The organism is Solibaculum intestinale (assembly GCF_040096205.1).
GTDB classification, from domain to species: Bacteria; Bacillota; Clostridia; order Oscillospirales; family Acutalibacteraceae; genus Solibaculum_A; species Solibaculum_A intestinale.
The window spans coordinates 1-57,671 of sequence record NZ_JBBMFD010000017.1 but is presented as its reverse complement, the minus strand read 5'-3'; the positions used below and the strand labels follow the sequence as shown (position 1 = coordinate 57,671).

The following is a 57,671-nucleotide window of genomic DNA, read 5'->3' as shown; positions in this document are numbered from 1 at the left end:
CCGGCTCCCCTTCCCTGGAAATCTCCTCTATTAAGGGCTTGAGCCGTTCTACCTGCCTTGCCAGCTCCTCATGGGAAATAGGAGTAGAATTGACCTGCATGCGTTCACAGAAATCCGTGATATACGGGGAAATGGTCAGACCCGTTTTGTACCCCGCGCACTGCAAAATCTCCGACAGCATGGCGCAGACCGAGCCTTTCCCGTTGGTCCCCGCCACGTGGACAAAGCGAAGCTCTTTCTGAGGGTTCCCCATCCGTTTGAGCAGCGCCTCGACACGGGCCAGGCCCGGCTTCATCCCGAAGCGCAGAAGAGAGTGAATATAGGTAAGACTTTCCTCGTAGGTCATCCGGCCGGTTCCTCGATTCTTTTAGTAAAATAGGCGTCCAGCGCCTGGCATACATAGCCCACCGCATGCTCGAAGGCCACGTTCTTCGGTTCAAACACCTCGTGGTGGCCCCGCTCAATCCAATAAAGCGTTTTCTCCGCTTTGGGCGTGTGCTCCATAATGTAAGAAGCGCTTTTGGGGTTGGCACAGTCGTCATCTTTGGACTGGACGACGGTAACGCGGCAGGTAAGCCCCTCCATCTCCTGGATGCACTCTTCCCTGAGCTTTTTGAGCTCCTTGATGTTCTTTCGGGTGGCGCATTTGGGCAGCATCACATAACCGCTCAGAGCATACCAGAATTCCTCCCGCAGACGCCCTAAGATATTCCGGAAGCTGAGTTCAAAGACCGGCGGGCACACCAGCACCATCCCGTCCACGTCCCGCCGCCGGGCCACCTGGATAGCGATGAGGGCGCCCATGGAATACCCCACCAGCATAGGACATTTTCCTTCCTTTTTCTGTTCGTCGTAAGCGTCAAGAATGCTCTGCACCCATTCTTCATGAGTGTGGCCCTTCATATCCTTCTTTTTGCGGGTGTGCCCCGCCAGGCGGGGGACCACCGCCTCATAGCCTTCCAGCCGCAGCCGGTCGGCCAATGGGTACAGGTTTTCCGGTACGCCGGTAAACCCATGAATCAGAATAATCGTTCCTCGGCTTTGCTTCTTCCCCGCCATTACTGGGGAATCCTTTCGATACTCTGCTCAAGCATGGCGATTTTCTCCTTGAGCTCCTTGGCCAGATCCCGCTGATTGTCCACAATGTGCTTGGGGGCCTTGGAGGTGAATGCTTCGTTTGCAAGCTTTGCCTCGATACCGCTCAGGTTCTTCTGCGCGGCGGCCAGCTCCTTATTCAGCCGGGCCCGCTCGGCAGCAAAGTCCACCAGTTCTCCCAGGGGGATGAACACCTTCGCGTCGGAGGTGACGATGGAAACCGCCCCTTCCCCGTCAAACCCGGTGTTGACCGCTACCTCGGAAGCAAAGGCCAGCCGGGTGAAGAACACGCCGGCCGCTTCGAAGGTTTCGCCAAAGGGAGTCTCCACATACACCTTCGCCTTTTTGGACGGGGGCACGTTCATCTCCGCCCGGCGGTTGCGGATGGCGCGGATGGCGGTCATAATGCGCTCAAACTCCCGCTCCTCAGCGGCAAAGTTGAGGGCTTCGTGAAATTCCGGCCACTTGGCCACCATCAGACTCTCCCCTTCGTGGGGGATGGACTGCCAGATTTCCTCGGTAATAAAGGGCATAAAGGGATGGAGAAGGCGCAGGATGCCGTCCATGAGGAAGACGAGAACCCGCCGGGCGTTGTTCGCCTGGGCTTCGTCTGCCTGCAGGCGGATCTTGGCAAGCTCAATGTACCAATCGCAGAACATATCCCAGCTAAAATCGTAAAGCTTGCCCACCGCGATGCCCAGCTCAAACTTCTCTAAGTTCTCCGTGACTTCTTTTGCAAGCGCGTTAAACCGGCTGACGATCCATTTTTCCTCCAGCGTCAGTTCTTCCGGCAGGCCGGGCGCCACCTCTTTGCCTTCCAAATTCATCAGGATAAAGCGGGCCGCGTTCCACAACTTATTGGCAAAGTTGCGGGAGGACTCCACCTTCTCCTTCATATAGCGCATGTCGTTTCCGGGACTGTTGCCGGTGGCCAGGGTAAAGCGCAACGCGTCGGCGCCGTACTCCTCGATGACCTCCAGCGGGTCGATGCCGTTTCCAAGGCTTTTGCTCATTTTGCGGCCCTGGGCGTCCCGGATGATGCCGTGGATAAACACGGTGTCAAAGGGAGTCTCGTCGGTCAGCTCCACGGCGGAGAAGATCATCCTAGCTACCCAGAAAAAGATGATGTCGTAGGCGGTGACCAGGGTGTTGGTGGGATAGAAATAGGTAAGCTCGGGCGTTTTCTCCGGCCAGCCCATGGTGGAGAAAGGCCAAAGGGCGGAGGAGAACCAGGTGTCTAGAGTATCCGGGTCCTGCTCGATATGCTTCGAGCCGCACTTCGGGCAGCAGTCCGGGTCCTCCCTGGCTACGATCACCTCGCCGCAGTCCGCGCAGTACCAGGCCGGGATCCGATGGCCCCACCACAGCTGACGGGAGATGCACCAATCCTTGATGTTTTCCATCCAATGGTAGTAGATCTTTTCAAACCGCTCAGGGACGAACTTGGTCTTCCCTTCCCGCACGGCCTGGATCGCCGGCTCGGCCAGCGGCCCCATCTTCACAAACCACTGCAGCGAAATCCGCGGCTCCACAATGGTGTGGCAGCGGTAGCATTCGCCCACGTTGTGCTTCATAGGCTCCACCTTGACTAAGAAACCGCCCTCTTCCAAATCGGCGACGATGCGCTTTCTCGCCTCATACCGGTCTAAGCCCTGGTATTTGCCGCCGTTTTCATTGATGACAGCGCTTTCGTCCATCACATTGATGACCGGCAGGCTGTGGCGCAGGCCCACCTCGAAGTCGTTGGGATCGTGGGCAGGGGTGATCTTCACGACACCCGTACCGAAATCCCGCTCCACGTATTCGTCCGCCACCACCGGAATTTCCCGGCCCACCAGCGGTAAAATCACCGTTTTGCCGATCAGGTGGCGGTACCGGTCGTCCTCCGGGTGCACCGCCACCGCCGTATCGCCCAGCAGCGTTTCCGGCCGGGTGGTAGCCAGCTCCAGATAACCAGAGCCGTCAGAAAGCGGATAGCGCAGATGCCAGAAGCTGCCGTCATGCTCGGAATATTCCACCTCCGCGTCGGAGATGGAGGTCAGGCAGTGGGGGCACCAGTTGATGATGCGCTCGCCCCGGTAAATGAGGCCCTTATCATAGAGGCGGCAGAAAAATTCCCGCACCGCCTTCGAACAGCCCTCGTCCAAGGTAAAGCGTTCCCGCTCCCAGTCACACGAGGAGCCCAGCTTTTTGAGCTGCTCGACAATCCGGCCGCCGAACTTTTCCCGCCAGGCCCAAGCCCGCGCAAGGAAACCGTCCCGGCCCAAATCGTCCTTCGTGAGCCCTTCCTTTTTCATGGCCTCCACGATCTTTGCCTCTGTGGCGATGGAGGCATGGTCGGTCCCCGGCATCCACAAAGCGGAATACCCCTGCATCCGGCGCCAACGGATCAGCGCGTCCTGCAGGGTATTGTCCAGCGCGTGGCCCATATGCAGCTGGCCGGTGATGTTGGGGGGCGGCATGACAATGGAATAGGGCTTCTTTTCGGGATCTACCACCGCGTGAAAATAATTCCCCTTCTGCCAAAAATCATAAATCCGATCCTCGACCTCGCGCGGGTCGTAGGTTTTCGCAAGCTGGCTCAATCTTTACTCCTCCTGACGGTATTACCGCAGATGTCATTGGCGCGTTCGGCGCACATTTAGAAATAATTATAGCATGGCGCCCACCTGAAATCAACCACAGGCCCCTTCTTCTCCCACAATCTTCCGATTTGCGGTATATATTACGGGAAAAGGATCAAAAAGCCGTGATTTCTGTTCGCAATTATGCAAATTAGTTGAAATAGTTATAAATGTGTGCTATCTTAACAATATACCAAATTTCGCGCAGTTTTTTGCAGAAAAATTACCGGGAAAGGAAGGGATTGCAGAGAAAATTAGACATTTTTCGCATTTTTGTTTGGGATTTGAAAGTTGGATAAGGAATTGGGAACAGGAGGTTTTTGTTTGAAAAAAGTTGTTGCAACACTGCTTTCGTTTCTGTTGTTAGTAACGGTGGCGTCCATTTCTACGGTTGCGAGTGAACAATCTTTCGGAAGGGTTGACACGGAGGGAAGCAACCTGCATGTACGCTCCGGCCCCAGCACGGAGTATTCGATTTTGGGCAGAATGTCCGACGGTACATATTTTGAAATTGTCGGTGAAGAAAACGGTTGGTACCAAATCGTCACCCCCACGGTCAGCGGCTATGTTTGCGGGGACTATGTGCTCCCGGTCAGCCATAACAGCGTGGGTAAGGTGGACACTGAGGGCAGCCGCCTGAACGTGCGTACCGGCCCGAGCACGAGCTATGCGTCCATTACAAAGCTTTCGGACGGCACCTATTTTGAGATCCTTTCGGAAGAAAACGGCTGGTATCAGGTCCGGCTCAACGCAACTACTACCGGCTGGCTCTGTGCCACCTACGCGGTGACCTACGATATTCCGGAGCCTGAACCCCAGCCCCAGCCCACACCCGACCCGGTTCCTTCCAACGGCTACATCTGGCCGGCAGAAGGCCCCACGGTCATTACGCAGAATTTCAGCTCCGGCCACCCGGCCACCGACATCAGCTATAACGGCACGTCTTTGTCTCAGCTGGGCGGCGGCACCCGTGACGTATACGCAGCCAACGACGGCGTAGTGGAATACGTCTATACCGGCTGTACCCACCGCAAGCAGCCCTATATCTGCTGCAACGGCGGCACCGGCTACGGCGGCGGCGGGAATGTGGTGGTCATCCGTCATGCGGACGGCAATTACACCATGTACGCCCACCTGGATGTGGGACAAGTTTTCGTAGAAAAGGGCGATACCGTCTCCAGAGGCCAGGTCATCGCCAAGATGGGCAACACCGGCCAGTGTGCCGGCGCCACCGGCATCCACCTGCATTTCGAGGTCCGTGAGGGATACAATTCCTCCGCCTACTCGGTGGACGCCCGCAACTATGTCAGTCCGTAAGAAACTTGCGTTTCTCTGCTGAAAAACGCCTCCGGTAAAAAACCGGAGGCGTTTTTTATCGTATCCCCAGGGTGCCAATACCCCCTAGAGCAAACGGACGAGCGTATTCCATCTCCGCTTTTCGTGCACAGTTTCTCCCAGCTTCATCCTTCGCATGTGTCCCCGTGCAGTAAAAAGCCCGGCGTATGAATTTGTTTACCATACGCCGGGCTTTTTCTATTCTGCTTCTTTTCCTTTTCGGTTGTCCTTGAGATAGGCGACAAACTGGTCAAAAGGAATTGCCGGGCTATAAAGATATCCCTGATAGTTCAGACAGCCCAGTTCCCTAAGCTTATCGCGCTGCTCGGGTGTTTCCACGTATTCGGCCACAATCGAAAAGCCCAGGGACTCGGACAGGTACACAATCGAGGAAATGATGTCCCCGCATCGTTCGTTCTTCAGCAGGCCTTTGACAAGCGAACCGTCCAGCTTGACCACATCAAACTGTTTGTCCTGCAGATACAACAAGGAGGTATGCCCCATACCGAAATCATCCATCAGAATCTGCACACCCAATCCATGGATGGCTTCGATGCGCTCGCGCATCAGCCGCGAACTGGACAGGGCGGTTTGTTCGGTCACCTCCAACCCAAGATTTTGAGGCGTCACTGCATAGTGCTCCAAAAGGCCGCGCAGGACGTCTACAAAATCCGCCTGGTCCAACTGACTAGAGGTCACATTTACCGAAATCTGCACCGGCAGCGCACTTTCCCGCTCAAGCTTCTCCATGTCCTTGCAGGCTTGTTCCAGAAGATACCGGCCCAACTCCTGTGAATACCCTGCCTCCTGGGCTAGGGCAATCACCAGCGGCGGGTACAGATACCGTCCGCTCACTCCATTCCGGTAACGAAGCAATGCCTCTGCGCCGGTCACCGTCCCGTCCGTCCGCACCTGAGGCTGATAATAAAGCTCCACCATTCCTTTTTTCATAGCGTGGAGGATATCGCCGGCCAAGGTCCGCGCCATGGCCGAGAGCTTATCACTTCGCCCCAGCAGGACCGGACTTACCCCGGTTTCCTCGCACTGCATGACCACTTCGGTCAGCTTGTCTATGTGCCGGTTCATCCGCTTCTGCTCATGGCTTTGGGAAAACCGGATGAAGGGGATATAAATCAGGATGCCGAGGGCCAAATTAAACAGCTGCAAGAGGCTCCCGGCAAACGAGCCTGTGGCCGCGTAGCCGCTTAAAAAAATCGGCGTCGTCCATTCCACCGTATTGACCGGGCAGGGCACTAGCCCCAGCACCACCGCACCATAGCTGACCGCCGTTAAAAGAAGCGGCGTACACAAAAACGGAACAAAGTAAATGGGATTGAGCACCACCGGGATGCCGAAGAGGAGCAACTCGTTGATGTTGAATAAAGCCGGCGCCGCCGCCATCTTTGCCAGGCTGTGCACGTTTTTTCGTTTGCTGCACAGAAAAATCGCCGCAAGCAGACACAAAAGCGTCCCGCATCCGCCGAACAGCACAAAGGTATCCAAAAAGGTCTTGGTCATGATCTCGCTGGGTGCCTGCCCGGAGGCGATCAGCTGGGCGTTCACGTCCATCCCGGCACCGAACACGCCCTTGGCAGCGTCGTCGAGCACGTTGCTGCCGTGAATGCCGAAGAACCACAGCACGTGCATGAGCAGGATATAGAGAAGGCCGCTCGGCAGGTTTCGTCCCAAGTCGGAGAAGAGCCGGGCGGTCAAGTCAGAAAAGGCAGTTTGAAAATCCGGACGGCCTAAAAACAGAGAAACCGTCACATTAAGAAGAGCGAAGAAAAACAATACCGCGATGGCCGGCCAGATGGCGCCGGTCATCCGGTTGAAGGCCTCGTCCGCGCCGCTGGCGTAGCTTTTCGAGCGAAGTCGGGTGTGCTTGACCAGCCATAAAAATAAGGCGCTGGACAGCACCGCCACCAACAGGGCGTTAAACATTCTCCCGCTTTCAAAGATACGCACCGTGATTCCTTCCTGCACGTCCACCGAAAAAATCAGGTAGGCACACAGGTTGACCACGGGGAGAATGCCGCAATAGCGCCGGTCGGACAGCTGAGCAAAGCTATAGCTGATGGTGAGCAGCAAAACCAGGGAAATGACGCCCATGGTGGCGTTCTTGACCAGCGTCAGCACATCTTCAGCCGCCCCATTGAACAAGCCGGACAGAAACGTTTGATATGCAGGGACCGGGATGCTCAAAAGAAGCAGCGCAAAGGAACCCGCCATGATGGCGGGAATGGCCAGAACCATCCCGCGGCGCACCGCCATAATCAGGAGATTTTCCTCCATCCGGCTGACAAGCCGTTCCCCAGACATCCGTGCCTTCTTCACCCGTTCCCCTTCTTCCCCTGCAGCGTAACTCTTATTTTACCATATATCCCGGAAAAACAATAGCCTTTTCCACCAATTGGGCGGGAATTATCCTCCCGCTAGCCGCATCACCCATTCGGTGAGCAGCACCGCCCCGCAGGCGGACAAGGCAACCGTGAGAAGGCTTCGCTCGAAAAAGGCCAGCACCAGTGCCACTAGAAACCCCGCGATGGCCGAAGGAAGAGTGTTCGTAGAAAACAGGATGGCCGGAAAGGTCATGGCGCCCAGCACCGCGTAGGGTACATAATAGAGAAAGGAACGAAGAAAGCGGCTGTTGATCCTGGTCTTGAAGATGGCCAGCGGCAGCATCCGAATGAGATAGGTGACCCCCGCCATCACCGCAATGTACAAAAGAAGCTGTGTCGTTTCCATCAGGCGTTCTCCTCCTCACGGATGGGAAAGAGCAGCGCCCCGACCGCCGATGCCGCCACCGCACAGATGATGATGACAAAGCCGCTGGATACCTGGTTGAGTCCCGGTACCCAAAAGAACAGGCAGCTGAGCGCCACCGCCATGAGGATCACCAGCGCAATGGGCCTGGAGTGTTTGGCAGGAGGCAGGATGATGGCCAGGAACATGCCGTAAATGGCGATACCCAGGGCCGACTGGACAAATCCCGGCAACAAACCGCTTGCCACCGCGCCGAGCAGGGTTCCCGCCGCCCAGCCCAGGTAGGGAGTAACGGCAAGGCCGAAGAAATACCGCTTGCCCACCTCCCCCTTCTGCCCGCTTGCCACGGCGAAGATTTCGTCGGTGTTGCAAAAAGCAATCAGGAGCCGGTCGAGAAAGGTGACGCTTTTGTGAAGCTTTTGGGAAAGGGACAGGGACATAAGGGAATAGCGCATATTGATGACCATCTGGGTCAGCGCCATTTCCAATAGAGGCGCGCCGGTGGCCATCAGCGTCAGTCCTGCAAACTGGCCAGCGGAGGTCAGGTTGGTCATGGAGATGACCACGGCCGCCCAGATGGGCAGGCCGTCGGTCACCGCCTTCATCCCAAAGGTAAAGGAAACCGAAAGATACCCAAGGCCGATGGGAATGCCGTCTTTGAGGCCCTTGGAAAAGCTGTTGATGAGTTTTGTCGGCTGCATGTTGTGAACCTTACTCCTTTTTTCTTTGTCCTTACCGGGTCATGGTGTCCTGGTACATGCGGTAAAGATGGTAATAGACGCCTTGCTTCTCCATAAGCTCTTTGTGGCTGCCCTGCTCCTCAACGCCTTTTTCGGTGAGCACCCAGATGACGGTGGCGTTTCGGATGGTGGTCAGCCGGTGGGCGATGGTAAGGGTGGTGCGGCCGTGAGCCAGCTTTTCGAGAGACTCCTGAACCACCCGCTCGCTTTCGTTGTCGAGAGCGGAGGTGGCTTCGTCGAGAATCAGGATGGGCGGGTCCTTCAAGAACACCCGGGCGATGCTGATGCGCTGCTTCTGCCCGCCGGAAAGCTTGATGCCCCGCTCCCCTACATAGGTGTCGTACCCGTCGGACAACTGGGTGATGAACGCATGGGCTCCCGCCTTCTTCGCCGCGTCGATGACCTCTTCTCTCGAAGCGCCCGGGCGGCCGTACTCGATGTTTTCAAAGATGGTGCCGGAGAACAGGTATACCTCTTGCTGCACCACGCCGATCTGGGAGCGCAGGGAATGCAAGGTAAAGTCTTTGATGTTTTTGCCGTCTAAGAGCACCTCTCCGGCCGTCACGTCGTAAAACCGGGGAATCAGGTTGCAAAGGGTGGTTTTTCCGCTGCCGGAGGGACCCACCACTGCCACGCTGTCCCCGGGCCTTACATGAAGGTTGATGTCGGACAGGACCTCGGTATGGTCGTCGGAATACTGAAAACTCACGTGGCGAAACTCAATGTCGCCGTCCACCTTTCTAAGGGGCAGCGCGTCGGGAACATTTTTTATATCAATGGGCGCATCCATAATCTCCCCAAACCGTTCAATGCCGGTCATTCCCCGCTGGAACTGCTCGGTGAATTCCACAATCCGGCGGATGGAGGTAAGCAGAGTGGTCACGTAAAGCAGGTAAGCCATCAGGTCGGCGGGGGTAATCTGGCGGTTGATCATAAAGAGGGCGCCCGCCACCACCACTACGATGTACATGATACCGTCGAAAACCCGGGTAGTGGTCTGAAACCCGGCCATGTACCGGTACATCTTTCGTTTGATGTCCAGAAACTTATGGTTGCCTTCCTTGAACTTTTCCTCCTCCAGCGCTTCGTTGGCAAAGGACTTGACCACCCGCACCCCCAAAAGGCTGTCTTCCACCTGGGCGTTTAATTCCCCGATCTGGTCCCGGGACGCCTTAAAGGCCCGGCGCATCTTCTTATTGAAGTACATGGAGCAGACGAGCATAACGGGCAGGATGGAGAAGATAATCAAGGTCAGCCAAATGTTCATGGTGCCAAGGATGGCAAAGGACGCGATGATCTTGATGGCGGCGATGAAGTATTCCTCCGGGCAGTGGTGGGCGAACTCGGTCACATCGAACAGGTCGCTGGTGACCCGGGCCATGATCTGGCCCACCTTGGTGTTGCTGTAGTAGGAATAGGAGAGCTTCTGCAGGTGACCAAACAGGTCTCTTCGCATATCGGTCTCGATGCGCGCACCCATCACATGTCCGATGTTCGCCATGTAATAGTTGGCCACCGCGTCAATGACCCGCAGCACCAGGTAAAGAGCGCCCAGGGACAGAATCATCTGCACCGTCAGGCTCTCGAGATCGGTCATGCCGGTATTGGTAATGTACCGCACGATCAAGGGCAGCACCAGCTCGCACAACGTGGTCAAAGACGCGCAAAACAGATCGAGGGCCAGGGTCGCCCGGTACTTTTTGAAATACGGCGCAAACCGTTTCATCAAATCAAGCGTTTTCATCCGTTTGTTCCTCCTCCCGGCGAAGGGCCTGATAGCCCTTTCCCCACAGACCCAGCGCCTCAATCACCGGGCGCAGGCTTTCTCCCACATCGGTCAGGGTATACTCCACCTTAGGCGGCACCTGGGCGTAGACGGTGCGGATGAGAAGCCCGTCTTCCTCCATGGAGCGCAGGTTCTGGGTTAGCACCTTCTGGCTGATGGCGCCAACCGATTTTTTCAGTTCCCCGAACCGTTTGGTTCCATCCATCAAATCCCGCAGGATCAAGATCTTCCATTTATCCCCGATCAGTTGCAGGGTGGTTTCCACCGGACAGGCCGGTAAGGATTGCAGCATGGTTCCTTCCTCCTTTGGTTTCCAAAAGGCACCTATGGTACGCAATAGTGCCTTCTTGCAAATGCATACTACGTGTATTATCATAGTAAATATCAAAAGGTTTTGCAACCCGCTTTCAACAAAAGGAGGTTTCGATGATGGAAGAAATTCTGAAATTTCTGGGGAACAATGCCACCTTTTTCCTGGCCACCGAGGAAGGGGACCAACCCCGGGTGCGCCCCTTCGGCTTTGCCATGGAGTTTGAGGGCAAGCTATACCTGTGCACGGGCAACCAGAAGCTGGTATACGCCCAGCTCCAGAGAAATCCGAAGGTGGAAGCCTGCGCCATGGCGGCAAGCGGCGAATGGCTGCGCCTGAGCGGCAGAGCCGTGTTTGATGACAATTCAGAGGCCAAAAGAAAGGCATTCGAGCTGCTGCCCAGCCTGAAAGACATTTACGGCAGCCCCGACGGACCCACGTTCGAGGTGTTCTACCTGACCGATGTAGCCGCTACCGTTTACTCCTTTACCGCTCCCCCGAAGGAACTGCTGCTGTAAACGGTTTCGCATGGGCCGAAGCCCTCTGGAATTTTAAGGATGCGCTTATGGCTTTTTGCCGTTTCAAAGCATTTTTCCGCTAAGAGCCGCTTGTCAGCGCATAAAAAAGCCCCGGGCAAATGGCAGAGGAGCATAAAGAAGTATTGTAAAAATACTGACCCATGCCAAGTGAACGGGAAATAAGAAAACTCTATGTGAATGGACGAACCATTTGCATAGAGTTTTTCTTTTGCTTATTTCACATTTCAGCGTCCGCAGGACGCGCAGCCGTCATCGAATGGGGACGATCTTGGGGGGGTTGGGGGTTATCCCTCAACAAGTATTTTGGCCGGTGCAATCCGGCCAAAATCGCAAACATGTATATGTTTGCATTGCTTGCCAATCTGTGAAAACAGTCTATGAATATAACTGAATTTCTAATTGTTTTGAAGCAATACTCGGACTGCTTGCGGCGTTTCTCCAAATCTCTGCTGAAAGATATGGTAGAAATTTGATACTCCATGATAGCCAACTGCTTTTGCAATATCGCCAGTGGACATATCGCTTTTTTCAAGAAGTTCCAGAGCAAGTTCCATCCGCAATGCCCGAATGTATTCCCCAATGCTTTTGCCTTCTGTAAGCTGAAATGCTTTTTGGAGCTTGTTTTTGTTAAGAGCAACGCTTTTGCTAAGTTCAAGAATTGTGGGAACACTGCCGATGTTTTCTTTAATCAATCGCTTTGCCTGTAAAACGGCTGCAATTTCATCTTCACTTAGGTAAACAGGCGAAGCCGAAGTATATCGCTGCATCAAATCCAGCAGATAACTCGCAGCAGTCAATCCCTGTCCACGCATCCAAAGCTGAAATGCGTCTCCTGCAAGTGGGCAATTTTCAATACGCCGATAGACAGATAACAACTCCGGCGAATGAATCTCATTGCAGGTTAGAGATTGTTTAGCATCCTCCCAAAAGTTGTCATAAAGAGACACGTTATTTTCTCGAAAAAAAGATTCCTGAAAATACATTCCCCGAAACCGGAGCCGCTGCCCACCGGATATTTTCATAAAAAGAGGAACCGGAGAATTAAATACGTAACAGTCTATGCCGTTGCGGGATTTTCTCATTTCGGATTTTCGGTTATAACTAATCATTTGTCCTTCTTCCGTAAAGCCGATTCCTATATATCTCTGTTGGATTTGCGAACGGAACACTATATCCTTTGGAAATATAACGTCAACAGAAGCAACACAAAAACCATGCAAATCTCCCCAAAACCGGACGTAGGAAGTCTTATCGAAAAAAGTAAACAAAGTGCAGTTCCCAATTTCTTTTTGTTCGGCTCCCAGAGAACCATAAAACAGCAATGTCTCGTCTATATTATGAATTGTAATCATAGTAATCACCTCTATACGGAAATGGCACATCCTTTTCTGTTTTGGCACGATTTTTGGTTAGCAAAAACTAACTATCGAGATAAAGTATATCAAGAAAACCGCTTAAAATCAAGGGGTTTCCGAACAGCATAGGATAATAGCGTTGTGTTTTAGGCACTGTAATGCCGCTTGACGGAAAGCAGTAAGTGTTGCATAATGTCCGTTGGTTAGCTTGCGCTAACCAACGATAATCACTTGTCTTTCCGAACAGCAAATCTGAAAGGCAGAGAAAGGAGAACTATGAAAGAGACAAAGAAAAACGCTGTCCTGCGGGTATTCCAAACCGCGCGATGCAGTTCTGCCCGATATATCATTGGCGTAGCCTGTTCCTCTGCCAGCATATTGCTGTCGGGCGTTCCATTCTATACGATCTACCAAATCGTCCGTATCTTTCTGGAAGCGTCCTTAAACAATACGGCTGTAGACGTGTCTGCTGCATGGCTGTGGGCGGGAATTACGCTGGCAAGTATTGCCGTTGGCATAGTGCTTTCAATTATCGGCAGTTTTGTTTGCCATTCCTGTGCCTTTCATGCGCTTTATGACCTGCGTATGAGAATATTGAATCACATGGGCAGATTAAATCTGGGCTTTTTCACAGGAGGGCAATCCGGTGCGGTACAAAAGACCATGAATGATAACATCGAGAAAATGGAAAATATTATCGCCCACGATGTATCGAACCTCATAGGAGCCGGTCTTTTGCTGGTTTCGCTGTCGGCGCTGCTGTTTTCCATCAATGTACCGCTTGCTTTGACGATTGTTGCCGCATTGGTGCTCGCGTTTATCATTCAGTTTTCGGCTTTTGGAGGGAAGCGCGGGCAGAAGATTTGGACGGATCTCAACCGTTCTTCCACAGAATTGGACGCGGCATTTTCAGAGTATGTGTCCGGGATGGAGGAAGAAAAAATCTTTGGAAAGCCGGAGGCCGCAGCTTTACGGCTAACCAATCTGATAGAGAAAAATCGGAAAAGCCTGATGGCCTATCTAAAGCGGGTCACACCTATTTACGGAGCCTACAAAACCATCACGCTCTCTGTGCTGGCTTTTATTTTAGCAACAGGATGTGTCCTGCTGTATCTGAATCCCGGGAATCACAATTTAATGATGGAGCTGTTGATGTTTCTGATTGTCGGCCCGGCAGTTATCAGTCCACTGATGGAGCTGGTGGAGTTTGGCGCAGACCTGCGGAATCTGGCTGTGCGGATGGATCAAATCGAGGACGTGATGAAGATAGAGCCGGTAGCGGAAGGCGCGTGCGATACCCCGCCGGTTTCTGCGGAGCTTACGTTTCAGGATGTGAGTTTTTCCTACCAAAAAGCGGCTGATCCTCTGCGGCGCATGGCGCTGGAGCATGTCACAATGCACATCCCGGCTGGTTCTTTTGCGGCTTTAGTCGGACCGTCGGGAGGTGGAAAATCCACAGCCGGACAACTGCTGGCAAGATTTTGGGATGTGGAAAGCGGCAGCATTTCCATTGGCGGAAAGGATATACGGGACTATTCCACCAAGGCGCTTATGGATACCATCGCCTTTGTATTCCAAGACACTTACATATTTGCAGAAAGCGTTTATGACAACATTGCCATGCATCAAAATGTAACTCGAGAAGCAGTTGAGCGTGCGGCAAAAGCTGCGCGTTGCCACGATTTCATCCAAGAATTGCCGGAAGGCTATCAAACAAGATTAGGTGATGGTGGGCATACATTATCCGGCGGCGAAGCACAGCGCATTGCCATTGCAAGGGCGATTCTGAAAAATGCCCCGATTGTTGTTCTGGATGAAGCGATGGCTTTCGCGGACGCGGAAAACGAACTGGCGCTGCGGGAAGGTATGGCGGAATTGCTGAAAGGGAAAACCGTCCTGATGATCGCGCACCGCCTCTACTCCATTCAAGACGCAGACATCATCTTCGTTTTGGAAGGCGGAAAGTTGAAAGAACAAGGGACGCACCAAGAGCTGCTGCAAAAGCATGGTCTTTATGCCCATTTATGGTCCATTCAGAATGAGACGGAAAACTGGCGGATGAAAGGAGGCGCAGCACATGTTTAAGATGATCCGGAAATTCACCTTTCATAAACCAAAAGAAATCATTCAGCCTACCGTGTGGCTGTTCCTTTCACAGGCGTGCAGTATGCTTCCGGCTGTTCTGGCATATATGGCGATCTATACGCTGGGGCAGGCTTTTGTACCGCCATACACATTGGATTTGCAGCTTCTTATAACACTGGCGGCCATAGGTTTAGGGTATCTTCTGCTTCAATACGCAGTAGAACTTGTTTCCTACTACTTCACCTATGGGCGCGCTTACAGCGATACGGCAAAAAAACGTGTGGCATATATTCAAAAGCTGCGCCGCCAGCCGTTGGGATTCTTTTCATCCAAAGAATCAGGGGAACTGATCAGCTCCTTTGCCAATGATTTTTCAAATGTGGAATACACGCTCTGCTACTGGCTGCCCTATCCCATTGGTGTGGGAGGGCTTTTGGTGATTTCCATTGTATGGATAGGCATTTACGACTGGCGTATGGGGATTGCCATGTTCGGTATGCTGCCAATCTGCGCGGCAATTATGTTCGGGATTGCCCGAGTCAAAGAAAAACACAGCAGGCAGGTCATGGCTGCAAAAACCCATGCGGCTACGCAAATCAATGAATATCTTCATGGTATGAAAGACCTGAAGGCATATCATCGTACAGGAGACGGATTTCATGCTTTGGAAACGGCCATGCGGAAATTGCGGGATGAATCGCTGAAAGAAGAAGCAGTTGCAGGCAGCTTGTCCACCTTGTGTTCTTCTTTGGTAAAGTTCATTGTCCCCATTACGGCTGCGGTTGGGCTTTATCTGCTGATCGGCGGCACACTGTCTGTTTTGGATTTTGCAGGCTTTCTCGTTTTAGCGACTAAACTGGTAGAAGCGGAGTTGATGATTGTCACCAGCATATCCGCGCTGCGCGGGATGCTTCCTTCCGGCGAGCGGTTAGACAAGGTGATGGCAACAGACGAACCGACGGGGAAAGAACAGATAGAAACCGGAAATTCATACTCCTTTGAGAATGTTTCTTTTCACTACGCAAAGGGACAAGAGATTATCCAAGGTGTTTCCTTTGATACGCCTTCCGGTTTGCTGACTGCATTGGTAGGACCATCAGGAAGCGGAAAATCCACCCTGCTTCGCCTGATGGCGCGGTTTTGGGATTATCAGGCCGGGCATATCTGGATGAATGGCAAAGACATTCGTGAAGTTCAAACGGACAGTCTGCTTTCCAACATTTCTATGGTCATGCAGAACGCCTATTTATTCCGTGGAACCATTCGGGATAATCTTTGTTTTGGCAATGAGAGCATTACGGAAGAACAGATGATAAAGGCGTGTAAGCAAGCCCGCTGCCATGATTTTATCTCTGCCCTGCCGGAAGGATATGACACGGTTATTGGCGAAGGAGGCGCAACGCTCTCCGGTGGTGAGCGCCAGAGGATTTCCCTTGCCAGAGCGTTTCTAAAAGACGTACCCATCCTTCTGCTGGACGAACCAACCGCCTCTTTAGACGCGGATAATGAGGCCATGGTGCAGAAAGCGCTGGATGAGATTTCCAAAGAGCGCACAGTCATTATGATTGCGCACCGGTTAAAAACCGTACGCAGCGCCGATCAAATCCTCGTATTGCAGGATGGGAAAATCATAGAGAAAGGAACCCATAACCAGCTTGCCGGGCAAAAAGGATTATATGCCCGTCTGTGGGGGCTGCAAAGCCAAGCTGGAGATTATACATTCAAACAATCTTAGGAGGTTTTCAAATGAAAGAAAAGGTATTAGGTCTGAAAGAATTTGTCATTGTCCTGCTGCTGGCCTGCGTGGAAACAGCCATCGCGCTTGTAACAGCTATGCCGTTTGCAGCCAATTTACAGCTCGTCTACTTTCTTGCTCCCGGCCTTGCAGGTTTGATTAACGGTATCATCTACGTCCTGCTTGTAAAGAAGTGCCCGAAAATCGGCACGCAGTTTATCATACCGATGGTTTACGGCCTGTATTTCCTTTTTACCGGCAGCGTCTATGTGTTCGTGTTCTTCGCAATCCTTGCTGTTGTAAACGAACTGATTATGCTGGGCGGCGGGTACCAGAGCAAAATCCGTCCTGCCATCCCTCATGCGCTTACATGGATGCTCAATGGAATGGGCAGCACGCTAACCATGCTGCTGTTCCGCGATAGTTTGGTGCAAAGCTATGTGGCTATGGGCATGGACGCCGCCAGTGCGGACGCGGCTATCGCATCTTTGGAAGGATTCTGGCTGGCCCCGCAGAACATTGCCATCGCCTTGGTTGCAGCCGCAGCTTTGTCCATTGCCGGATATGCGTTGGGCATGAAAATGCTGGGCAAACATTTTAAACCTGCCGGAGTTGCGTAATGGAAAAACGAAAGCAGAGCTATTTCCGGCCAGACCCACGCACATGGTTGCTGCTCTGCCTGCTGGGGATTGCCTCGATCCTGTTGGTTCACTCTGAAATCGGAGGATTATGCCTGTTCCTGGGGTGCCTGCTGATCCATTTGCTGACAGGAAAGGCGAATAAGATCCTGCCTTATATGCTGTATTACCTTGTATTTTATGGGATAGGCTGGGCAGGTGTGAGGCTGCTGGACAGCAATGTGGCCTTTTCGGTGAGTTCCATGCTGTCCAGTATTGGAATTGTCGGGAGGAAAATATTGATTCCCTTGTCCTTTGCCACCGCCCTTGCCGGAGAAGCTACCGGCTCTCTGATGGCGGCTTTGCAGGCCATGCGTTTCCCAAAGGCTGTCGGGATAGCGGCCTCGGTAGTTTTACGATTTTTCCCAACGATCTCCGGGGAATACCGGGCCATCCGTTCTTCCCAGCGGTTTCGGGGAATTGGGGTAGGCGTGGTTCACACGCTTACCCATCTTCCTTCTACAGTGGAATATATTTTAATTCCACTGATTTTAAGAACGACAAAGGTGGCAGAAGAACTATCCGCGTCTATGACGGTGCGCGGCGTGCGTTTTTCCGGTGAAACTATCAGCTACCGCCCCATCCATTTTAGCTGGAAGGACGGCGCTCTTTGTATATTTATGACGGTGATTGCCGGTGCGGTTTTTGTGCTGGAGAAAGGAGGGGTTTTGTGATCGAATTAAAGAATATCTCCTTCTCCTATGCGAACAACTGTGAGAACAGTGGGCTGCGCCGCATTGATTTGACGGTTAAGAAAGGCGAACTGATTATTCTGGCGGGTAAAAGCGGCTGTGGCAAAACAACTTTGACGAGGGTTCTCAACGGGCTTTGTCCGCAGTTTTATCCGGGAAACCTTACAGGCAGCTATTCCCTTAATGGGCAGGACGCACTGAAAATGCCTATCCATCAGTTAGGCACAATGGTTGGCAGCGTATTCCAAGACCCGCGCAGTCAGTTTTTTACCACTAATACGACCGATGAAATTGCGCTGGGCATGGAGAATATTCCATTGGAGCGCGCTGTTATGCAGGAACGGGTAAAGGCAGTATGCACACAGATGAATATTGACCGGCTGCTCGACCGGAGAATATTTCCGCTGTCCAGCGGAGAAAAGCAGCTTATTGCGATTGCGTCCATCTGTGCTATGGAACCCAAAGTGATCGTGATGGACGAGCCTTCCGCAAATCTGGACAGCGATGCTATGGTGCGGCTGGGCACATTGCTCTACCGGCTGAAAGCAGCCGGGCATACCATTATCCTTTCAGAACACCGTTTTCACTATGTACGGGATTCCTTTGACCGGCTTGTTTTTATGGAAAATGGTGCAATTTCTGCTATTTATGATCATAATGAAGCGTTGCGGTTGAAAAGAGAGCAGCTTGCAGGCATGGGGCTGCGTCCCTTTGAGGCACCGGCTTTTCAGGTGGGCGGCGCGTTTTTGTCAAAGCCGGAGGATACCTTGCAGGTGTCTGAAATCTCCTGTATGCTGGACAGCCGCCAAATTTTAGAGGAAGTTTCTTTCTCAGCCAGAAGCGGGAAGATCCTTGCTATTGCAGGGCCAAATGGCGCGGGAAAGTCTACTCTGTGCCGGACGATCACTGGCTTATACCGGGCGATGGGAACGGTGCAGATTGACGGGGAATATCTGAAACGGAAACGGCGCACAAACCATTCATTTTTTGTGCAGCAGGATTCCGATTACCAGCTCTATGCCCCTACGGTTTTGGAGGAGTTTTGGATTGGGAAAAAAGAAACACCCGCCCTAAAAGAGGCTGCTTTAGCGAGATTGAGTGAAATGGGACTTGATGCTTTTCAAAACCGGCATCCAGCCTCGTTATCTGGCGGACAAAAACAACGGTTACTTTTGGCGATTGCGGCAGCCAGCAACAGAAGCCTCCTTGTATTCGATGAACCGACAAGCGGGTTGGATGGCTGCAATATGCGATTGACAGTAAGGCTTTTCAAACAACTTGCACAGGAAGGGAAATGTATTCTTCTGATTACGCATGACATGGATTTGATTGCCGAAGCCGCCGACTGCGTAATCTATCTTGAGCAGGGCAAAGTGCGCTATCATCGCAATGTGCTGCGGAAAATGTAGGAAAAAGGAGGTGTGCCAATGGGTTTGACATCAGCAATGGAGGATTATCTGGAGGCTGTCTTTATGCTCCAGAAACAAAAAGGCTATGTTCGGTGTGTGGATGTCGCAGAACAATTAGGGGTAAAAAAGCCTTCCGTAAGCCGGGCAGTCAAGGAGCTTTCTAAATCCGGCCATCTTGTTAAAAATGCCAACGGCACACTCTCCCTGACAGAAGTAGGATTGCAGCTTGCCGAGCAGATTTACGAAAAGCATCGTTTTTTTACAGAACGGCTCATAGCGGCAGGCGTAGACCCCATAATAGCAGAACAAGACGCTTGCAGTATTGAACATGCGATCAGCGCGGAGTCTTTTCAAAAATTAAAGGAAGCATTGGATGAAGGTTAGGTGGTGGTGACATGGGAAATTAGCTGTACTTGATTTGGAGGAAACCGGCAGACAAATAGGCGAAAAATTGTTTGCCCTGCTTACTGTAGATCAAAAAAAGGAGCTGACACAGTTTGTCCTCGAGCGTGAAACAAGTAGTGTCAATTCGGCTGACAACCTATATCTCCCCATCTTTCGAGGCAGATATTCTTTCCCCAAAAAGGTGAACCACCCCTTAACAGAAGTACGATCTGGAGATTTGTACTTCTGCTTAGAACAGAGACTTGTTACAATCCGGGAGCAGCCGATAGAACTGACAGTCAAGGAATTTGAAATCTTCTCCCTGCTTATCTTAAATCCGAAGCGGGTATTCACCTATGAGATGCTGATAGATTTAGTGTGGGAAGAAGATTACGCCTATTACTCCCGTAAGGCGGTCAACAATCATGTGAGCAACCTGCGAAAAATGCTCATGTGTCATAAAGAAACACACAAGAGATTGATAGACAGCAGCCTACTATTCCGTAAATTTTGTTTCAGGACTTTCTTTTTCAATGCCGATATGCTATAATATTTCTATTCCAAGTAAGGAGTTAAAAATATGCGGCAAGGTATTCTTAATTAACTATAATCAAATAGTGGGAACAAAGAATTGTAACCGTCCCTTGCAAGGGGCTTAGTTTTTTGTACCCTTTTTAAGAATACTTTTGCCTTATATATTTGACATATCAAAAGAGCGACCGCTGCTTGCAGTGCGTTGTATGTATGTGTATGTCTATTCGCTATATCCCCAGCGGTAAAAGTATTTTGCTGCTGGGGATTTTTATGCCCTTTGGGGGCTGAATGGAGGACAAACACATGAAAATAATCAATATCGGCATTCTTGCTCATGTAGACGCAGGAAAAACGACTTTGACAGAAAGCCTGCTCTATACCAGCGGAGCCGTTCCGGAATTAGGGAGTGTAGATAAGGGAACAACGCGGACAGACACCATGCTGTTGGAACGCCAGCGTGGGATTACCATTCAAACGGCCGTCACTTCTTTCGGCTGGAAGAATTATAAGATCAATATTGTCGATACCCCCGGCCATATGGACTTTTTGGCGGAAGTATATCGCTCACTTGCTGTTCTTGACGGAGCAATTTTAGTAGTTTCCGCAAAGGACGGCGTGCAGGCACAAACACGGGTACTGTTCCATGCGCTCCAGAAAATGAAAATCCCAACGATTATTTTTGTAAATAAGATAGACCAGGAGGGCATTGACTTACAGAGCGTTTATCAAAATATCAGAGAAAAACTTTCTGATGATGTCATGGTTATGCAAGATGTTTCGCTCACTCCGGAAGTGTCTCTGACAGACATTGAGGATATAGAAAAATGGGATTCTATTATTGCTGGAAATGATGAACTTTTGGAAAAATATATTGCGGGGGAACCTTTGAAAATACAAGATTTACAGAGGGAGAAATGCAGAAGAATGCAAAACGGTTCCCTGTTTCCTATTTATCATGGGAGTGCAAAGAACAATATCGGAACTGAAAAGCTGATTGAAGTGATTGCAGAAACATTTACTTCTGGTGCGGACAACGATCAATCCGAGCTATGCGGAAGCGTTTTTAAAATCGAGTACACAGACCAGAAAAAGCGGCTCGTTTATTTGCGGTTATACAGCGGGACACTTCATTTACGGGATACGATTCTCCTGCCCCAAAATCAAAAACTAAAAATCACAGAAATGAGGATTCCGTCAAACGGAGAGATTATACCGGCGGACACAGCCTGTTGCGGAGAAATTGTTATTTTGACCAATGACACTCTGAAGCTGAATGATACTCTCGGAAATGTAGAACTTTTGCCGCGCAAGGCATGGGAAAAAAATCCGATTCCTTTGCTTCGGACGACGGTGGAGCCGCAAAATCAGGAACAAAGAGACCTCCTGCTGAATGCCCTGACGGAAATTGCAGATACAGATCCGCTGTTGCATTACTATGTGGATACGATAACGCATGAAATCATCATTTCTTTTTTAGGAAAAGTCCAGTTAGAGGTTGTATGCTCTCTGTTAGTAGAGCGATACCATGTGAACATAAATGTGAAAGAACCTACGGTCATTTATCTGGAAAGGCCATTAAAAACAGCCAGTTACACGATTCATATTGAAGTGCCGCCGAATCCGTTTTGGGCATCCATTGGCTTAACTGTAACGCCACTTCCTGCCGGAAGTGGAACCCGGTTTAAAAGCAAAGTATCTCTCGGCTATTTAAACCAAAGTTTTCAAAATGCCGTTATGGAAGGGGTGCGTTATGGAATGGAGCAAGGCTTATACGGTTGGGAAGTGACAGATTGTGAAATTTGTTTTGACTATGGAGTTTATTACAGTCCAGTTAGTACCCCCGCAGATTTTCGTTCCCTTGCTCCTATCGTGTTAGAACAGGCATTGAAAAGAGCAGGAACACAATTATTGGAACCATACCTTTCCTTTACCCTTTTTGCACCGCAGGAATATATTTCACGGGCTTATAATGACGCACCGAAGTATTGTGCAGTGATTGAATCAACCTTGCTTAAAAATGATGAAGTTATTTTTACGGGAGAAATCCCCGCCCGCTGCATCGGCGAATATAGGAATGATTTAAATTTTTATACAAATGGGAGAAGCGTCTGCCTTACCGAATTAAAAGGGTACCAAGAAATTTCCGGGGAGCCTGTATTGCAGCCACGCCGTCCTAACAGCCGTTTAGATAAGGTTCGGCATATGTTTCAGAAAATAACGTAATATTTTGTGCGTTATCACGGATAAAAATCTTTGAATATAAGGAGAGTCTATGTTAGTTTTGTTTTCAAGTCGGTTTTGTGTAAACTTATATTGAGCAAACGGCCTTTATTTATAACCCGACTAATTTTGTATGCTAATGTCGAGCATATCTTTCTAAATTGTGATATTCATATTCGGAAGGAGGGGCAATGTGTTAAAGAAATTGAATGACGCGATGGACTATATTGAAGCGCACCTGGAGGACGAGTTTTTACTTGAGAAGATTTCTGAGCATATAAATGTTTCAGATTATCATTTTAGAAAAATATTTTTTGCGCTTACCAATATGACGCTGAATGAGTATGTAAAAAACAGACGACTTTCAGAAGCTAACAAAGAATTGTTGCAGGGGGCGCAGGTAACAGATGTCGCTTATCAATATGGGTATCAATCCGTAGACGGATTTACACGTGCCTTTAAAAAATGGAGCGGTATCTTACCGTCACAAGTCGCAAAGTTGAAACAATGTAAATCATGCCAAAAGTTACAATTTGTTGTAACTATGAAGGGAGGAACTTTAATGGAATATAAAATTGTTGAAAAACCTGCTTTTACGTTTGCAGGTGTAAGTAAACGAGTGCCGTTACAATATGAGGGAGTAAACAACGCTATTTTGGAACTGGCACAAAGCATAACACAGGAACAGAAAGAAGAAATGCACCGGTTGCAAAACATTGAGCCATATGAAACTGTAAATGTTTCCTATGAATCAGATACGAACTTTCTTGAAGAAGCTGGTGAATTAACGCATTTAATTGGAGTTTTAACAACTAAAAATGACATTAGCAGTAATCTGGACACATTTCCTGTTAAAGCTCATACGTGGGCAGTTTTTCCAAATGAAGGAATCTTCCCGTTTACTTTGCAGGATACAATGGCAAGAATCTACTCCGAATGGTTTATGACGGCAGATTATGAACTGGCAGAGCCGTTTTCTTTCTCTTTTACAAAAATGGACGACAAAAAGCCCAACTACGCATACAGTGAAATTTGGATTCCAGTAACAAAAAAAGAATAAGCAATTACACTCAAATAGGAAAGCCAGCCGAGCCAGCGGGCAGTCAAGATAAACGGCGCATATGCGCCGCTGTTGACAGCCCCGCCCGCCTTTGCTGGTAGGCAATCAAGGGGCGACAGCAAGGGGTGCTGCCGCCCTCTGATATTATAAATGAAACCCGTCAACCATACAACGCCCTATGTGGGAGAAAGGGGGAATCATCTATGCCTTGCACAGAAGCATACAAAGAACACATCATGTACACGTTCAATGGCTTTGCAAGACCGTCATACACTATGCGGCTATCAACGCATGGCGTGACAGGAGCAGACGGCGGCAAAAAGAAATATCCCTTGAATACCTCACAGAAGAAAAGTTTTACCCTTTAGGCACAACAGACGAATATTTTGAAGCACCCCATGAAGAACACCCTATAACGATATGCGGTCAGGCAGTTATCCTCACCAATGGAAAACTTGCCGCCGTCCTGTTATCCCTGCCACAGAAAAACCGGGAAATCATTTTCCCTTATTTTTTCAAAAATGGGCTTACAATGGGTGAAAAATTCGAAAACCAAAGTATGATGAGGCAGGTATTGAAATGAAAGTTGTTTCTATATTAAATAAAAATAATGATTACCAGAGATTTGAAGTATTGAAGCATAATCGAAATAAAAGATATAAATATAATCAATTTATTGTTGAAGGCGTAAGAAGTTTAAATGAAGCGGTTAAAAATAACTGGAAGATTATTTCTTTTATTTATGACAAGAATAATCTGTCAGGCTGGGCAAAACATATGATAGAAACAGTAAAAACAGAAGTCAATTATACTCTTACGGCACAGTTGCTAAAGGAATTAAGTGGAAAAGAAGAAACTTCTGAATTATTGGCTATTATTGAAATGAGGGAAGACAGGTTAGAAAATGTTGCGTTATCTTCCAATCCATTTATTGTGTTATTTGACAGGCCCTCTAATAAAGGAAATTTAGGTACGATGATACGTTCATGTGATGCGTTGGGAGTAGATATGTTGATAATTACTGGACATGCGGTTGATTTGTATGAGCCTGATGTAATTGTTTCGGCGATGGGTTCTTTTTTCAATCTTCCGGTGATTCGAATCATTCACAATGAGGATTTATATAAATTCGTTGAAAGCCTTAGAATAAAATACCCTGGCTTTAAGATCATAGGCACAACAGCCCACCACGAAAAGCCTATCTATCATGAGGACTTGAAAACCCCGGTTATGTTAATGATGGGAAATGAAACCATGGGATTAAATAAGGCATTTAAGGAATATTGTGATGTTTTATGTACGATTCCTATGGCTGAAGATTCCTATGCCAGTTCTTTCAATGTCAGTTGTGCTGCATCTATAATGATGTATGAAATAGTAAGACAACGAATGAATTAGACAGCATAACCCTTTTGAGAGTGAGCCAGAGAAAAGGGAGGAGCAGGCGTTCTACCTCAAAAGTCTGCAAATAAAAAAAGAATAAGCAATTACACTCAAATGGCAAAGCCAGCCGAGCCAGTCAACAGTCAAGATGAACGGCGCATATGCGCCGCCGTTGACAGCCCCGCCCGCCTTTGCAGATAGGCAATCAAGGGGCGACAGCAAGGAGTGCTGCCGCCCCGCACTATTATTCAGAGAGGGGGAATTTCCATGACCGAAGATGAAGCCTACAAAGTGCATATCCAGTACACATTCAATGCCTTTTGCAAGATTGTCATTCGTCACGCAGCCATAGATATAATCTTAAAGCTGCGCCGGAGGTGGGAACGGGAAGTTTCTCTTGACTATCTGATGAATGAGAAGTTTGTCCAGCTTGCCGAACCGGAGCAGCTTGAAGAATATCTTTTTACCGCCTGCGGCCAGACCGCCGTTCTGTACCATGCGGAACTTGCCGCCGCCCTTGCCCTCTTGCCGGAGCAGACACAGGAAGAGATTTTCCGTTACTATTTCCTGCGCCAGCCGCAGCGAGTGATCGGCGTACATATTGGCCGGACACGCAGCACAGCGGGGCGGCATATCCAGCTTGCCTTGCAGCGGCTACGGCGGCTCATGGAGGGAAAAGACCATGAGTAAACTTCTCCCCTATGAAACAATCGTCAAAGCCCATGAGGGCGACCCGGACGCAATCGACACCGTCCTTTCCCACTATGCCGGATATATCCGCTACTTTTCCAAAGTACACGGTCAGGTTAACGCCGAGGTTGAGGAATATGTGAAGCAGCAGCTAATCTCCGCACTATTCAAGTTTCGCTTTGACCGATAAGCCCCAAAACTGAATACCAGCCGCCCACCAGCGGCCAGTGAAAGCAGTAAGTCTGAAAAAGATTTGCTGCTTTTTTTGTTGTCCATTTGGCAAAATCGCAAAGTCACCCGTAGTAGGTAGGTGAAGCCAGAAAAAGCTGCCTGCTCCGTTTGGCAAATTTCAAAACGCAGTGTTGTAGGGAGTGAAAGGAAAAATTCTCTGCCCCGTAGGTTGCCAAAATCCTGTTTCCCGGATTACTAAGGCAAAAGAAAATTTGAAAAATCCCCGGACAGCGGGTAGCTGGCGGCCTTTTGAATGTATCTTTGGCGAAAGAAAAAAAAGACCGCGCACAGCGGGCTGAAAGCCCCGCCCCGTTCGCTCTATGTACGGAAAAGCCCGGACAGGGGCAGTCTGCGGCTTACTAAGAGCAAGTTTCTACCACGGTGCCAAAATCCGCAATTCTGCGGTTTTGCCCCTCGCGGGAAACTTGTTGGGGAGTGCCTTCCCCAAACCCTGCTATACGCCCTTACGGGCGAAAAAGCTGAAAACAGTTTTTGTTATTTTCCAAAAAGTTGCCCAATGGGAGGTATAGAGGGATTTTTCTGCCGAAATGCAAAAAAAAGTTTTTGTAATTTCCCGAAAAGTTAAGCAATGGGAGGAGTGAGAGGAAATTTTCTCCGCCCAAAATCCGAAAAAAGTCAGCAATAAGAATAGTGAGAGGAGGTTTTCAGCCTATGCGAAAGAAATACAACACGCCCCACCGCAGCCGCGTTGTGAAAACCCGGCTGTCCGAAGATGAATACGCCGACTTCACAGCGCGGCTTGCGCCCTATGGTATCAGCCAGTCGGAATTTCTCCGGCAGGCGATACGGCGCACGACCATACGCCCCGTTGTCCATGTATCGGCGGTCAATGATGAACTGCTCTCCGCTGTCGGGAAGCTGGCCGCCGAGTACGGCAGGATCGGCGGCAACCTCAATCAGATTGCCCGGTATCTGAACGAGTACGGCTCACCCTACAATGCGCTGTCCGGCGAGGTACGCGCCGCCATAGCCGACCTTGCCGCCCTCAAGTATGAAGTCCTCAAGAAAGTAGGTGACGCAGTTGGCAACACTCAAGCATATCAACTCTAAAAACGCCGACTACGGAGCCGCCGAACAATATCTTCTCTTTGAGCATGACGAGTTTACCATGAAGCCCGTCCTTGATGAAACCGGCAGGCTTATCCCCCGCGAGGACTACCGGCTGTCAACGCTGAACTGCGGCGGGGAGGATTTTGCCGTTGCCTGTATGCGGGCAAATCTCCGCTATGGGAAGAACCAGCGGCGGGAAGATGTGAAAAGCCACCACTATATCATCAGCTTTGACCCACGGGACGGGCCGGACAACGGCTTGACCGTAGACCGGGCGCAGGCATTGGGCGAGAAGTTTTGCGCCGAGCATTTCCCCGGCCACCAAGCCCTTGTATGCACCCACCCGGACGGCCACAACCACAGCGGCAATATCCATGTGCATATCGTCATTAACAGCCTGCGGATAGAGGAAGTACCGTTCCTGCCCTACATGGACAGGCCAGCCGACACGAAAGCCGGCTGCAAGCACCGCTGTACCGACGCTGCCTTGCGCTACTTCAAATCCGAAGTCATGGAGATGTGCCACCGGGAGGGGCTTTACCAAATCGACCTCTTGAACGGCAGCAAGAACCGCGTGACCGACCGGGAGTATTGGGCGCAGAAAAAGGGACAGGCTGCGCTGGACAAGCAGAACGCCCCCATGATTGCAGGCGGTATCACGCCCCGGCAGACCAAGTTTGAAACGAACAAGGAGAAGCTGCGGCAGACCATACGGAAAGCCCTTGCCACCGCCGCCAGCTTTGACGAATTTTCCTCTCTGCTGCTGCGGGAGGGCGTGACCGTCAAGGAGAGCCGGGGGCGGCTTTCCTACCTCACGCCGGACAGGACAAAGCCAATTACCGCCCGGAAGCTGGGCGACGACTTTGACCGCACCGCTGTCCTTTCCGTTTTGGAGCAGAACGCCGCCAGAGCCACAGAAAAGGCCGCAGCCATACTCGAATACCCCCGGCATGGGAACACAAAAGCCCCACAAACCGCCCCGAAGCAGGACGGTGTGCAGCGGCTTGTGGACATTGAGCAGAAAATGGCCGAGGGCAAAGGCCGGGGCTATGAACGCTGGGCGACCATGCACAACCTCAAACAAATGGCCGCGACGCTGAATGTGTATCAGGAATACGGCTTTACTTCCCCGGAGCAGTTAGAAGCCGCCGTTGATACCGCCTATCAGGAAATGCGCCAGACCAGCGGCGAACTGAAAGCACTGGAAACGAAGCTACAAGGGAAAAAGGAGTTGCAGCAACAGGTACTTGCCTATGCCAAGACCAAGCCCACCCGCGACGGGCTGAAAGCGCAGAAATCCGAGAAAGCCCGCGCCGCCTACCGGCAGGCAAACGAGAGCGATTTTATCATAGCCGAAGCCGCCGCCCGGTATTTCAAGGCGCATGGCATCACCAAGCTGCCCGCCCGGAAAGCGTTGCAGGCCGAGATCGAGCAGCTTATCTCCGAGAAAGACGGCCTGTATAACACCTACCACGAACAGAAACAGCGGTTCAAGGAGTTGCAGACCGTCAAGCGGAACATCGACCAGATTTTGCGCCGGGAGGAACCCCACCGCAGAAAGGAGCAGAGCCATGAGCGATAACCTGCCCCGCATGGACTACCGCCAGCACCGGCGGGCGCGGCGGCTGGTACATGAGTGCTGTAACTACGACGAGGGAAACTGCCTGCTGTTAGACGACGGGGAGCCTTGCGTGTGCGTCCAAAGCATTTCCCTTTCCCTCATGTGCCGCTGGTTCCGTGTGGCTGTCCTGCCCCTTGACGGGGAACTGGCCGCAGCCCTCTTGTACCGGGGGAGCCGGAAACGGTGTGAGGTCTGCGGGGCGGCATTTGTCCCCAAATCCAACCGGGGAAAATACTGCCCCGACTGCGCCGGACGCATGAAGAAACTCAAAGCCGCCGAGAGAAAGCGGAAACAAAGGCAGAAATGTCACGCTTTAGAGCCTTTCAAACCCGCATGAATCAAGGTTTTTTTCGTGAGTGTCAAAGGGTACGCGATACATTTATCCTTTTCCCCCGGAAACGCCGTTCTAAGGCGTGACAAAACACCACAATCAACCCGAACACAGGGAGGTGATACTATCGCTGATTATATCATGGCAGACACGCCGCTGCCTATCTATCTGCCCTACCCCCGTTTCCTGCTGAAAATGGAGATTTCCCAGACCGCCAAGCTGCTGTATTCGCTGCTGTTAGACCGTTCCACACTCTCCCAGAAGAACAAGTGGCAGGACGACGAGGGCAGGATATATATTATCTATCCAATCGCGGAGATAGCCGAAATACTGGATAAGGGCAGCACCACCATAAAGGGGGCGCTTAATGAACTGGACATGGCGGGGCTGCTGGAACGGGAACGGGGCGGCTTCTCCGCACCGAACCGGCTTTATGTCAAAGTGCCGCGAGTGCCACAGGTACAGTTTTCCGACCAACTGATGGCCGGAAATCCGACCCTCATAGAGCCGGAAAACCGTCCTACTGATGGTCAGAAAACCGACCTTATGATGGTCGGAAAACCGTCCCCTAACCAAACTACTATAAACAACCTTACAGAGAGCCAAACAAAGGGAGTGAGTGGGGAGCCGCCCGCGCCCTATGGCCGATACCAGAATATTTTTCTGTCGCAGACCGAATACGACGAGTTGCAGGCAGAGTACCCCGACAGGCTGGAACGGTTCATCGAGGAAATGAGCCGCTACCTTGCCGCCAACGGGAAAAGCTACCAGAACTATGCCGCCGCCCTGCGGATATGGGCGGGGAACGACAAAAAGAAAGCCCCGAAAAAGGGCATACCAGACTACTCATGCAAGGAGGGCGAGAGTTTATGAAGAACGAAATCAACGCTGTTTTGGAGAATATGACGACCACCGCCCCGGAGCCGGAGGACTACACCGGCGAGGACGGTTTACTGTACTGCGGCAAGTGCCGCAAGCCGAAAGAAGCCTATTTTGCGCCGGATAAGGCCGCTATCTTTGGCCGTGACCGTCACCCGGCAGAGTGCGACTGCCAGAGAACCGCCCGCGAGGAACGGGAGGCCGCCGAGAAGCGGCGCAGGCACCTTGACACCGTGGAAGAACTGAAACGCCGGGGCTTTACCGACCCCACCATGCGGGACTGGACTTTTGAGAACGACAACGGCAGGAACCCGCAGGCCGGGATTGCCCGCCGGTATGTGGAGCATTGGGCGGATATGCGAGCCGACAATATCGGCTGCCTGTTCTGGGGCGGCGTGGGAACCGGGAAAAGCTATCTTGCGGGCTGTATCGCAAACGCCCTCATGGAGAAAGAAATCCCCGTCCACATGACGAACTTTGCCCTTATCCTCAACGACCTTGCCGCCAGCTTTGAGAACCGCAACGAGTACATTTCCCGCCTTTGCCGCTATCCGCTGCTTATCATTGACGACTTCGGCATGGAGCGCGGGACGGAATACGGGCTGGAACAGGTTTTCAATGTGATTGACAGCCGTTACCGCAGCAGCAAGCCGCTGATCGTCACGACCAACCTCACGCTGGACGACCTGCGGAACCCGGAGGACACCGCCCATTCCCGGATTTATGACCGCCTGCTTTCCATGTGCGTCCCGGTACGCTTTACCGGCGACAACTTCCGGCAGGAAGCCGCGCAGCGGAAAATGGAGAGCATGAAGAAACTGATTACCGACTGAAAGGAGTATTGCCTATGGCAGATAACAAGCAGCCCGACACCCGCACCACCCGCCGCCCCGACTGCGTGACGGAAATCCGCATGGGCAATTCCGTCCTTGTCGTGTCCGGCTATTTCAAGAAAGACACTACCACCACCGCCGCCGACAAAATGGCGCGGGTACTGGAAGCGGAAGCCGCTGCTACACAAAAACCGGCAATTTGACAAATCATAAAGAAGCAGATTTTACACTTTTGCCGCTATACAGCCCGCCCTATTCCGTGGTACAATGAAACCACGGAATAGTGGGGCTGGCTGTCGGAAACGGAGGATTTTATGTTAAGACAAGCCACCCAAAACCTCATTACCGCCCTTTATCCGAGATTGTCCCATGAGGACGAGTTGCAAGGCGAGAGTAATTCCATATCGAACCAGAAAAGGATTTTGGAAACCTACGCCAAGCAGAACGGCTTTACTAATCTGCGCTGGTACACCGACGACGGCTTCTCCGGCGCGAACTTTCAAAGACCCGGTTTTCAAGCCATGCTTGCAGACATTGAAGCCGGGAAAGTCGGAACCGTCATAGTCAAGGACATGAGCCGGTTAGGGCGAAACTACTTGCAGGTAGGGTTTTACACGGAAATGCTGTTCCCTCAAAAGGGAGTGCGTTTTATCGCTGTCAACGACAATGTGGACAGCGCAAACGGCAGCATGGACAACGATTTTACCCCTCTGCGAAATCTGTTCAACGAATGGCTGGTGAGAGATACGAGCAAGAAAATCAAGGCAGTAAAACGAGCAAAAGGCATGAGCGGCAAGCCTGTTACCAGCAAGCCGGTCTATGGCTACCTCATGGACGAGGACGAGAACTATATCGTTGACGAGGAAACCGCGCCGGTTGTCCAGCAGATATACCAGCTTTGCCTTGCCGGGAATGGCCCGACCAAGATTGCCCGTATGCTTACGGAGCAGCAAATCCCCACGCCGGGGACGCTGGAATACCGCAGGACAGGCAGCACACGCCGCTACCACCCCGGCTATGAGTGTAAATGGGCGACAAACACCGTCGTTCATATCCTCGAAAACCGGGAGTACACCGGCTGTCTGGTAAACTTCAAGACGGAAAAGCCCTCTTACAAGGTCAAACACAGTGTAGAGAACCCCGTGGAGAAGCAGGCCATTTTTGAGAACCACCATGAGCCTATCATAGACCGGGAAACATGGGAGCGCGTGCAGGAGTTACGCAAGCAGCGCAAACGCCCGAACCGCTATGATGAAGTGGGGCTGTTCTCCGGTATGCTGTTCTGCGCCGACTGCGGCCATGTGATGTACCAGCAGCGGTATCAGAACAAGAACCGCAAGCAGGACTGTTACATCTGCGGCAGCTACAAGAAGCGCACCCGCGACTGTACGGCGCACTTTATCCGCACCGACCTGTTGACCGCCGGTGTCCTCTCCAATCTCCGGCAAGTGACGGAGTATGCCGCCAAGCATGAGAGCCGCTTTGTGAAGCTGCTTATCCAGCAGAACGAGATCGGCGGCAAGAGAAAGACCGCCGCAACCACCAGGCAGCTTGAACAGGCGCAGGAGCGCATTGCCGAAGTGAGCCGCATTATTAAGCGGCTGTATGAGGACAATGTGAACGGCAAAATCAGTGACGAGCGTTTCATGGAACTGTCAGCAGACTATGAGCAGGAACAGCGGGAACTGAAAGACCGCGCCGCCGCTTTGCAGGCCGAACTGGACAAGTCGCAGGCCGCCACCGTCAACGCGGAAAAGTTTATGGGTATCGTCCGAAAGCACCTTGCCTTTGAGGAATTGACCCCCACCCTCTTGCGGGAAATGATTGAAAAAATCGTCGTGCATGAGTGTAGCTATGACGAGAACGGCACCCGCAGGCAGGACATTGAGATTTATTACAGCTTTGTCGGCAAGATTGACTTGCCCGAAGCCTAACGCCCGACCTATCCGACACAATGGCCAAGTGCCGGATAGGAACGGCAAAATTTTTTACATTTCTATTACTTCTTTATCGCACATCAGTAAAAGCTAAAGGTTGCTCCCGACCTGCCAGACTATGTGAAAAGCGTCTACGGTATCGGCTACAAGTTTGAAATATGAAAGGCAGAAATGCCGTCATGATTTTCATATCATGGCGGCGTTTTTTAATTCCCCAATTTTTTCCACTTACCCATGCAACAATCCCCCGAAAAATGTACGGATATATGAAAGGTATTCTGAGTCATTTCAAATTTATTTTCAAAAGGGGGTGTCATTTTGCTTTAAAAATGTACGGATAGATAGGGAGAGTTTTTTGAAAGTTTGGAAGGAGGTGATAATAATCAAAGAGAAAATCCCCATCATGACCTATTCCCAGTACCGCCGTGCAAGAAAACTGGTTCATCAGTGCTGCAACTATGAGAGCGGGAACTGCCTTGCCCTTGACGATGGAGAAGAATGCGTTTGCGTGCAAAGTATTTCCTACTCTCTGCTGTGCAGGTGGTTTCGTGCCGCTGTCCTGCCTTTGGATGAACCTTTGGCGACTGCTTTGCTTTATCGGAAGGAGCAAAAGCGGTGTACTGTCTGCGGCCATCCATTCCTTCCCGGTTCCAACCGGGCGAAATACTGCAAGTCCTGTGCTGTCGTCGTTCACCGCGGTCAGAAAACAGCCAGTGACCGGAAAAGGAGGGCTGCCTGCGGACAATTAGAGACGAAAAAGCCTTGATTCTGTGGGCTTTGTAAGCGCCGGTCAACGGGATAGAGGGATAAATCCCTTTTACCCGTCCAAAACGAGCTTCTAATTGTCCGTATTGGGATTTTCCGTATTCGGGATTTCAGGACACGGCAAAGCGGACGCTCTGGAGCGTCCATATCCTGTCTTTCAGTCCGTGGCTTTCCCACCCCTCTGACGGCCCGGATTTAGACGGTAGTTAATAAGAAAGAGTTAATGTTAAGACAGTCAATATCAATCTATCTATCATAGCGATGGATGGATAGGAAGGAGAATTTATGCGATACATTCCATACAAAACAGATACCGATATTTCATCTTATATCATTTTCCCCCGTTTCCTTATCTCTCTGGATTTATCCAATGACGCCAAGATTCTGTATGCCCTGCTTTTGGACCGGGCGGGAATTTCCAAAAAGAAAGGCTATATCGAAGCGGGCGGGACTATCCGCCTGTATTTCACCGTGGAGGACGCCAAAGCGAAACTCCGCCGGAGCAGGCAGGTGACAACGCGGGCGTTTCACGAACTGGAATCCTGCGGCCTGATCTTCCGCCGGAAACAGGGCCTTGGCCGACCTGCTGTAATCACCCTGAATCTGCTGACTAACGAAAGGAGGGGCGCCAATGATTGATGAACAAAAGCTGTATGAGCTGCTGAAAGACTTTGACCCCGCTGTGGGGGAACGGATGGAGCAGCATTTCAAGGACGGAGCGTTTTACTTTGACCTTGGCGGCAGCAGCTATCCCTTCTTTGAGGGGAATACCCTCTACACGGTTATTCCCCATTTTGCGGAAAAAGGCTCGGAAGGGATCGTGAAGAAACTGAAGCGGCTGATGGAAAAGGATTTACGGGAAAAAGAATCAGAGACATAGCTGAAAAATCGAAACCGGAGCGTTATAATAAGGGCAACCGTTTACTTGGCTGCCTGAACAGAAAGGAGAAGTAAATGAACCAGCAGCCAGAGAAAATCACCGCTTTATACTGCCGCTTGAGCCAGGACGACGCCCTGGACGGGGAAAGCAATTCCATTACCAACCAGAAAACTCTATTAAGCAAATATGCCGCCGAACACGGATTTCGGAATATCCAATTCTTTGTAGACGACGGATATTCGGGGACCAGCTTCCAAAGGCCGGGGTTTCAGGAGATGATGAAATATGTGGAGGATTACAGCGTATCCGCTGTGATTGTCAAAGACCTGTCCCGGCTGGGCAGGGAGTATTCCTACATGGGGCGGCTTCAGGATTTCATTTTCCCCGCTTATGACGTCCGCTTTATCGCTATCAACGACGATGTAGACAGCGCCAAAGGGGAAAATGATTTTGCGGTGTTCAAAAATGTGTTCAACGACTACTACGCCAAGGATACCAGCAAGAAAATCCGGGCAGTGGTAAAGATGCGGGGCGAAGCCGGGGAACATCTTGCCAGCAATCCGCCCTATGGGTATGTGAAAGACCCGCAGGACAAAAAGAAATGGATTGTGGATGAAGAAGCGGCAAAGGTGGTGCGGCGTATCTTCAACCTCTGTATTGCGGGGAAAGGACCCATGCAGATCGCCAAAATCCTCACAGCCGACAAGGTGCTGACCGTTACCGCCCATCACGCAAGGCAGAAAGGCTGGGCCATGCCGGAGAACCTATACCGCTGGAATACCAACGCTGTGCTTCGGATTCTGGAACGGCGGGAGTACACAGGCTGTACTGTAAACTTCAAGACCTATACCAAGTCTTTGAAATTCAAAAAGCGGATGGAAAACCCGGTTGAGAATCAAAAAATATTCGAGGACACCCAGCCCGCCATCATTGAGAAAGTCCAGTGGGAACGGGTACAGGAACTGCGGAAGAACAAACGCAGGCCGACAAAAACAGGAAGAACCAGCATGTTCTCCGGCCTTCTCTACTGCGCCGACTGCGGGGCCAAGCTGTACTTCTGCACCTGCAATACCTACAAGGACGACAGCCAGAACCATTTTGTCTGCTCCAACTACAAAAGCAACACCGGCTCCTGCAAAATCCACTATATCCGGGAACAGGTGCTTTACCGGATTGTACTGGAAACTATCCAGCGGACATTGATTTACGTCCGTATGTTCCGAAAGGACTTTAAGCTGGAAATGCTGGCGCAGGACGAAGAAAGCCGGAAAGCGGAGCTGGCGGAAAAGCAGAAAGCCCTCTCCGGGGCGAGGAAGCGGATGGAGAATTTGGATAAGATTATCCAACACATCTATGAGGACAACGTGCTGGGCAAGCTGTCCGACAGCCGGTACTTAAAATTATCCCGTCAATATGAGAAAGAACAGACGGAGATTGAGCAGCTTGCCTCTGTACTGGAACGGGAAATTGAGGCACAGGCCGGGCAGGTTTCCGATGTGAACGAGTTTCTGAAGCTGGTGGACAAGTATCTGGATATTCCGGAACTTGACGCCGCCATTCTCAATGAGCTTGTAAGCAAGATCGTGGTACACAGTCCGGTAAGAGAGAACGGAAGGAAGCAGGTACAGATCGATTTGTACTTTACCTATGTAGGGCAAATCCGCATCCCTTTGAAGATTGGACGGGAGTCCTTAAACGAATCGGAACCGGCATGACTTAACACGCCGGTTCCGACCAAAATTCTTTTTACTTCCTTATGGGACGCTGCCTAATGCCCGGGGCTTTTTCCTGTGTAAAACCACGCCTGTTTTTCATTGCGTGCCTAGCCGCTTTCCAAAGTAAAACCGGGGGCCTAGACTCCGACCCAGCCTAACCCTCAGCGGCGTCCCGCTCGAGCGCCTTGCCCACGTCCGTCTCCCGGATCTTTTTGCGCAAAGGGAGCACATAGGAAGGGGACACTGACAGCTCGTCAATCCCCATAGCAAGGAAGGTTTCGGTCAAGCTCAGGTCCGCACCCAGCTCGCCACAGACGCCCACCCAAATACCCGCCTTGTGAGCGCTTTCCACCACGTAGCGGATCAGACGCAGCACCGCCGGATGGTGCGGGTCGTAGAAGGAATCCAGCTTGCGGTTCTGCCGGTCGATGGCCAGGGTATACTGGGTCAGGTCGTTGGTGCCGATGCTGAAGAAGTCCACTTCCCCGGCAAGCACATCGCTCATGACGGCGGCAGCCGGGGTTTCGATCATAATGCCAAGCTCCACCCCGTCCCAGAAGGGGATGCCCTCTTTTCGCAGCTCTGTTTTGACTTCCTCCACAAGTGTTTTAATCCGGCGCACCTCTTGCACTGAGACAATCATGGGGAACATAATGGCAAGGTTGCCGTAAGCGGAAGCGCGGTAGAGAGCGCGCAGCTGGGTTTTGAACACTTTCGGACGGTCTAAGCAGATGCGGATAGCCCGGTAGCCCATAGCGGGATTTTCTTCCCGGGGCAGGCCAAAGTAACCGATCTGCTTATCCGCACCAATGTCCAGGGTACGGATGACCACCTTTTTGCCGGCCATATTCTCCGCCACCGTTTTGTAGGCCTTAAACTGTTCCTTTTCGGTGGGATAATCCTTGCTTTCCAAGTACAAAAACTCACTGCGAAACAGTCCGATGCCATCCGCGTCGTTTTGCAGCACCGCCCCTACGTCGCCGGTATTGCCGATGTTGGCGTAAACATGGATCTTCCGCCCGTCTAAGGTAACGTTTTCCAGTCCCTTGAGCTGCAAAAGAAGGGCGTGCTGTTCCTCCTCGCGTTTCTGCTTTTGCTTCATGGCCGCAAAGGTATCCTCATCGGGCTCGATGTAAAGCCGGCCGGCAAACCCGTCCACAATGGCCATTTTCCCGTCGTACTCTTCCTTGAGGTCGTCTCCGAGCCCAATGATAGTGGGGATGTTCCTAGTGCGCGAGAGGATGGCCGTGTGGGAGTTTTGAGAGCCGAACATGGTGACGAAGGCCAACACCTTATTTTTGTCCAGCTGCACCGTTTCGCTGGGGGCCAGATCGTCCGCCGCTACAATAACCGGCTCGTCATACGTCTGCGCGGCACTGTCCGTGTCGGCCAAAATGCCCAGCACCCGGTCGGATACATCCTTGACGTCAGCCGCCCTGGCCCGCATATAGCTGTCCTCCATGGCCGAAAACATCTGGCGAAAATTATCCTCCGTGGTACCCACGGCAAACTCAGCGTTGACCTGCTGGGTGTTGATGATGTTCTGGACCGACTCGCAGTAATCCGGGTCCTCGAGCATCATCTGATGAATCTGGAAAATCATCGCCTGGGTTTCTCCCACCTCCTTGAGCGCCTTTTCATACAGGGTCTCAAGCTGGGTGGCGGCGGTCTGTTTCGCTTTCTCGAAGCGGCGAAGCTCCGCCCTGGTGTCCTCTACGTGATACCGGCGGATCTTCTGCTCGTTTCGTTTATAGAAGGAAAGCCGTCCGAAGGCAATGCCGCCGAACACGCCCGTTCCGTTTAAAATTCTCATGCGGTTTCCTCCTTTCATTTTGGCCGCCTGCCGCCTGCAAACCAGCGGCAGGCTCTTTTCTTTATAAATTCGTTTTCAAAAACGTCTCCATGGCCTTAGCCGCCGTCTCTTCGTCCTCGCCTTCGACGGTGACCACAATGGGCTGGTCCTTCTTGGCAATCAGGCCCATTACGGCGAAAATGCGCTTGGCGTCCGCAGTTTTCCCTTCCTTGTGGAGGGTGATCTTGCTTTTAAAGCGGTTGGCCTCCTTGACAAGCAGGCCGGCGGGACGGGCATGGATGCCCTCGGGATCGGTAATAACATAGGTAAATTCTTTCATCGGTGATTCGCTCCTTTTTCTTATTTGTCGGCTGCGGCGGTTTCCTTCTTGTCTTCTCTGATGGGCTTTTTGAGCAATGCCAGCATCAGCATCCCGACCACAGAGCCCGCCAGCAGCGCCGCCAGGTACCAGAAGGGGTTGCCGATGACCGGCACCACGAAGATGCCGCCGTGGGGCGCGCGCAGGGTGCAGTGAAAGAACATGGACAGACCTCCCGCCACCGCGGAACCCACCACGCAGGAGGGAATCACCCGCAACGGGTCGGCGGCGGCGAAAGGAATGGCTCCTTCGGTGATGAAGGACAGGCCCATCACGTAGTTGACCACGCCGGACTGGCGCTCTTTCTTGGTAAACCGGTTTTGAAAGAAGGTGGTGCACAATGCGATGGCGAGCGGCGCCACCATGCCGCCGATCATCACCGACGCCATGATCTCGAAGGAGCCTTCGGTCATAGTCGCCAGGGAGCCGGTGCCGAAGAGATAGGCCGCCTTGTTGATGGGGCCGCCCATGTCGATGGACATCATGCCCCCGAGCAAAGCGCCTAAGAGCACGAGAACCACCTCGTTGCCGCCGCGCATGGAGTTGAGCAGTTCGGTAATCCAGCTATTGAGGGCGCTCATGGGCGGGTTGACCAGGAAGGTCATGGTTGCCCCGATGGCAAGAATGCCCAGCACCGGATAGAGAAGCACCGGTTTGATGCCTTCCAGGCTTTTGGGCAGCTTATCGAATACCTTGCGCAGCAAAACCACCAGGTACCCGGCGATAAAGCCGGCCAGCAGCGCGCCCAAAAACCCGGCGCCGCCCGACACGGCCAGCGCCCCGCCCACAAAGCCAACCGCCAGCGCCGGCCGGTCGCCAATGCTCATGGCGATGAACCCCGCTAGAATGGGGAGCATAAAGCCGAAGGCCGCGTTGCCCACGGTATTAAGGAAGCGGGCGAAATCGGTATTCTTGCCGAAATTGGACGGGTCGAGGGCATAATGATCAAAGAGGAAGGAAAGGGCGATCAGGATGCCCCCGCCGATGACGAAGGGCAGCATATGGGAGACGCCGTTCATCAGATGCTTGTAAATCTGGCGGCCCACGCTTTCCTTGCCGTCGTTTTTCTGCTCCTGACCCTCTTCTCCCTTGCCCTGGTGATGGTAGGGGGCTACCTTGCCGCTTGTGGCCTCAGTCAAAAGCTCTTTTGCTTTGTTGATGCCGTTCGCCACCTTGGTCTGGATGAGAGGCTTGCCGTCAAACCGGGCCATGGGGACATTCTTGTCGGCGGCGATGAGAATGCAGCCAGCCTCTTCAATCTCCTCGGGCGTCAGCACGTTTTTCGCGCCGCCCGAGCCGTTTGTCTCCACCTTAATGGAAATGCCCAGTTCTCTGGCCGTGTTTTCCAGGCTTTCGGCCGCCATATAGGTGTGGGCGATGCCGGTGGGGCAGGCGGTGACCGCCAGCACCTGGTAACCCGTTTGGGCCTTGGACGTTTCCTTGGTTTCCTCCTGGAATTTCTCCGTTTCGCACTGGTCGATGAGAGATAAAAACACATCCGTGTCTTTGGCATGGATGAGCTTTTGGCGGAAGTCCTCGTCCATCAGCAGGATGGACAGCCGCCCGAGCACGTCTAGATGGATGTTGTCCGCCGTATCGGGCGCGGCAATCAGAAAGAACAGGTAGACGGGCGCGCCGTCGAGAGAATCGTAATCCACGCCGTCTTTGACCACCATGGCGCTCAGGGCGGCACGGCGCACCGCGTTTGTCTTGGCGTGGGGAATGGCAACCCCTTCCCCGATGCCGGTGGTGCCCTCTTTCTCCCGTCTTTGCACGCACGCTTTGTATGCAGCCGGGTCGCGCAGGCTGCCGGTCTGCTCCATCAGTTTTACCAGCCGGTCGATGGCCTGCTGCTTATCGGCCACCCTAGCGTTTAAATCGACGCCTTCTTTTTTGAGCAAATCGGTGATGCGCACGGCATTCTCTCCTTTCTCCTTACATGGCTGCAAGCAGCCGGTGGACTTCTTCTTTCGTAGCCAGCCTTTCCGAAAAGGCGCTGGCGCTTCCTGCCGCTACTCCCATACGGAAGGCGGTTTGCAGGTTTCCAGTTTGCAGATACCCGGCAAGGAAGCCGGCTACCATAGAATCCCCCGCACCCACCGAGTTTATAACCTTGCCTTTGGGCGCCGGGCTTTTATAAACGCTTCCGTCCTCGGTTTTGAGAAGGGCGCCGTCTCCGGCCATGGAAACGAGCACGTTGCGCGCGCCTAGCTCCTGGAGCTTCCCGGCATACCCGGCGATTTCATCGCCGTCTGTTACCGCAACGCCGAACAGCTCGCCCAACTCGTGATGGTTGGGCTTAATGAGGAAGGGATGGTATTTGAGGACGTTTTTGAGCAGGTCTTTGGTGGCGTCCACCACGAAGCGGATGCCTCTGCCCTGCAGCCGCCTGAGGATGCTCTCGTAAACGTCGCCGGGCAGGGTATCCGGAATGGACCCGGCCAGAACCAAAAAATCCCCTTTCCCCAGCACGTCGAGCTTTTCATAAAGCTTCCTCAAATCTTCCCCGCCCAGGCGAGGACCCCGGCCGTTGATTTCGCTTTCCACCTGGGCCTTGAGCTTGACGTTGATGCGGGACATTCCGTTTTCCACCCGGATGAAATCGGTCTTGCAGCCGGCCTCTCCGACGGCGCGTTCGATTTCCCGGCCGGTGAAGCCGGCGGTAAAGCCCAGGGCCACATTATCCACTCCCAGGTTTTTTAAAACAATGGACACATTGATTCCTTTGCCGCCGGGAAACACATCCTCAAACTCGGAGCGGTTGACCGCGCCCGGCTCAAAGAAGGGAACCCGGACGATATAATCGAGACAGGGATTAAAGGTTACGGTGTAAATCACAGGGTATCCACCTCCACAATCCGCGTATAGCTTCGGTATCGTTTTTCAGCAAGCACGGTGGTGAGAAGCGCAGCGTCCGCCAGCGCCCCGAAAGTCACGGAGGAGATCTGCCCGAATTTGCTGGGGTCGGCCAGCACAAACCCGTCCCGGCACCGGGAAAGCGCCTCCGCCTTCACCGCCGCCTCGCTGGCCTCCGGCGTGCTCAAACCGCAGCGGGGATGCACGCCGTTGACCCCGAAAAAGCCCTTGGTAAAATTGTATTTCTGTAAAAAGCGTACGGTTTCAGCGCCCACCGCCGCATCGGTGGAGGCTTTGAGCTCCCCGCCCAGGAGAATCACCCGGCAGCCGCCCTGGGCAAGCTTGCGGGCGTGAGAGAGGGCATTGGTCACGTACACCGCCCGCTTCTCCGTCAGGTGATCCACAAGCAGCTCCGTGGTGGTACCCGCGTCGATATAAACAAAGTCGCCCGGTGAGACGAGGGACGCCCCATAGGCGGCGATGCGCTTTTTCTCCTCCATGTTCAGGTCCTTGCGCACCGATACGTCGTCATCGGTGGTGCTGTATTCCCCTTCGAGGGCGGTGGCGCCGCCGTGGACCTTCTTGAGCCTGCCCATTTCGTGAAGGGCGGCAAGGTCCCGGCGGATGGTGGACTCGGACGTATCCAACAGCCCGGTCAGTTCCGTTACGGTAACGGCCTTTCGCTCCTGAAGCAGGTCGAGAATCGCCCGTTGCCGCAGTTCGGTCAGCATGGTTCTCACTCCCTTTCTGTCCCGATCATAACATCACTATCAGTCAAAGTCAATCATTTTAAACCGTTTATATAACAAATCTGTATGATTATTTTTGTATATATCGCTTAATTATAGTGGAAATTAGTGATTTATTCCTTTTATTATGATAGATAATGACTGATTCCGTCGCGTTTCCGGTGTTTTTCGCACATGAGAATAAAAAAGCCCCGGCAGCTGAAGCTGCCGGGGCTTTTTTATGGAATCAGGCATGGCGGATGTTGGTATGATCGGATAACTCCAAGCTCACAGTACAAAGATCACGCACCGCCGCTCCTGCCCGCCAATATGTTTTCCTGCCCCACCGGTTCACACGCCTGCCCCCCTTCTGCTTCATGGCTTTTATGATAGCACGGGGCAAACCAAGCCCACAAGCCGCGCTTTTTCCCAGTTTTCGCGGGAGATCACGGCTATTTTGGCGCTTTTTTCGATGGTTTCGGCTGGCGATGGAGAATCTTCTGAGCGTTTTCCAGCAGTTCCCTGGAATTGACCGCGAAAATCAGCAGCACAAAGGCCGCCTGCAAAAGCGCCCAGTAAGGCGGCTGCAGCAGCATACAGGCACTTTGAGCTACCAGCAGCAGGGTATTGGCGAACAGCTTTCCCGTGCCGTAGTCGATGAAGATAAACCATCTGGCCGATACCGCCCGCAGCAGAAAGACGAATAGATAGCTTGCGAAGGTGGCCAGAGCCGCGCCGTTTACCCCCATCATGGGAATGAGGAGGAAGTTGAGCCCGATGTTTAAGCCCGCGCCTGCCGCCGTGGTCACCAGGGAGAGCATGCTTTTCTTTTTGACCATGTAAACGCTGCCCAGAAAATTGACCAGACAGGAAAAGGCGGTGGCCAGCACAAGCAGGGGGATGTACTGCCAGGAATCGTAGAACTCGTCGGACACCAGAAGCTTGGTCATTAGCTTGCAGACCAGGATGATGCCGGAGGCCGCCATCATAATCAGGGCGCTGTAAGAGCGGAACACCTTAGTAAAAAACCGGGCACGGGCTTTTTCCTCGGTCACGGCGGAAAGCTGCCAGGCGTCCATGAAGATGCCGGAAATCAGCACCACGATGGAGGGAATCTTATAAGCCACCGCGTACAGGCCGTTGGCCCCTTCTCCGCACAAGGCGGTGACGATGTACCGGTCGGAAACGTTGGTAATCCACCAGAACATGGTGTTTGGAATCATAGGGACCGCATACTTGAGCATGGCCCTGACGGTGGATCCCTCCATCCCGCCAATGCGGATATACCTGGAAAGCCGCCCCATGAAAAACAAAAACACCACCGAAATAAAGTCGGAACAGACCATGGCCAGCACATAGCCGGAAATACCCCATCCGAACGCTACCAGGAAAAGCACGTTGAAGAGGATAGTGGTGGCGGTGCTGAGAATGCCGTCGAAGGCGTAGAGGCGCACGAGGCCTCTGGCCCTGGTAAACTGGGAACACAGAGAGCGCAGGGAGGACATGAGGACAAAGGCGTAAATAAGCCCCGTATGCCCGGAAATCACATCCACCTGGTTCAAAAGCGGCCAGAATGCCAGCAGCGCCCCGAACCCGCAGAAAATGGTTAGCAGACCGGTGGAAAACACGTCGGTTTTTCGCACGCTTTTGTCCAGCCCGAAGCGTACCACCGCATTGACGATCCCCAGCGACACCAGCGGCAGCAACAGGTTACCCGTCTGTACCAGCAAATCGGTCACGCCGTATTCCTCGTTGCTCAACACCGTCGTATAAAGGGGCATGAGCAGGAACACCAGCACCTTCGAGCTGAAGGTGCCGATGGCAAAAATCACCGTATTGGAAATCAGCTTTTTGTACTTATCCATCGGCTGGGCTTGGCTCCTTTATCGAAAATATGACTTGTCCCTATTGTATGGCATTTGCCCCGCGCCGCCCCTCGAAAGCCGTCGGAAAGAGGACATGCCACCTGTTTCAAATTTTTGCCGGACCGGGCCAAGAAGAGCCCCGCCGGCGCATGCCGATGAGGCCCAATGTACGTGAACCTTTCACTCAGAAAAGAATTTTTCTTCAAACGTTTCTTCTGGCTGCGGTTTTCCGAAAAGGTAGCCCTGGATGGTATCCAGCCCCATCTGCCCGACAGTCTGGTATTCCTCCGGGGTTTCCACCCCTTCCAGACACACCCGTATGTCCACGTCATGGCACAGCTCCACTACAAAACGAATGAAGGTGGCGTCAAAGCGGCTGGTACGGATGTCCCGGATGAAGGTCTTGTCAATTTTGACAATGTCGGCCGGGGAATTTTTGAGAATTTCCAGCGAGGAATAGCCGGTGCCGAAATCGTCCATGGCAATGCGCACGCCCAGGGCGCGGATCTGGTCGAAGAGCTGCTTGAGGGTCCCGCTTTCCCGGGCCAAATACGTTTCGGTCAGCTCCACCACCAGATTCTTGGGGTCGAGCCGTTCTTCCTTGAGGGTACTTTCCAAAAAAGGCAAAAAATCGTCCTCGGCAATCTGTACGTAGGACAAGTTGACGCTCATGACAAAATCCGGGTCTATCCGGGTCCATTCCTTGCACTGGCGCACCGCTTTCTGCAGAATCCATCGGCCCACCGGGAGGATCAGGCCGCTCTGCTCGAGCAGAGGGATGAACACCGCCGGCGGCACCTGTCCATACTTCTCACACTGCCACCTGGCAAGCGCCTCCGCTCCGGTCACATGCCCGTCCCGCGCCGCCACCTGAGGCTGATAATAAAGCCGGAATCCAGCGAACCGGTTCTCCACGCTTTCCCGCAGCAGCTCAATGAGCTCCAGATCCTTTTCCTTGCTTGAAAGAATTTCCTCGGAAAAGAAGGTCACCCGGCCGCGCCCGGCCGCTTTGGAGGCTTCCAACGAATACCCCGCGTATTTGAGCAGGTCGAGATAGGTACGGGCATCCTCCGGATAGCGCACACAGCCGGCGGATAATGTGGAGTAATACTTATTCCCGCTAAGCTTTTGCTGGTGGGAAAAGCTCTTGGAAACCGCCTGATAGATCGATTCCAGCCCCTTTCGCCCGCCGTTTGGCAGTAAAACGCCGAATTCATCCCCGTCGAGCCGGTAAAGGACGGCGCCGTTCGGCAGCAGCGCCTGGATTTTCTGAGCGGTGGCATGCAGCACCTCATCTCCAAAACTGCGGTCGTACAGATCGTTGACCCGTCGGAAATCGTCCATTCCCAGCACCATGATCCCCAGTTTCCGGGTTTCCTGGCTGTGGATGCATTCCTCCACCTGGTCTTCAAAGGCGTATTTGTTGTAAAGGCCGGTCATGGGGTCGATGCGGTTTCGTTTTCCAAGCTTGGAGATGATTCCGGCAAACAGGGTGGGCTCTCCGGCCTCGTCTCGCTCCAGGTGTCCCCGGCAGCGCAGCCAGACCCACTCGCCCTTTTGGTTGACCGCCCGGTATTCCACACAGTGGGTGTCGGTGCGCTCGTCTGTGATCTCCTGGTTGGACTCCAAAAAAGCCTGCTTGTCATGTTCGTGGACCTTGGCCCCCCAGACGGCGGCAGCGTTCTCCACCACCTCGCCCGGCAAGCCGAATTCCTCCACCATCGCCTTCGGATACCGAAACGTCCCGGTCTTCATGTTGCAGATGTAAATATAATCGTCGGTGCTGTGCTCCAACGCGTGATACAGACGGTCCTTGTCGTAATCAAAAACCTCTTTGTCCGCTCTTCGCTGCTTTCCCGGCCTTTGGGGCTGCTTCTGGGCCAGCTCGATGTGGAACCGGCGCTTCTGCTCGTACATTTTTTCGTCCGCCTGGGTGAGCACCTCTTTGACGGTGACAAATTCCTCCCCCAGCACCTCAACCAGCCCATAGCAAAAGCTCAATGCATAAGGAACGTTCTTTTCTTCCCTTATTTTCCTCAGCCGCTCCTGGATGGCGGCCATCCGCTGGACGGCAGCCTGCTTGGAAAGCCCGTAAAAAACGACAACGAATTCATCCCCGCTCAGACGGAAGGCAAATTCTCCCGGTGAAAGCGCCCGGCGTACGCCGTCGCTAATCAAGGTAAGCATCCGGTCCCCCTCGGAATGGCCGTAGGTGTCGTTGACCTCCTTGAGTAAATTGACGTCGTACAGTGCCACGCTAACACAGACCTCTTCCATCTTCGCGCGCGCAAGCGCTTCGGACAGGGCGAGCTTCCCCGCCCGGCGGTTTAAAAACTCCGTCAGCTCATCAATACGCGCTTCTCGGGTCAGCTTTCGGGAGGCGGTAATGTCCACCGACTGCTGCAGATGCACCAGCGACCCGTCCAGCCAGCGGATGAGCGTATCGTAATTTTCATAAATACGCCCCGTCACCGTGTTCTGTTCCTCCCAGATACAGGAAGGATTCTCCTTACCGCTTTGTACCAGCTCCTCCACCGGGCAAAACTCGCACCGGCCGGCCATCCCCTTCTGCAAAACCTGCCAGCAGATTTTACCTTTCGGGTTTTCGATGCCGAAGTCCCTCTTCATCGACTGGTTCATAAACAAAATCCGATCGGTCTTTGCATCGGTGACATAGACGCTGGCGCTCATGCAGTCGAGCATGGAATTAAAGACCAATTCCTGAACACGGTTCTCTTCCTCGCGGTCGCGGTTGGAAAAAGAAATGCCCATAGCCATGGTAATCGTTGCGAGCATTTCCCTCTCCTGATCCGTCCAGCCTTTCGCAGCCCCGTCCTTTGTAAAAAAGGCCAGGCCCAGCCGTCTGCCCATATGGATGACCGGCAGGGCGAGGGTATGCATTTCCTCAGCGGGACCTGCATACGCGAGACGTACCGCTTCTTCCACCCATTCCTGCGCTGGATCGCTTTCCCGGCCCAGCTGGCTGAGCCTGGAAAACAAGGAGGCAGGCATCTGAGAAACCGGGATTTCCCGTGTACCATCCATCTTTGTCCATACGGCGAACTTCTTGCAGGTTCCCTGCCCGTCCAGGCACATCAATGCAAGGCGGTCCAGCGCCGCCGTAGCCGATAAAAAGTCCGCCAGCGCCTCCAAGTCCGTCAAAAGCGGGCGGCTTCTTTCAAAAAAGGGCTTAAGGGCGCTGAAATAGGAATAAAATTGTTGAAGGCGATCCGGACTTTGCTGCTCTCGTTTCATGGCAATACTCCGATCGGATGATACACCCTAGAATGGTCTTATTATAGCCGCTGCAAACCGGAAACACAATGGCCCTGGATGGACTTTCCAGCTATAAGACATGAAAAAACATTGAGCGTTTCCTCCTCCCCGCTCTTTGAACGGAATTCTCTCTTTCATAACTGTGCCTTTCTTCCTTGCGGCTGATCCATCCGGACAAAAGAAAGGGGTTGCAGCCCCCCCTTCCCCCCTGCGCATCCCTTTTGCGGCAAAAGCCGCCCAGGCTTATGCATAAAGCATAACCGGGCGGCTTTTGTATCCGCTTGCCTTTACTCGGAGCGCAGCGCTTCCACTGCGTCCCGCTTGGACGCCATGCGGGCCGGGATATGCCCGCCCAGCATGGTCAGCACCGTGCTGACGGCCACCAGCAGCACCGCGTGGATCAACTGCAGGTTTGCCACGTTTTCCAGTTCCGTCATGTTGTAAAGGATCTGGTTGATCGGGAAGTTTAGCAGCCAGGCGATCACCACGCCCAGCACCCCGGAAAAGATGCCAAGGATGCAGGTTTCCGCGTCGAACACCCGGGTGATGTCCTTCTTGCGGGCGCCCAATGCCCGCAAGATGCCGATTTCCTTGGTGCGCTCAAGCACCGAGGTATAGGTGATGATGCAGATCATAATCAAACTGACCACCAGAGAGATGGCGGCGAAGGCCACCAGCACGATGGTAATGCCGTCCATAATGCCGCCGGTCATAGTGGACATGGTGGCGGCCAGGTCGGTGTAGATGATCTGGTCATCCGCGTCCTTGCCTTCGTTGTAAGCGTCCAGGTAGTCGGTAACCGCGTCCTTATCGCTGAAATTGTTGGGGTAGACCATCACCATATACGGCGTGGCGTTGCCGCCCAGATAGGAAAGGAAGGAGGACTTGGTTTCCTCGTCCAGGTCTTCCATGGTCATGACGTTTTTGTCGCTGTCCTTCTGAGCCTTGACGATTTCCGAATCCATCGCCGTATCGATTATCATCTGGGAAAGCTCGTCGCTGTAAGCAAGGCCCGCGCCCAAAAGGCCGTAGCCCAGGTCCTCCTTCTGGCGGACCACGCCCGCGATGCGCACCGTCACCGCGTCGGCGGAATCGTACATAGCGGCGTAATCGGTGCCGGGCAGGAAGGTGCCGAACTCGGTCTTCACATAATAGTCGTCATTGGGAATGAGCTTCATTTCCAGGCCCACGATCTCGGAAAAGGGAATGCTTTCCCTTCCTTCCACGTCAATGCCTAAGTTTTTGAACACATCCACCTTGACTTCGTTGTTGGCGTCCACCACAAGCACCATATCCGTAGGGCTTTCGGGGTAGCTCCCTTCCAGCAGGTCATAATTTTTCTGAAGGTACGACCCGCCGTCCTCCTTAAGCTCCTTGGGGTAGGAGGACAGATGCATGGAACCCATTGCCGATTCCGAACCCGAGCCGGACGCGCTGTCCGACAGCGTGACCGGGACCACGTCCCCGTCTACCTGGCGCAGCAGGTTCATGTTGACGATACGGGTATAGCCGATGCCGCTGCAGATTTCCGGGTCGATCCCGTTGAGATAATCCATATATTCGTCGGTAAAGACATTTTGGTGCATGATCTGGGACTCGGACGGGTCATAGAGGTAGACCTCCTTGGAATCGGAGTATTCCCCCGCGCCCTTGACCTGATCCTGCATCTTTTTGGACTGCTCCATCATGGTGTCCATATCCACCTCGGCCGCCTTCTGGGAAATAAAGATGGGGAATTCGGCCATGGCATCCTGCTGGAACTGGTCGATCTGGGTGCGAAAGCCGGTGGAAAGGCTTAGAATGACCGCAATGCCGATGATGCCGATGCTGGAGGCAAAGGAGGTAAGAAAGGTGCGGCCCTTCTTGGTTTTGATGTTGTTAAAGGAGAGCTTGAGGGCAGTGAAAAAGCTCATGCTGGTCTTTTTCAGGGTAAACATATCCGGCTTGGGCCGCTCCTGGTGAGGATGGCTGTCGGAAATGATTTTGCCGTCCTGAAACCGGATGATCCGGTCGGCGTATTTTTCCGCAATTTCCGGGTTATGGGTGACCATGATGACCAGCCGGTCCTTGGCCACCGACTGGATTAAGTCCATAATCTGAAGGCTTGTGGCGGTGTCCAGCGCGCCGGTAGGCTCGTCGCACAAAAGGATCTCCGGGTCGTTTGCCAAGGCCCGGGCAATGGCCACCCGCTGCATCTGACCGCCGGAAAGCTGATTGGGCTTTTTGTGCAGATGATCTTTTAGGCCCACCTGCTCAAGCACCTGCAGCGCCCGCTTACGCTTTTCTTCGGAAGACACGCCGCTTAAGGTCATACCCAGCTCCACGTTCTCCACAATGCTCAGGTGCATAATCAGGTTGTAGCTCTGGAAAACAAACCCCACCGAATTGTTGCGGTAGGCGTCCCAGTCCCGCTCCTTGAAATCAGAGGTTTTCTTCCCCTTGATGACAAGCTCGCCCGAATCGTACCGGTCGAGCCCGCCGATGATATTCAGACAGGTGGTCTTTCCCGACCCGCTGGTTCCCAAAATCGCCACGAATTCCTTCTGCCGGAACGCCACGCTGATGTCGTCGAGGGCTTTGGTTTCAATGTCTCCTACCCGGTAAGTTTTTCGAATATGCTTGAGTTCTAGCATGATTGCGTGCCTCCTTTGTCTGCCTGCTGATATGCGAGAATCCGGCGCAGAATCTCCTGGGCGGCCGCAATGCCCCCCAGGACCGCGTCGAACTTCTCCGGTGGAATGGTTTGCAGCACGGCGTCATACGCCTGAAACTTTTTCTTTATCCGGGACAAGGCGTCCTTTCCCCGGTCCGCCAGCTGTAAGGTTACCACCCGCGCGTCCTCTTTGCCGCGGGCCCGCAGCAGAAAGCCTTCCCGCTCCATCTTCTTGCAGAGGTTGGACGCGTTGGCCTGCCCCATCCCGGTGGCGTGGCACAGGGAGCTTACGTTGTCGACGGTTCCCTGCTCAAGGCCCAAAAGCACCAGCGCCTGCAAAACCGTCAGCCCTTCCGACTGAACCACTGGATCCATGGCCTTTTCCATATACGTCTTGGTCAATTGAATGTCCCGCAGCACCTGCTCGCGGAAAAGCCGCAGCTCCACCGTTCTCCCCCCTTGTCTGGTGCTGTTCGCCAGCCTCATTTACATGTGTATCACATATAATAGGCTTTTTTCCGTCCTCTGTCTACTTCGGAATCCGGAATTTAACAAAAGCTTCACATCTGTGATGGTTTTCAAAGAAAAAAGGCCGGAAACCGGCCTTTTTTCTGGTGAGAACGACACTTTATTTCCATTTTTTCCTCACAGGAGGGTCATCAGCCAGAGAACCGCCAGAAACCCCAGGTTAAAAAGGGTAAAGGTTCCCAAATACCGCAGCGGCTTTGCGTCCGCCTCTGCCCCGTAGAACTGGAAGGAAATCAGGCTTGCCAGAGACGCGATCAGCGTTCCCAGCCCTCCTAAGTTCGTCCCAATCAGCAGACTGGCCCCGTCCCCGGTAAACCGGGAAAGGAGCACGGCGGCGGGTACGTTGCTGATGACCTGGCTGCTGACAATGGCGGTGGCCACCGGGGCCGTGCTCAGAAAGCCGGAGAACATCTCCTGGAAAAAAGGGATGCGCCCCATGTTCCCGGAGAAAATGAAAAAGAAGACAAAGGTGAGGAGCAGGCCGTAGTCCGCCCGTTTGAGAAGGGACGGGTTTCTCCATAAAGCAACGCCTGCGACCAATACCACCGCCGCCGGATAAGGCAGGACATGCAAAACCGCCAGCAGACAGCAGACGAACAGCATCCCGTAGAGGATTACGTCCAGCCTGCTTGATACTGCGGCCGGTTTTGGAAAGCGGACGGTCAAGGTTTCCTTGGGGAAGAGAAATCCGCACAATAGAAGCAGCAAAAGGCTGCACCCGGTAAACTTCCCCATAATAAGCAGAAAGTCCAACGGAGAAATGGAAAAGGTGGTGTACAAATACAGGTTCTGGGGATTGCCGAAGGGGGTGGCCATGCTACCCAAATTGGCCGCTATCGTCTGCAAAACAATCACTTTGATCAAGTGTCGACGCTCTCCCAGCAAGCTGAGCACTAGAATGGCGAAGGGAACGAAGGTAATCAGGGCTACGTCGTTGGTGATGAGCATGGAAGAAAAGAACGGGAGCAGCACCAATAAAAGCACCAAAGCCCGCAACTTCCGCTTTCCCTGCAAAAGCTTTTGGGACAAAACGGCGAACACGTTGCAGCTTTGCAGCCCTGCAACCACCACCATCAACGAAAAAAGCAGGCATAGCACCCGCAGGTCCAGGTAGGAGAAATAGGTTTTGTCGGGCGGCACAAAAAAGGCGGAAGCCGCCGCGCAGACGGCCGCCGCCACCAAAACCGCATGTTTTTTTAAAAAAGCAACCCGCTTTTTCTTCACGTGATCACCGCTCATTTCCGAAGAAGTTTCAGCCGCCCCCTGCTTTGGCCCAAAACCAGCCCGGCACATGCAAATAGGGGCTTATTTTGTCAGCCGCGCCACCGTCTCCACATGGGCATATGTATATTACTCTAATTCCACCAAAAGTGGAAGATGGTCGGAATAGCTTGTCCATGTATTATCTAAAATGCTAATTTTTCGCAGGCGTGACGGCGCCAAAAAACAATAATCAATATGAAAGCCCTTGTCGAGATGCCGATGCAAATAGAATGTCGGTGACGTTTCTTTGCCGGACTTTTCCCCTGTCATTAGATGATAAGCAGAGTGCAATCCTTTTTGCTCTAATTCCTTAACTACTCTGGTATGATTTCTCATTCCATGTGCACGATCCCAAATGCTGTTGCTATTTAGATCGCCTATAATGACGCTGGTTTCCGTTATGCGGTCTAAGTTGATGCTTTGATAAATGCAATATTCTTCGATATAGGGATTGCATGCCCAAACTGCTATTAAATCGAAGGATTCCTGTACGCGTACCGATAAAAAATTTCGCAGCACATATTTGGGCCAATAATTCTCACTTATTTTTACGCCAGCCTTTGCAAAAACACCCAGCCCTCGACTTTTGCTTTCACCTGTCCAAAGGTGCTTAGCTGAAAAGGTTTCTGCGTATGGATAGTCCGCTGGGGGTTCACTTAGATAAAGATACCACACCAATCCCACGCTGACTTTTGCTCAACCAATACAGCCGGAGGGCTGGATAACAAGAAAAGGCGGTATGCGCCCCGTGGAGGGGTAGCATATCGCCTTTTCTTGTGGGGGTTTCCAAAGGGGGCAACGCCCCCATTTGGCACACGACTTTGCGAAGCAAAGTGTAGTGTGTTATACGCTCTGTCGGCGTTGTCGTGAAAATGCCGTTGCCGCCGGGGAGGGCAAGGGCATTTGAAGCGGCAAGATTTGAAGCGGCAAGAAAACAGGGCTGTGCTTGCGTGGCGTGGAGCCGCAAGCGCAGGTCTGGTTTCATCAGCAGACAGGGCGTATATGAAAGCCCCCGTCCCTCGTCCTACGCTCCGACTTGTGGACAAAGTGTCCCGAAGTTGTGGCCACACTCCCGGAAAAGTAGCAGGACAGCGGGCAACCGTCAAGGCTGAAATGAACGGGGTTACACCCGGCCTTGACCGCCGCCCGCCGCCCCGCTGGATGGGTGGACAAGGCGGCCAATCCCTCAAAGTGCTTGGCCGCGCTCTTTCTGATTTTGAGGTATTCAGTTTTTCAAAATTGAATAATCAAAATAAATTTTTTCGATTGAAAAAATTTTATTTGTTATCATCTTCAATGCCATATTTTTTCTTTTGCCGAATCACATAATTACTGATTTTTTCATCATATAGTGGATACTGGTAATCCAACTGGCATGCCACTTCTGACGAAACCTCCCGGAACAATGCCATACATTGTTCAAAGGATTCCCACATATGGGGATAGGAATCCATATTATAAGTAGACATAAGTCGTTCCCACAATTCCTCTGGGACATATTGCTTCATAAATTTATAGTTTTTTCCCAAACTGAAATGAAATCCCTGTTTGATACCAATCAGCCAGGAAATCATGCGAAGCAATTCTTTTCGTACTATATCATTCATATGGTCAATAGCAAAAAGAATTTCTTTGCGGCATAAGCCCTTTACTACATATGTTGTAGTATTCCAAAATTCATTACAGCAATCGTCAAACATTCTTTGAGTAGGCTTCTGCAAGTGGTAGTCTATATCCGTTGGTATTGGCGGCTTTACGATACGGTTGTCTTTATCCAACAGTAACTTTACCAGTTTATCCCATGTAAAATACTCGTCTATCAGTTCCAGCGGCAGCAAAGTTAAATCTATCTTAACATCATCAGTAAACAGCATTAAATATGAAAATCCCTTTTCTACAGCTGGAAATAATTCCATATCTTCCGGCTTTTGCAGAATCAACCTTTCACCAAATATATCTAGCCATTTATCATCACTTGTGAAGCTGTCCATATCCGTAACAAAAAAAGTAATATCAAAATCCTGAAAATCATCAGGCGGAATATTTGTATTTGTTCTAGATCCTTCCAAAGTAACCATGCGAATGCGTTTGTCTGTTTTTGCAAAATTCAAAACAATATCATAAACTTCCTTTTCTGATCTCATTTTTATCTCCTCCAATTATTGAAATAGGTGTGAAGCCATTTTAGGGCTTTCCCGCCTTGATTGCCCATCAGCAAAGACGGGCGGGACTGTCAACGGCGGCGCATTTATGCGCCGTTCATCTTGACCGTTGATTGGCCCCGCTAACTTTGCTACTCTGTTCTAAGTAATTCCTCAATTTGTTTTTTCATATATTCTACAAGTGCCATCGCTTCCTTTTCTACTGTCTCCCATTCATCAGACAAATTTCCCAAATAAGCTTCCTTTGCCGTTGTTAGCAGGGGGGGAAATCTCTCCGGCAATTTTAAAATTACCCATTTTGCGGCAACATCTTTTGTCGTGATTTCTTCTGTTACTAAAGTAAACCACATTCGTGATAAGGTTAATAACACATTTCTTTCATCACCCTTAAAGCTGGAAATCAAACCAGGTAAAGAAAACCGAATTGCTTTTTTAATTTCGTGAAATGGGATAGCGGGAATAAGCTCTTTGCTTTCCGCCCCCTTCAAAGTTATGCTATTTTTTCTTGCTTGCCATAATAAAATCATTATATCTGGGTCATTGCAGGCTTGCGGATATTCTCCTGCTTCCATCTCTCCCCTTAGCCATTCACCATACATATACTGACATTTTGGCGGAAATTGCAACGGAACAATATCAGATTGATTGATAATAGTTACCTCTAAAGGTCTTTTTTCAATACAGCCTACGGAGCCAGAAATTTTCAATAATTGCTTTGTTAGATCTGCTCTGATTGAATTACTCAATTCTTGTTTAGTAATTATCAGTATATCTATATCACTATCTGGACGCAGCCCATTCATTGTTGCTGAACCATATAAATATATCCCCAATATTTGACCTTGTAATATGGTTTCTGCTATTGAAATAACTTGATTTACTTGTTGTGGAAATTCATTTATATTCATTGTAACTCCTATATGTATTTATTTTTACTCCTCAACAACTGATAAAACAGCGTCTAAGGCTAATTCTAAGGCTATGGATATACTTGTTTTTCCCCATTCTCTTTCTTGGTATTTATGAGGGTCTGCAAGAGTATCGGCTGAAAAAAGCAGCATAGCCCATGTAACTTTTCTAAATTTTGCACACGCCGCCAATGCGGAACATTCCATTTCTACTACTTGACATCCCTCTTCTTTCCGATACTGAACCATTTCTACTGTTTCTCGATAAAAACCGTCTGTTGTCCATGTTTTAACTTCCCAATATGGTATATTCTTTTGGCTTAAAGCAGATTCAATCGCATTTATACCAGCCTTTGAAATCTCTACTTCTCGGGAGGGAGGAAGATAATGGTAAGATGTTCCCTCATCTCTCAATGCAGAAACAGGTATCAAAAATCTATTTTCCGGGATGTCTTCCAATACGCCGCAGGAGCCGACGGAAATAATCTTTGTTACACCCCCTGCAATTAAATATTCTAAAACTTGGACGGCAGCAGCACTTCCCACAGGAGCCGGACATAGACATATTTTCTCCTGATTATAAAGACATTCATAAATAGGATATCGTCTTGTTGCACTTTCAAATTCATCTATCTGTATTCCATCATGGGTATGTGCATAATTTTCAACCTCGTCTCCTAAAAAAGCAAACACTGCTTTTGCAGGAAAACATTTTTTCCCATTTCCCGGCTGAAAAACAGCTTTTGATGCGGTATCGTACTCTAAAACAGGGTAGTCATGCTTTACTAATGGCATATTATTATCTCGAATAACAGGCTATTATTCTATTCCTTTCATCATCTTTTTTGCCAACTGCTTGAACAGGTCGGCAGTTTCTTCATCCATCGGTGCAAGCTGTCCGATCTGTCCGGCAACCATCGCCGCTACATCGTCAATGGAAAGCGGGTTTTGCTTCTGTTCCGCCAATGCGTCCCGCATGGCTTGGAACATCGCGGCGGTCACAGCTTCTCCCGGCTGTTCCCCGTTGTCAATGTCTTTCTTAATATCCCGCAGGATAGCAAGGAACACATTTTTGATTTTCTCAATCTCCGCCTCATGTTCCCCCATCTTCTGGGCGTTCAAAAGCTGTAAATCCTGCTTTGCTTCCGCCCGGTGTTCCGGGTGTTCTTTCATCAGGTCGGACAGGGAAGCCGTTGCTATCTCGATAAGCTGGTTTCTTGCTGTTATGCCTTTTGCCGCTGTGTCCTGAAAATAAATCCGTATCAAATCTATCAGCTTAGGAAAATTCCTGTGTTCCAACAGGCGGTTGAGGATTTGCACATCAACAGCACCCGTCACGAGCCCCCTCACGGCTCCCTCGGACAAGCCTAATTCAGAAATATCGTAGCTTTTACGGACGCTCACGGTGGATAAGCCCAGTATGTAGTCTGTCGATACCTTAAATTCCTTTGCCACGCCTATGAGAATATCACTGCTGACCGTTCTCGTTTCGCCGCTGACAATGCGGCTCAACTGGGAAGCGGAAACCCCTATCTTCTCCGCAAGTTCCTTTTGTGTGATGTGGTTCCCGTTGCATAAATCGGAAATCCGCTGTCCGGGTGTTCCGGGTAAAGCCATAGATACGCACCTCCTCCGCATACTTCCATTATACAGAATGATTGCAAAAAATGCAATTTCCAAAGTGTAAACTTCATCAAAATGCAATTCTCGCAAAATTCCGGGGATTGCATTTTTTTCGTGTAGACTTAGGGTAGTTCATCGATGGACAGCACCTTGAAAACAGAATGACCGTCCGAAAAGGAATACCCCGGCTGGGGAAGCACCGCAAGGAGCCGGACTTCGGGACAAAATGTCCCGAAGTATGGGGAGCGTGCCAACGCCGGAACACGCCGCTATTGTCGGGGCCCCCGCAAAGCCGCATGGCTTTGTGGGGAGAGGAGGAGCAGCGGAGCGAGTGAGTTTTGCCGCTTGCGGTGAAACGAACGATACGCAGCTTGCGACGACGAGGCAGGAAACCTTTTCGGGGAAAACGGCAACGGAAAGCAAAATGGAGGGAACGCATGAAAGATAACCCCTATAAAAACTTGCCGCCGCTGGAACGCAGGCCGGACGGTTCCCTTTACCGCATGACACCGGCGCAGAGGAAACAGGCGGCCAGCCTGATACGCCGGGAGTGCTGTTGTTGTGAGGACGGCAACTGCATTGTCCTTGACGATGGGGACACCTGCACCTGCCCGCAGACAGTTTCTTTCTCGGTCTGCTGTAAGTGGTTCCGCTGGGCGGTCTTGCCGCTGGACGGAACGCTGGAAGCGGGGATTTTCCGGGATAAGGACTTGAAACGCTGTGCGGTCTGCGGTGGCGTGTTCGTCCCCAAATCCAACCGGGCAAAATACTGCCCCGGCTGTGCCGCCAGAGTTCACAGGCGGCAGAAAACAGAAAGTGAACGGAAAAGGAGGTCTGCTGTGGACAGTTAGGAGCGAAAAAAGCCTTGATTTATCAGGCTTTGCAAGCCCCAAACCGGGGCAGGTGGTATAAAGTATCGCCCGCCCCGGAAAACGGGCTTCTAACCGTCCACAAAACGCACTATGACAAATACCATCTATATCCATCAGCCGGAAAAGGCGTTCAGCTTCACCCGGCTCCCGAATTTCCTCTTTGAAGCCCCCACATTCAAGGCCCTGTCTAACGAGGCAAAGGTTCTGTACGCCTTTATCCTGCGCCGGACAGAGTTATCCCGCAAGAATGGGTGGGCGGATGACTGCGGACGGATTTTCCTGTATTACCCTATCTGTGAAGTGGTCACACTGCTCCATTGTGGGCGGCAGAAAGCGGTGAATACCCTGCGGGAACTGCAATACGCCGGACTGGTGGAGATCCAGAAGCAGGGCTGTGGAAAACCCAACCGCATTTTCCCAAAATCCTATGAAGCGGTTCCAAACACCGACTTCAAGAAATCCGGTTCTGGTACGCCGGAGGACTGAAAACCGTACCCATGAAGTACGGAAATCACTCCTGAGACGTACGAAAACCGGACGGTATATAGAAATACAAAGATAAAAAGATTGATTTATATTCTATCCATTCCAATCCTATCCGAGCTATTTTCTGCGGGATTTTCCCTGTGGAAAACCCCGGATAGGAAAGGAATGGGGAAAGGAGCAGAATGGCACAACACGCAATTTTACGGTTTGAGAAGCACAAGGGCAACCCGGCAAGGCCGCTGGAAGCCCATCACGAAAGACAGAAAGAACAGTATGCCAGCAATCCCGACATTGACACAAGCCGGAGCAAATACAACTTCCATATCGTCAAGCCGGAGGGACGCTATTACCACTTCATTCAGAGCCGGATTGAGCAGGCCGGGTGCCGAACCCGCAAGGACAGCACACGGTTTGTCGATACGCTGATAACCGCCAGCCCGGAGTTTTTTAAGGGGAAATCCCCAAAGGAGATACAGGCGTTCTTCCAAAGGGCGTCGGACTTCCTCATTGGCCGGGTAGGACGGGAAAATATCGTGTCGGCGGTGGTACACATGGACGAGAAAACGCCCCACCTGCATTTGACCTTTGTTCCGCTGACAAA

The 57,671-nt window shown here is 51.8% G+C and carries 54 protein-coding genes (1 of these 54 running past the window's edge); 30 read left to right on the top strand and 24 right to left on the bottom strand.

What is annotated here, in order from left to right; translation table 11 throughout:
• The 3 genes in view from WMO26_RS09780 to WMO26_RS09770 are tightly spaced (each overlapping or abutting the next) and all read right to left on the bottom strand, a layout consistent with a single transcriptional unit that may run on beyond the window.
• On the bottom strand, positions 1-346 hold the 5' end (the start) of the coding sequence (locus tag WMO26_RS09780; RefSeq protein WP_349220003.1) for a bifunctional folylpolyglutamate synthase/dihydrofolate synthase. 944 nt of this gene lie to the left of the window's left edge; only the first 346 of its 1,290 coding nucleotides appear in the window; it begins with the start codon at positions 344-346; its stop codon lies off the left edge, out of view.
• Complete coding sequence (locus WMO26_RS09775; RefSeq protein ID WP_349220001.1) at positions 343-1,059, bottom strand: alpha/beta hydrolase; 717 nt, start codon at positions 1,057-1,059, stop codon at positions 343-345. Before WMO26_RS09775 ends, WMO26_RS09780 begins: the two co-directional genes overlap by 4 nt.
• On the bottom strand, positions 1,059-3,680 hold the full coding sequence (locus WMO26_RS09770) for a valine--tRNA ligase (RefSeq protein WP_349219999.1): 2,622 nt from the start codon (positions 3,678-3,680) through the stop codon (positions 1,059-1,061). The genes WMO26_RS09775 and WMO26_RS09770 overlap by 1 nt, the downstream gene beginning before the upstream one ends.
• Positions 3,681-4,043: 363 nt before the next feature.
• On the opposite strand from WMO26_RS09770, the gene WMO26_RS09765 reads away from it, so the two are divergent.
• Positions 4,044-5,036: an SH3 domain-containing protein gene (locus tag WMO26_RS09765; RefSeq protein WP_349219997.1), complete on the top strand. Its 993-nt coding sequence runs from the start codon at positions 4,044-4,046 to the stop codon at positions 5,034-5,036.
• Positions 5,037-5,252: 216 nt separating this feature from the next.
• Here the strand turns inward: WMO26_RS09765 and WMO26_RS09760 are convergent, their stop codons facing one another.
• From WMO26_RS09760 to WMO26_RS09740, 5 genes are all read right to left on the bottom strand, one after another.
• The gene (locus WMO26_RS09760) at positions 5,253-7,388 is read right to left on the bottom strand and encodes an EAL domain-containing protein (RefSeq protein ID WP_349219996.1); all 2,136 of its coding nucleotides are present in this window, start codon (positions 7,386-7,388) and stop codon (positions 5,253-5,255) included.
• An 87-nt stretch (positions 7,389-7,475) separates the two neighbouring features.
• The gene (locus WMO26_RS09755; protein WP_349219994.1) at positions 7,476-7,799 is read right to left on the bottom strand and encodes an AzlD domain-containing protein; all 324 of its coding nucleotides are present in this window, start codon (positions 7,797-7,799) and stop codon (positions 7,476-7,478) included.
• Complete coding sequence (locus tag WMO26_RS09750; RefSeq protein WP_349219992.1) at positions 7,799-8,518, bottom strand: AzlC family ABC transporter permease; 720 nt, start codon at positions 8,516-8,518, stop codon at positions 7,799-7,801. The genes WMO26_RS09755 and WMO26_RS09750 overlap by 1 nt, the downstream gene beginning before the upstream one ends.
• Positions 8,519-8,549: 31 nt before the next feature.
• Positions 8,550-10,301 carry an ABC transporter ATP-binding protein gene (locus WMO26_RS09745; protein WP_349219991.1) on the bottom strand — a complete coding sequence of 584 codons (1,752 nt, stop codon included), beginning with the start codon at positions 10,299-10,301 and terminating at the stop codon, positions 8,550-8,552.
• Positions 10,288-10,635: a winged helix-turn-helix transcriptional regulator gene (locus tag WMO26_RS09740; RefSeq protein WP_349219989.1), complete on the bottom strand. Its 348-nt coding sequence runs from the start codon at positions 10,633-10,635 to the stop codon at positions 10,288-10,290. The genes WMO26_RS09745 and WMO26_RS09740 overlap by 14 nt, the downstream gene beginning before the upstream one ends.
• A 134-nt stretch (positions 10,636-10,769) precedes the next feature.
• On the opposite strand from WMO26_RS09740, the gene WMO26_RS09735 reads away from it, so the two are divergent.
• Positions 10,770-11,171 (top strand): pyridoxamine 5'-phosphate oxidase family protein, encoded by a 402-nt coding sequence (locus WMO26_RS09735; RefSeq protein WP_349219987.1) that lies wholly within the window; start codon positions 10,770-10,772, stop codon positions 11,169-11,171.
• A gap of 416 nt (positions 11,172-11,587) precedes the next feature.
• Here the strand turns inward: WMO26_RS09735 and WMO26_RS09730 are convergent, their stop codons facing one another.
• Positions 11,588-12,544: a helix-turn-helix transcriptional regulator gene (locus WMO26_RS09730; protein ID WP_349219986.1), complete on the bottom strand. Its 957-nt coding sequence runs from the start codon at positions 12,542-12,544 to the stop codon at positions 11,588-11,590.
• Positions 12,545-12,823: 279 nt separating this feature from the next.
• Between WMO26_RS09730 and WMO26_RS09725 the strand changes: the two genes are divergently transcribed.
• The 24 genes from WMO26_RS09725 (at position 12,824) to WMO26_RS09610 (ending at position 35,679) form a co-directional block, all read left to right on the top strand.
• Positions 12,824-14,632 carry an ABC transporter ATP-binding protein gene (locus WMO26_RS09725; protein WP_349219985.1) on the top strand — a complete coding sequence of 603 codons (1,809 nt, stop codon included), beginning with the start codon at positions 12,824-12,826 and terminating at the stop codon, positions 14,630-14,632.
• A complete protein-coding gene (locus WMO26_RS09720; RefSeq protein ID WP_349219984.1) occupies positions 14,625-16,367 on the top strand; it encodes an ABC transporter ATP-binding protein in 1,743 nt (580 codons plus the stop codon). Before WMO26_RS09725 ends, WMO26_RS09720 begins: the two co-directional genes overlap by 8 nt.
• 11 nt (positions 16,368-16,378) lie before the next feature.
• Positions 16,379-16,987: an MptD family putative ECF transporter S component gene (locus tag WMO26_RS09715; RefSeq protein ID WP_349219983.1), complete on the top strand. Its 609-nt coding sequence runs from the start codon at positions 16,379-16,381 to the stop codon at positions 16,985-16,987.
• Entirely contained in the window at positions 16,987-17,718 is a 732-nt protein-coding gene (locus tag WMO26_RS09710) for an energy-coupling factor transporter transmembrane component T family protein (protein WP_349219981.1), read from the top strand. Before WMO26_RS09715 ends, WMO26_RS09710 begins: the two co-directional genes overlap by 1 nt.
• Positions 17,715-19,145, top strand: a complete 1,431-nt coding sequence (locus WMO26_RS09705) for an ABC transporter ATP-binding protein (protein ID WP_349219980.1) — start codon at positions 17,715-17,717, stop codon at positions 19,143-19,145. Before WMO26_RS09710 ends, WMO26_RS09705 begins: the two co-directional genes overlap by 4 nt.
• 18 nt (positions 19,146-19,163) lie before the next feature.
• Positions 19,164-19,529 (top strand): metal-dependent transcriptional regulator, encoded by a 366-nt coding sequence (locus tag WMO26_RS09700; protein ID WP_349219978.1) that lies wholly within the window; start codon positions 19,164-19,166, stop codon positions 19,527-19,529.
• A gap of 34 nt (positions 19,530-19,563) precedes the next feature.
• Positions 19,564-20,079, top strand: coding sequence for a winged helix-turn-helix domain-containing protein (locus tag WMO26_RS09695; protein ID WP_349219977.1), 516 nt, complete (start codon positions 19,564-19,566; stop codon positions 20,077-20,079).
• Between the two features lie 287 nt (positions 20,080-20,366).
• Entirely contained in the window at positions 20,367-22,286 is a 1,920-nt protein-coding gene (gene tet / locus WMO26_RS09690) for a TetM/TetW/TetO/TetS family tetracycline resistance ribosomal protection protein (protein WP_070087585.1), read from the top strand.
• Positions 22,287-22,476: 190 nt separating this feature from the next.
• A complete protein-coding gene (locus WMO26_RS09685; protein WP_070087584.1) occupies positions 22,477-23,343 on the top strand; it encodes an AraC family transcriptional regulator in 867 nt (288 codons plus the stop codon).
• A gap of 208 nt (positions 23,344-23,551) precedes the next feature.
• Positions 23,552-23,926: a sigma-70 family RNA polymerase sigma factor gene (locus WMO26_RS09680; RefSeq protein WP_204245260.1), complete on the top strand. Its 375-nt coding sequence runs from the start codon at positions 23,552-23,554 to the stop codon at positions 23,924-23,926.
• The gene (locus WMO26_RS09675; RefSeq protein ID WP_070087583.1) at positions 23,923-24,741 is read left to right on the top strand and encodes a TrmH family RNA methyltransferase; all 819 of its coding nucleotides are present in this window, start codon (positions 23,923-23,925) and stop codon (positions 24,739-24,741) included. The genes WMO26_RS09680 and WMO26_RS09675 overlap by 4 nt, the downstream gene beginning before the upstream one ends.
• A gap of 252 nt (positions 24,742-24,993) precedes the next feature.
• Positions 24,994-25,416 (top strand): RNA polymerase sigma factor, encoded by a 423-nt coding sequence (locus WMO26_RS09670; protein WP_070087582.1) that lies wholly within the window; start codon positions 24,994-24,996, stop codon positions 25,414-25,416.
• A complete protein-coding gene (locus tag WMO26_RS09665; RefSeq protein WP_070087581.1) occupies positions 25,409-25,606 on the top strand; it encodes a helix-turn-helix domain-containing protein in 198 nt (65 codons plus the stop codon). The genes WMO26_RS09670 and WMO26_RS09665 overlap by 8 nt, the downstream gene beginning before the upstream one ends.
• A 713-nt stretch (positions 25,607-26,319) precedes the next feature.
• Positions 26,320-26,718, top strand: a complete 399-nt coding sequence (locus WMO26_RS09660; protein ID WP_070087580.1) for a plasmid mobilization protein — start codon at positions 26,320-26,322, stop codon at positions 26,716-26,718.
• Positions 26,690-28,300 carry a relaxase/mobilization nuclease domain-containing protein gene (locus WMO26_RS09655; RefSeq protein WP_070087579.1) on the top strand — a complete coding sequence of 537 codons (1,611 nt, stop codon included), beginning with the start codon at positions 26,690-26,692 and terminating at the stop codon, positions 28,298-28,300. The genes WMO26_RS09660 and WMO26_RS09655 overlap by 29 nt, the downstream gene beginning before the upstream one ends.
• Positions 28,290-28,676: a cysteine-rich VLP domain-containing protein gene (locus WMO26_RS09650; RefSeq protein ID WP_070087578.1), complete on the top strand. Its 387-nt coding sequence runs from the start codon at positions 28,290-28,292 to the stop codon at positions 28,674-28,676. The genes WMO26_RS09655 and WMO26_RS09650 overlap by 11 nt, the downstream gene beginning before the upstream one ends.
• A gap of 135 nt (positions 28,677-28,811) precedes the next feature.
• Positions 28,812-29,543: a replication initiator protein A gene (locus WMO26_RS09645; RefSeq protein WP_207720632.1), complete on the top strand. Its 732-nt coding sequence runs from the start codon at positions 28,812-28,814 to the stop codon at positions 29,541-29,543.
• Complete coding sequence (locus tag WMO26_RS09640; RefSeq protein ID WP_070087577.1) at positions 29,540-30,382, top strand: ATP-binding protein; 843 nt, start codon at positions 29,540-29,542, stop codon at positions 30,380-30,382. The genes WMO26_RS09645 and WMO26_RS09640 overlap by 4 nt, the downstream gene beginning before the upstream one ends.
• 14 nt (positions 30,383-30,396) lie before the next feature.
• Positions 30,397-30,585: a transposon-encoded TnpW family protein gene (locus WMO26_RS09635; RefSeq protein ID WP_070087576.1), complete on the top strand. Its 189-nt coding sequence runs from the start codon at positions 30,397-30,399 to the stop codon at positions 30,583-30,585.
• A gap of 111 nt (positions 30,586-30,696) precedes the next feature.
• A complete protein-coding gene (locus WMO26_RS09630) occupies positions 30,697-32,316 on the top strand; it encodes a recombinase family protein (RefSeq protein WP_070087575.1) in 1,620 nt (539 codons plus the stop codon).
• A 406-nt stretch (positions 32,317-32,722) separates the two neighbouring features.
• On the top strand, positions 32,723-33,085 hold the full coding sequence (locus tag WMO26_RS09625) for a cysteine-rich VLP domain-containing protein (protein ID WP_435431555.1): 363 nt from the start codon (positions 32,723-32,725) through the stop codon (positions 33,083-33,085).
• 284 nt (positions 33,086-33,369) lie between these two features.
• Positions 33,370-33,723, top strand: a complete 354-nt coding sequence (locus WMO26_RS09620) for a replication initiator protein A (RefSeq protein WP_349219972.1) — start codon at positions 33,370-33,372, stop codon at positions 33,721-33,723.
• Complete coding sequence (locus tag WMO26_RS09615) at positions 33,716-33,964, top strand: hypothetical protein (RefSeq protein ID WP_349219970.1); 249 nt, start codon at positions 33,716-33,718, stop codon at positions 33,962-33,964. Before WMO26_RS09620 ends, WMO26_RS09615 begins: the two co-directional genes overlap by 8 nt.
• Positions 33,965-34,038: 74 nt before the next feature.
• Entirely contained in the window at positions 34,039-35,679 is a 1,641-nt protein-coding gene (locus tag WMO26_RS09610; protein WP_349219968.1) for a recombinase family protein, read from the top strand.
• A gap of 154 nt (positions 35,680-35,833) precedes the next feature.
• On the opposite strand, the gene ptsP is transcribed toward WMO26_RS09610, so the two are convergent.
• The 11 genes from ptsP to WMO26_RS09555 form a co-directional block, all read right to left on the bottom strand.
• Positions 35,834-37,492: a phosphoenolpyruvate--protein phosphotransferase gene (gene ptsP / locus WMO26_RS09605; protein WP_349219966.1), complete on the bottom strand. Its 1,659-nt coding sequence runs from the start codon at positions 37,490-37,492 to the stop codon at positions 35,834-35,836.
• Between the two features lie 61 nt (positions 37,493-37,553).
• On the bottom strand, positions 37,554-37,811 hold the full coding sequence (locus tag WMO26_RS09600; protein ID WP_349219964.1) for an HPr family phosphocarrier protein: 258 nt from the start codon (positions 37,809-37,811) through the stop codon (positions 37,554-37,556).
• A 20-nt stretch (positions 37,812-37,831) separates the two neighbouring features.
• Complete coding sequence (locus tag WMO26_RS09595) at positions 37,832-39,766, bottom strand: PTS fructose transporter subunit IIABC (protein WP_349219962.1); 1,935 nt, start codon at positions 39,764-39,766, stop codon at positions 37,832-37,834.
• A gap of 19 nt (positions 39,767-39,785) precedes the next feature.
• Positions 39,786-40,688: a 1-phosphofructokinase gene (gene pfkB / locus WMO26_RS09590; RefSeq protein WP_349219961.1), complete on the bottom strand. Its 903-nt coding sequence runs from the start codon at positions 40,686-40,688 to the stop codon at positions 39,786-39,788.
• Positions 40,685-41,437, bottom strand: coding sequence for a DeoR/GlpR family DNA-binding transcription regulator (locus WMO26_RS09585; protein ID WP_349219959.1), 753 nt, complete (start codon positions 41,435-41,437; stop codon positions 40,685-40,687). The genes pfkB and WMO26_RS09585 overlap by 4 nt, the downstream gene beginning before the upstream one ends.
• Positions 41,438-41,886: 449 nt before the next feature.
• Entirely contained in the window at positions 41,887-43,299 is a 1,413-nt protein-coding gene (locus WMO26_RS09580; RefSeq protein WP_349219957.1) for a lipopolysaccharide biosynthesis protein, read from the bottom strand.
• A 180-nt stretch (positions 43,300-43,479) separates the two neighbouring features.
• On the bottom strand, positions 43,480-46,461 hold the full coding sequence (locus tag WMO26_RS09575) for a bifunctional diguanylate cyclase/phosphodiesterase (RefSeq protein ID WP_349219955.1): 2,982 nt from the start codon (positions 46,459-46,461) through the stop codon (positions 43,480-43,482).
• A gap of 401 nt (positions 46,462-46,862) precedes the next feature.
• A complete protein-coding gene (locus WMO26_RS09570; RefSeq protein ID WP_349219954.1) occupies positions 46,863-49,208 on the bottom strand; it encodes an ABC transporter ATP-binding protein/permease in 2,346 nt (781 codons plus the stop codon).
• Entirely contained in the window at positions 49,202-49,675 is a 474-nt protein-coding gene (locus tag WMO26_RS09565) for a MarR family winged helix-turn-helix transcriptional regulator (RefSeq protein WP_349219952.1), read from the bottom strand. Before WMO26_RS09565 ends, WMO26_RS09570 begins: the two co-directional genes overlap by 7 nt.
• A 198-nt stretch (positions 49,676-49,873) precedes the next feature.
• Positions 49,874-50,980 carry an SLC13 family permease gene (locus WMO26_RS09560; protein ID WP_349219951.1) on the bottom strand — a complete coding sequence of 369 codons (1,107 nt, stop codon included), beginning with the start codon at positions 50,978-50,980 and terminating at the stop codon, positions 49,874-49,876.
• 126 nt (positions 50,981-51,106) lie between these two features.
• Complete coding sequence (locus WMO26_RS09555; RefSeq protein WP_349219950.1) at positions 51,107-51,703, bottom strand: hypothetical protein; 597 nt, start codon at positions 51,701-51,703, stop codon at positions 51,107-51,109.
• 219 nt (positions 51,704-51,922) lie between these two features.
• On the opposite strand from WMO26_RS09555, the gene WMO26_RS09550 reads away from it, so the two are divergent.
• Positions 51,923-52,348: a hypothetical protein gene (locus tag WMO26_RS09550; RefSeq protein ID WP_032548332.1), complete on the top strand. Its 426-nt coding sequence runs from the start codon at positions 51,923-51,925 to the stop codon at positions 52,346-52,348.
• On the opposite strand, the gene WMO26_RS09545 is transcribed toward WMO26_RS09550, so the two are convergent.
• The 4 genes from WMO26_RS09545 to WMO26_RS09530 all read right to left on the bottom strand — a co-directional run bounded on the left by WMO26_RS09545 (position 52,297) and on the right by WMO26_RS09530 (position 55,706).
• Complete coding sequence (locus tag WMO26_RS09545; RefSeq protein ID WP_001255868.1) at positions 52,297-53,163, bottom strand: aminoglycoside 6-adenylyltransferase AadE; 867 nt, start codon at positions 53,161-53,163, stop codon at positions 52,297-52,299. The genes WMO26_RS09550 and WMO26_RS09545 overlap by 52 nt on opposite strands.
• Positions 53,164-53,312: 149 nt before the next feature.
• On the bottom strand, positions 53,313-54,089 hold the full coding sequence (locus WMO26_RS09540; protein WP_002578722.1) for an ANT(9) family aminoglycoside nucleotidyltransferase: 777 nt from the start codon (positions 54,087-54,089) through the stop codon (positions 53,313-53,315).
• A 24-nt stretch (positions 54,090-54,113) separates the two neighbouring features.
• On the bottom strand, positions 54,114-54,884 hold the full coding sequence (locus WMO26_RS09535; RefSeq protein WP_002578723.1) for a nucleoside phosphorylase: 771 nt from the start codon (positions 54,882-54,884) through the stop codon (positions 54,114-54,116).
• Between the two features lie 24 nt (positions 54,885-54,908).
• Entirely contained in the window at positions 54,909-55,706 is a 798-nt protein-coding gene (locus WMO26_RS09530) for a helix-turn-helix domain-containing protein (protein ID WP_071429279.1), read from the bottom strand.
• 443 nt (positions 55,707-56,149) lie between these two features.
• Between WMO26_RS09530 and WMO26_RS09525 the strand changes: the two genes are divergently transcribed.
• The 3 genes from WMO26_RS09525 to mobV form a co-directional block, all read left to right on the top strand.
• Positions 56,150-56,563: a cysteine-rich VLP domain-containing protein gene (locus WMO26_RS09525; protein ID WP_074022009.1), complete on the top strand. Its 414-nt coding sequence runs from the start codon at positions 56,150-56,152 to the stop codon at positions 56,561-56,563.
• Positions 56,564-56,674: 111 nt separating this feature from the next.
• Positions 56,675-57,070, top strand: coding sequence for a replication initiator protein A (locus WMO26_RS09520; RefSeq protein ID WP_349219948.1), 396 nt, complete (start codon positions 56,675-56,677; stop codon positions 57,068-57,070).
• A 182-nt stretch (positions 57,071-57,252) separates the two neighbouring features.
• The coding region (gene mobV, locus WMO26_RS09515; protein WP_349219946.1) for a MobV family relaxase at positions 57,253-57,671 on the top strand (419 nt) is incomplete at its 3' end.

Excerpts from the sequence above, each read along its gene's own strand:
- WMO26_RS09580 (WP_349219957.1), bottom strand. The coding sequence starts at position 43,299 with ATGGATAAGTACAAAAAGCTGATTTCCAATACGGTGATTTTTGCCATC.
- WMO26_RS09520 (WP_349219948.1), top strand. The coding sequence starts at position 56,675 with ATGACAAATACCATCTATATCCATCAGCCGGAAAAGGCGTTCAGCTTC.
- WMO26_RS09675 (WP_070087583.1), top strand. The coding sequence starts at position 23,923 with ATGAAAGTTGTTTCTATATTAAATAAAAATAATGATTACCAGAGATTT.
- WMO26_RS09735 (WP_349219987.1), top strand. The coding sequence starts at position 10,770 with ATGATGGAAGAAATTCTGAAATTTCTGGGGAACAATGCCACCTTTTTC.
- WMO26_RS09730 (WP_349219986.1), bottom strand. The coding sequence starts at position 12,544 with ATGATTACAATTCATAATATAGACGAGACATTGCTGTTTTATGGTTCT.
- WMO26_RS09635 (WP_070087576.1), top strand. The coding sequence starts at position 30,397 with ATGGCAGATAACAAGCAGCCCGACACCCGCACCACCCGCCGCCCCGAC.
- WMO26_RS09745 (WP_349219991.1), bottom strand. The coding sequence starts at position 10,301 with ATGAAAACGCTTGATTTGATGAAACGGTTTGCGCCGTATTTCAAAAAG.
- WMO26_RS09665 (WP_070087581.1), top strand. The coding sequence starts at position 25,409 with ATGAGTAAACTTCTCCCCTATGAAACAATCGTCAAAGCCCATGAGGGC.
- WMO26_RS09700 (WP_349219978.1), top strand. The coding sequence starts at position 19,164 with ATGGGTTTGACATCAGCAATGGAGGATTATCTGGAGGCTGTCTTTATG.
- WMO26_RS09585 (WP_349219959.1), bottom strand. The coding sequence starts at position 41,437 with ATGCTGACCGAACTGCGGCAACGGGCGATTCTCGACCTGCTTCAGGAG.
- WMO26_RS09540 (WP_002578722.1), bottom strand. The coding sequence starts at position 54,089 with ATGAATATAAATGAATTTCCACAACAAGTAAATCAAGTTATTTCAATA.
- WMO26_RS09775 (WP_349220001.1), bottom strand. The coding sequence starts at position 1,059 with ATGGCGGGGAAGAAGCAAAGCCGAGGAACGATTATTCTGATTCATGGG.
- WMO26_RS09615 (WP_349219970.1), top strand. The coding sequence starts at position 33,716 with ATGATTGATGAACAAAAGCTGTATGAGCTGCTGAAAGACTTTGACCCC.
- WMO26_RS09740 (WP_349219989.1), bottom strand. The coding sequence starts at position 10,635 with ATGCTGCAATCCTTACCGGCCTGTCCGGTGGAAACCACCCTGCAACTG.
- WMO26_RS09715 (WP_349219983.1), top strand. The coding sequence starts at position 16,379 with ATGAAAGAAAAGGTATTAGGTCTGAAAGAATTTGTCATTGTCCTGCTG.
- WMO26_RS09755 (WP_349219994.1), bottom strand. The coding sequence starts at position 7,799 with ATGGAAACGACACAGCTTCTTTTGTACATTGCGGTGATGGCGGGGGTC.
- WMO26_RS09630 (WP_070087575.1), top strand. The coding sequence starts at position 30,697 with ATGTTAAGACAAGCCACCCAAAACCTCATTACCGCCCTTTATCCGAGA.
- WMO26_RS09600 (WP_349219964.1), bottom strand. The coding sequence starts at position 37,811 with ATGAAAGAATTTACCTATGTTATTACCGATCCCGAGGGCATCCATGCC.
- WMO26_RS09525 (WP_074022009.1), top strand. The coding sequence starts at position 56,150 with ATGAAAGATAACCCCTATAAAAACTTGCCGCCGCTGGAACGCAGGCCG.
- tet (WP_070087585.1), top strand. The coding sequence starts at position 20,367 with ATGAAAATAATCAATATCGGCATTCTTGCTCATGTAGACGCAGGAAAA.
- WMO26_RS09570 (WP_349219954.1), bottom strand. The coding sequence starts at position 49,208 with ATGCTAGAACTCAAGCATATTCGAAAAACTTACCGGGTAGGAGACATT.
- WMO26_RS09530 (WP_071429279.1), bottom strand. The coding sequence starts at position 55,706 with ATGGCTTTACCCGGAACACCCGGACAGCGGATTTCCGATTTATGCAAC.
- WMO26_RS09620 (WP_349219972.1), top strand. The coding sequence starts at position 33,370 with ATGCGATACATTCCATACAAAACAGATACCGATATTTCATCTTATATC.
- WMO26_RS09720 (WP_349219984.1), top strand. The coding sequence starts at position 14,625 with ATGTTTAAGATGATCCGGAAATTCACCTTTCATAAACCAAAAGAAATC.
- WMO26_RS09650 (WP_070087578.1), top strand. The coding sequence starts at position 28,290 with ATGAGCGATAACCTGCCCCGCATGGACTACCGCCAGCACCGGCGGGCG.
- WMO26_RS09645 (WP_207720632.1), top strand. The coding sequence starts at position 28,812 with ATGGCAGACACGCCGCTGCCTATCTATCTGCCCTACCCCCGTTTCCTG.
- WMO26_RS09725 (WP_349219985.1), top strand. The coding sequence starts at position 12,824 with ATGAAAGAGACAAAGAAAAACGCTGTCCTGCGGGTATTCCAAACCGCG.
- WMO26_RS09610 (WP_349219968.1), top strand. The coding sequence starts at position 34,039 with ATGAACCAGCAGCCAGAGAAAATCACCGCTTTATACTGCCGCTTGAGC.
- WMO26_RS09535 (WP_002578723.1), bottom strand. The coding sequence starts at position 54,884 with ATGCCATTAGTAAAGCATGACTACCCTGTTTTAGAGTACGATACCGCA.
- WMO26_RS09750 (WP_349219992.1), bottom strand. The coding sequence starts at position 8,518 with ATGCAGCCGACAAAACTCATCAACAGCTTTTCCAAGGGCCTCAAAGAC.
- WMO26_RS09640 (WP_070087577.1), top strand. The coding sequence starts at position 29,540 with ATGAAGAACGAAATCAACGCTGTTTTGGAGAATATGACGACCACCGCC.
- WMO26_RS09670 (WP_070087582.1), top strand. The coding sequence starts at position 24,994 with ATGACCGAAGATGAAGCCTACAAAGTGCATATCCAGTACACATTCAAT.
- WMO26_RS09660 (WP_070087580.1), top strand. The coding sequence starts at position 26,320 with ATGCGAAAGAAATACAACACGCCCCACCGCAGCCGCGTTGTGAAAACC.
- ptsP (WP_349219966.1), bottom strand. The coding sequence starts at position 37,492 with ATGAGAATTTTAAACGGAACGGGCGTGTTCGGCGGCATTGCCTTCGGA.
- WMO26_RS09710 (WP_349219981.1), top strand. The coding sequence starts at position 16,987 with ATGGAAAAACGAAAGCAGAGCTATTTCCGGCCAGACCCACGCACATGG.
- WMO26_RS09625 (WP_435431555.1), top strand. The coding sequence starts at position 32,723 with ATGACCTATTCCCAGTACCGCCGTGCAAGAAAACTGGTTCATCAGTGC.
- WMO26_RS09545 (WP_001255868.1), bottom strand. The coding sequence starts at position 53,163 with ATGAGATCAGAAAAGGAAGTTTATGATATTGTTTTGAATTTTGCAAAA.